Origin of the sequence: Sphingobium phenoxybenzoativorans (assembly GCF_001757355.1) — a bacterium.
Taxonomy (GTDB): domain Bacteria; phylum Pseudomonadota; class Alphaproteobacteria; order Sphingomonadales; family Sphingomonadaceae; genus Sphingobium; species Sphingobium phenoxybenzoativorans.
The window spans coordinates 1-57,523 of record NZ_MINO01000011.1; the positions used below are offsets into that span (position 1 = coordinate 1).

A 57,523-nucleotide genomic window follows, 5' to 3' on the forward strand; every position below is an offset into this window, starting at 1 on the left:
CTTTGTTGCTTTCCTCACGATTTGCTTTTTGCCCCAATGGAGATGTTGGACCTGACGGTCCGTCCTGGACGTACCGCTTTTATGGAATGGCCCGCCCCTTATGCTCCGGCGCTATGATGGTGTCGGAAATTGAGGAGAGGACCGATGACAAAGACACCTATCGCCGTGCTCGGGATCGACCTGGGCAAGAATAGCTGCAGCTTGGCGGGCATGGATGCCAACGGTGCCGTGGTGATGCGCAAGCGGATGAGGCGCGATGCGATCGTGACATTCGCGATGACCTTGCCGACGTGGGTCATCGCGATGGAGGCTTGCTGCGGCGCGCACTTCCTGGGCCGGACGCTGGCGCTTTACGGGCACACGATCCGCCTGATGTCGCCGGAATATGTCCAACCCTACGTCAAAGCGCAGAAGACCGATGACCGCGACGCCGAGGCGATCGCCGAAGCGGCGACGCGACCCACGATGCGCTTTGTATCGCTGAAGAGCGAGGACCAGCTTGACCTGCAGATCCTGCACCGGGTGCGGGAGCGATTGGTCAACGCGCGCACCGCGCTGATTAACCAGTTGCGTGCGGTGCTGCTCGAACGCGGGATCATCCTGCCCAAGGGTCGCATCAACCTAATGCGTCGTCTCGAAGAACTAATGGCTGGCGATCCGGCGGTCAGTGCTCGCACCGCCACGTTGCTGGCCGACCTTCGCGCCGAGTGGACAGGCCTGGACCAGCGGGTCAAGGCATATGACGAAGAACTGGCTGCGTTAACCCGCGAAGATGTGCAGGCGCGGCGGCTGGCGACCATCCCCGGCACCGGCGTCATCAACGCGACCGCGTTGCTCGCCGCAATCGGTGACGGTAGCGCGTTCGCCAAGGGTCGTGATCTGGCGGCGTGGCTCGGTCTGACGCCGAGGCAACACTCGACCGGCGGCAAGACGAAGCTGCTCGGGATCAGCAAGCGCGGAAACGGCTATCTGCGCAAGCAACTGATCCACGGTGCTCGTGCCGCCATGCCGCATCTCGCCGCCAAGCCGAACCAGCTCGGTGCGTGGTTGCAGGCGATGCTGACGCGCGCCCATCCCAACGTCGTCGTGGTAGCGCCGGCGGCGAAACTGGCACGTATCGCCTGGGCTGTGCTGCGGCATGAGAAAGACTTCGATCGGCAGGCACTCGTCGCCGCCTGATCGTCAAAGATAGCGGGCGGCGCAATGCCGTTTGCTTACAATGTCTGCGTGAGGTGAACTAAAGATGGCATAACGGGTCGTACCGGCAGCTTGGAAACCTGGTTCAAAATGTGGTGCTTGGCACCGGCGTTTTTATGAGGACCAGGCTGCGCGGATATCCATCTTGGCCAAGGCATCAGTCTTGAGACCGGATACGTTGATGCAGACCATCATGCCGCCTTTGACAAACCTCTTGCGGACGGGGCGGGCCATACGTTTTTGAAGCAATCATGTGCGGCTGTATTCCGATAGTCGATAAGCCCGATGCGCTATTTGCCGGATACCATTACTTGCTTGCTTCGGAACAGATAGATCATTCCGACTGGCAAGATGGGCATGCCTTGTCCAATTTCGCTAAGCTCTCAGCAGAGCTGACACTAGACCCCGTGATGTTGCACCATGCTGTCCTAGATGAGCTGACTGCGGCACCCTCACGATCAGCCACGACCCGACTGCAATTCCTCGCAAAGGACATAGCCCACAACATCCCTGACCAAACATGGCACAACGAGGCGGTTATGGATCAACCTTAGATATGATATTTCCGACCTTTAACGAGGACAGACTGCCAAATCGATACGGAATGAGGGTTTTGGAATTACCCAGGCATCAGATCCCCTAATTTCCAAAGCGCATATGATTGTGGCGGCAAATTGCCGCCACAATCAATATAGGACCTACCGCAATCAGAGTCGCGCAACCAAACTCACGAGCACCTGGAACCGGTTGAATTCCGTGCCAAAAGCGTTGTTACTAGTACGCTTGGTATAGTCGGCATCGGCATTGATCTCAAAGCGCCTGTTGGCCAGATAACGAACACCTCCGCCGACCGTGGCGATCTTGTCCGATCTGTTGATTCCCCGATAGGAATAGGAATCATAACCGACGCGCCCAGACAGGATGATATAGCGCAGCAGCTCATGATCGACGCGCAACCGGCCGCCGGTGCCGAACAATGCCGTCACACCTGCATCACCCGTTTCGCTGATGTTCCGGAAGGCAGTGAGGGTGTAAGTGGTCAGACCGCTCGCAAAATAGGTGAGTTCACCATCGATCGCCAAGCCGCCGAAGTTCCTATAGACATTGGCGTCGAACGTACGGCGGGTATAACCGCCCGAGACAATTCCGCGCAGCTTTCCTGCATCGACGCGCAGACCCAGATAGCCCTCTGCCTGCTTACCATCGCGATTTGCAAGACCCGGAGCGATGAATTGCCGATTATAGTTTAGATCTGAATATCGCCCTTCGACAAACCCGCTCAAGGCTCCCGTGAAAGACGTTTCTACCCGTGCGACACCCCGCAAGGTCGTCAAATCACGATAGCCCTGGTCGATACGCGACCCATCGGTGAGACGCGCATCCCCATATGCCTCGTCCCTTACGTCAACGCCAACGGTAGTGCGGATTCTGCTGCCGCCCATTCGGGCCCGCAGATAGCCTGTCAAATTGTCAACCCGGATAGGCGAGCGAGCAGTAGTCAGAAACGCACCCGAATCCTGCCTCTGATAGGCCCGCTCATATCCGCCACCGCCATTGATAGTTAGAGCATTGCCAAGCGGCACCGCACCGTCCAGCATCCCTCGATAGCCGGTCTCGTTCGCCGCCTTCTCGTCAAAGAAACGGCGGAGATTGGCCGCAGCGGTCGCAGTGATTGTTGCGCCGGTCGCCGCGCCTCCCTGTCGGGTCAAGGTGACAGATGGATTGATCGCAGCATAAAAATCACTGGCCTTATTTGATTCGGCTCCGAAAACATTGTCGATATAGCCGAGACCTACGCCCAGTTCCGGGAGGAGCGTGTAGGAGCCCACGGGAACGCCAGCCGACTGATACTCCGGGCGGTACCGTTCAGCGACACTCGACCGCTCAGAAGGATAATCTGAGGGCAATACCGGAATAGGGCGCGACAACGCCTGGGCGAATGCTTGCCCTGTAAAACCCGCCGAACCTGCGGCCGCCACATAGACGACCCGTTTGAGAAACTTATCAACTGCCATGGGGCCCCCCACTTATAAACGCCTGATAGAAACAGCTTTTGATATCAAGATTATGGTTTGTCGCGCGTCGTCATGCCCGAACGGCGGACTGATGTACAGCCGCGGAATGCAAAAACCAGAGGCATGTCTCCAATTGGGAACTAAGAGCCCCTTAGCCCGCGGCCGACAGACAACCGCTTCGCTGGTTTCGTCAAACCGGTCGTAGCATAACTGCAATCTAACCTCACTAACCTCCATCGCCCTGACGACTATCGTACAAAAACGCCTGACCGCTAACCTTGCAGCACCAGATAATCCAATTTTAATTTAGCCAGGAATGCTTAATCATATTTTCTCAATGCATATAAGTTACCAGATGAAGATATCATAAACTTGATTTGACAGCCTTTGCCGAAATCCGTCCGGCGGGCCAATAATTCGTACAGCCTCATCAAATCCTTAGCTGTGCAGGCCCAGGGCAATGGCTTCCAAAATACGCTCCACAGGCGTACGCAGCGCGACAGCGACGATAAGTGCCACGCCGGGCCAGCGCGCAAGTTCGAAAATATGTAAGGAAAACTGCTTCCAGCAGAGTTCGTTCTGACGGCTCATCTCCGACGCGTTCATTCGTCAAACACTCTCATTACTAGCGTCCCCGCTCCGCCCTTAGCGGTAAGAACTTAATATCTTTTATCCACGCCCTTCCGGACCGAGGCAGATCTGGCAGGTCGGTTTCCCATCATTCCGGCACTTGGCTTGCGCAGTCTGCAGGTAAAAAGACAGCGCTCAGCGGATTCTGGTTACAGTGCTCATGAGGAAAATGGAGCCGGATTTTCTCAATATCCTGCTGAAAAATGAAAACCTTTTACGCCTCCTGCGTTCGACCCCTGAAACATGCGCACTTCGCCAAAAAAATGGACTGTCTCAAAATGAGACACTTTTATTTCAGGCAGAATTGATTCATGATTCGGGCGATCGTCGCAGGAGAGGTAGCGATGAACCAGTTGGTGCTCGGCGGATGGTTTGATAATTCGGCGCAGATCTCAGAAATGGAGGCTGGCCGTGAGAACGCATGGGCAACGTTCCGGCGGGCGGGCACACATGGAATCAGAGCAGAGAAAGCTGACGTTCTGCAGTGTGTAGTTCGCATAATCGGCTGTTCCGGAACGCAGCCTCCGCCAATGCCAATTGTCGGGCGCGCGCCTGATGGACCTTGGCTCCCCCTAGGAAAAGCCCTCGTCCTTGAGGATTTTGAGGCTCAGCAAGATGTCTGATCTGATTGTTTGACCACCTCGAAACCGGTTTAGAAGCGCGACGAAAGATGGCCATGGACCGAAGTGGTCCGCGAATATTCTCTCAGGCTCGCATGTCTGGTTCCACGACAATGCATGAAGACGTTCGCTAAACCAGCGCGGGTTTAGGACCTTTTCAGCTCAACATCCTGATTTCCCATTCCAGATTGCTATGTGCCAGTGGCTCGAGATGCTGAAAAATCGGGTTTTGAACAAATGCCGGTCATTGAAGCGCTTCAGGATCGCCGCTCGACCGGGCCTGTAGACGTCATCGGATATATGAGCATATTCGGCGCGGATTTTTTCGCAATATTGCACATATAGGGCGCGAGGCACTCCCAAGATACCAAGGTCGAGGTCATTCAGAAGGTTCTGTGTGTCGGATCCGCCCTCATGATGCTTCGTCCCGACTATGAGGCTGGCCACCATGTCCCGATCAACCTGGGTATATTTCAGATCCTCCTTGGCGCGACGAGCTGATTGCTCTTCATTATCAGATGCTTCAGGATCGTAGACGATATCGTGCAACCAGATCGCCGCGACCAGCTCTCTGCTCTCCTGTCCAGGCGGAATTTGCGCTAGCATTGCCTCGATATGATCGAGCGTATGATAATGGCGATGGGCTTCATTCAGAGCAACACGCCAACTCCGGCTCGCCGCGATGCTCGCCCCTAAATAAGCCAGCGAGGAATTAAGCTTCATGACTGATAGTCCGCCCAGACATTGGCATCGCCTTGTACCCCGCTCTTGAACCTGCCTGGGCGATATCCAAATGCCGCTTATATTCAGTCTATCGGCGTACAGGGAAATGCTTCGGCCAATGCCTTGAAAACGACGACGGCACCGCCATCCTTTCGCGCCTCCGGATGATCGGCAAGATAATCCGTTACAACAGCTTTGAGCTGGGCAGGCTTTGCTCGTAATGGCATACAGACAGAACGCTGGATGACACCGCGTGTCGCGAGGGCATTCATGGCGTCTGTCACTCCCACGACATATTTTTCACAGCCAGAGCCTGTCGACGCGCAATCCTCCTCGAGCAACTGCCCTGTTGCAAAACCATCCATCGGATTAATGGATAGCGCCAAAGCAAGAACGATCATCAGCTCCTCCGCTACGCTGATTGCAATTCAGAACCATATTGGATCGCGGCTCGAACGCTTTGTCGCAGATCTAAGTTCAAAATTTCAGTTATTTATCATCAATCGCAGGCCGAGCCGCCTTCGCCAGGCTCCCAACTCGTCGAAACATGCCGACATAAGTTGAGTTCAATTGGAGAAACTCACGAAGAATCGCAATTGATGACAGCTCCGAGAATTGCATTCCACTGCGCATTCAACCACAATTATCCTATTCGAACTCGACATAAATTACCCAGTTTTTTTTAATCTCTGTAGGCCTTTAGTCGCAATTGCAGATTAGGCAATTGATACCGAGAAGCTTCCCGCTAGCGTTCATGCGGTCATGAGTGAGGAAAGCCTATGTCGCTGTTTGGGTTGATCGCGGTAGCGTTTTTTATGGGTTTATTGCTGGGCATCGTTGCAGCAACTTGTTTCTTGATTGATCTTAAAGAACGCGCGGGCACAAAAATGCGCGACCCGCTTTTGCTTGAGATTTTAGCGGATGAATAGTTTTTGTTCCTCATAGCGAAAACGGGCCAAGCACATATCCAGTCGCATCCTATTAATGCGGTTCTTACACCTCTCTTAGAGCTTGATCTTCGGTCGCCTGCCACGTGGAGAGCATGTGTCATGCTCTCATCATCAAAATCACAGCAGCTCACCTGCTTCGTGCACGCGGCAAGAGTGAGCAAGGAGAGGATTCACCCCGCAAAGCTACGCCCTATCTGAAACTCAGTTTGACAGTTGAAATCCCTATTTTCACCTCAAGTCATCGACATTTGCGATTGCGGCGTTGTCGTCACCGTCTGGGCACCCTTCCCTGGGGGTCGAGCGCCTGGCAGCGCACCTCATCATCATATTCAAACCTGTTGCGCAGGCGTTTGTAGAGACACGCCTTCCAGGCACCATATTCTCTCGCCTTGAGGTTACCGGCTTGCTGACTGGCCGCTTGGGCGCTGCTTGATGCAGCAGCAGGCGTCGCTACAAACGCAGGTTCCATGGCCGCTTGGGACGGAAACAGCTTCCGCACAGCTTGCTCTTCAGCCACGAAAGAGGTCCGTGCGAGATTGGTATCGATCATTTTCACAGTAAGACGGTAAATCGGTGCCTCGAGTGACAACGGTTCGACAGCGCTTTCATAGGTACCGCGGTTATCGCTGATATTGTCGTCCTTTGCGAAAGTGGCAGTTATGACGACACCGCAACGATCCACAAAGCCAGGTGCTTCGTATCTTGCATTATAGGCAATCGGCGTATTGGTCGCCATTGGCTTTCCGGCCTGTCGAGCCGCCATATAAGCATCATTGGCCGCCCATTTCGCATCATAGGTAAAATATTTGCCGGCAAGATAGCTGGCGTTTCCCCATGGATTGCTGTGGCGGTTGAGGCAATATGCAGCACGCGGCCGCGCTGCAGCCAGTTTTTTCCTGGAATAAACCTGACCATCGAAAATCAGGCCAGGCGAGTTCAGCTGGATCATATCGAAGCTGGTCGCATGGGTAAGAAACCATTTCTCCTGGGGAAGAACCGCTTTGCCGTCCGGGAAAACCCAGCCGAAAACCGGCCTTTCTCCGGATGACCAGATAAAGGAAGGCGGACCGAAACGTTGCTGTAGAGGAGCCAACAAGGATTTTAATGGTCGTGGTACAGGCGCCCAGCTGCTTAGCGATATTCCATTGTCGCTGCTTTTACGAACCATTTGCCCGAAAAACTGTGTCCGCGTGAGTCCACCGAGCTTTCCATTGGGCAGAAAGTTGAGTTCAATTGCGTCTCTGGTCTGTGCATAGCCTTCGGGACGCATCCCTGCACGTTCTGGCTTGCAGCCAAAACAATATTGGGCTCGGGCTTGGTACGACTTCCCAAGATTATATCTCACCTGGTCGCCTCCCATCACGCTGAACGGAACCATCATCGTCCAGGGCAACTCGGGAAGCTGGCTGTTTGGACTGAAGCCGAAGTCTCGATAATCACCCAAATGGCTTCGCTTGACTTCCTCTCGGGCTAGCATGACATCACCCTTTCTGGCAGCGCATAGCGCATTCACTGCTGTGGAACGATCCATCCCCAATGTGACACCCTCGAGAGTGAACTGACCCTCGCCGGGCTTACCCGCTGAAACAAGGGCGCATGGTTCGTAGGCAAGTCCTTCCACGATCTGGCCAATGGACGATTTTGGTGAATGGGTGTCTGCAACCCAGCGGCGATGGGCTTCCGCCACAGCGGGATCAGCTTTCAAGGCAGCATCAAGATAGCGTTTCTGAGTATCTCTTTCCCGCAAAGCGATCACCAGTTTCGTCTGGCTTGAACGATGCTGGAATTCTGTAAAGCCTTGGCCCTGCTGCGCGTCCATATCGGATTGCGCTTTAGTCACGGCCTCTCCCATGGCGGGGAGAGACGTGTTCAGTCGCTCGAGATTCGCAAGCCGCCTGTCAGCAAAGCGAGCCAGTGCAATCGGCCGTCTGATGTCAGACTTTGCCGCTTCAAAATCATTCCGCAACCCATCCTCGGTTGCCGCTTGCGTCGCCAATATCTCCTGCTGCTCTTTTTCGGGCAAGCCGTCGAAAAGGGATTGCTGGTAGTCGTGCGCTCCGCTTTCATCACTGACAAGATTTTCAGGTGCTCCACCTGCAATGTTGCAGCCTGCGGTAAGCGTCAGCGAAATGGCCGCAATGCTGCCCCGGATCCAGTTCAGTGTACGCAATGTTTTCCCCCCGATCACATTATTTAGCAAACTGGCACAATAGCGCCTATCATATCCAGGCTACTGTTACCGCGCGGCTGGGATCTTCCGCCTTTCCTGTGCAAACCCGCCGTAGCGAAGCTTGGGAAACCAGGGTTCAGCTCCCGGCCCCTCCGGACAACGGGCAAAGGAAGGCGTGATCAAGTCCGGGTTACGGTTTCCGGGATAATTGAAATCGATGCGATCCCGCGTCATGCGGGTTACCAACTTCGTCTCAGTCAGATATTTATCCTCATAGGGTGTGCCCCGTCTGAAGGCCGGTTCTGTTTTGATGCTGACGGTCAGAAGTTTGCCCTGGATCTTATAAAAGCCACCAATGGAAAACCCCTTGGCAGTCAGTCCTGCATAACTTCGCCCATCGGGAAGATACACAATAGTGAATGAATTTTCGGCACATTTCATACCCTGCTGGACCCAAGCTCCGGCCAGTGACTGGGGGGTCACCTCTGTGGTCTGTGCGCTCGTCCCATGCGCTACTGTTGTCAGAAGCAATCCTACAGAGGCTATGAAGACCATTTTCATAAATAGCGTTTCCGTATCAAATTGAGTCAGGGACAATGTTGCAGGATGATCGTCTCATCCGGAAATCGTTGTGTCATGATTTTGCCAGAGATGCTCAGCTGCGCCTTGTGCGTGCGAGGCGGGGAAAGTTTAATCCACTCTTCGCCATCGCCTTCCCCATGTTCTGTAGTGATCATTGTTAACTGCGAACCGGAGATCGACCATGAACCGCTTTCTGCAACCGTGCTCCAAGTGCCATCGCCGGCAAATGTGATGCCAATATCGGACTCGCAGGACTCCCCTCTAGGCACCCAGCCAGCGGCGATCTGCCCTGCAAGCGGGCTATTGGACGGGCCGTCTTGTTCGACTGACGGCGCGGCCAATGCCTGCTGCCCGGATGTTCGGCTTCCGGTGCCCGAAATGGCAACCGCTGGATTGGGCTTTGGACATCCGCGCGTCGGCGCCGGATCAAGGCCATAACCGAAATTGATCGCGTCAATCTTCATGCCCTTTAGAATATGGGTAGCCGCAACTTGATCAGCCGTTCCGCAGATCGCCAGTTCGTCGAGCCTCGCCGAATAGACACCCGCCTTGCCGATCAACGCTGTTGACCAGGCATCACGCGCCGCCATCTCCGCTTTCTCGTCGAGATGAGACTCCAGGGAAATTTCCGGAACGCTCCGCTCCTGCGCCTGAACGTGATAGAACCAGATTGTTGCGGGATAGGTCCCGCACGTGGGGCCGATGCATGTTCCCCGCCAGGATCCTGTAAAAGCTGCGGGTAGAGCCGAGAAGGTCATTCCCTTGCTCAGCGCTTTTCCTGTCAGGCCTGCAACACCCTTGAGAGCGGGTTTGCAACCTCCAACGAGTTTCACGCGGACAAGCCAGATTTTGCTGTCCCGGAAACTATATTCGACCTGGCATTCGCCGATATTGTAGGCAAGGCCGCCGGTTGTCGGCCCCGCCGAATCCTCCTTCAAAGCCGGTTTTCCAAGGCGTTTTTCGATATCGTCCGTAGAAAGACCAAGGACATCAGCTGACGTCGCAAATTCCCAGTCTTTCTCCGCCTCGCTTTGCCCGGACTGGGCACATGCGGTTGCCAGAAGAGCCACCAAGGTTAACGTTGACCACCGCAATGTCATTCGCCAATCCCCTTTGAAGAAGCCGGTCCTGCGGCTCGGAACGCGTTCTCGCATCAATCCGCATATTCGATGAGATAGATGAACTGACCGAGCGGGTTGCCTTCAGTTTCGCCCCGACCGCTGACCTGGACAATCTTTCGATCCTTAATGAACCGATATGAGCAATTTCCCTCCCCCGTTCCGGCGCAAGCCTCGGTTTCCGGAAGTTTGCATTGCTCGCTATAGCCGCAAAATTCGTCCTTTGGACGGGGCAAGGGTTTGTATCCCGAGAGCAGAAGCCGACTCTTCACCTCCGCGTATTTCATGCCATTCCGGGCGCCTCCGATAAGGGTCGGATCCAAGGACTTCGGTGATGCAGCCAAAGCTGAAGGAACCTGAGCGCTAAAGCAAAAAGCCGCGACGGGAATGAGCCGTATGCATTTTGTCGAAAATCCCCACATAACATCGTCCACCAAACCATAACTGCAGCACTGCTATCGGCTGTAATATGGCTGATCAATTGTGATAACTGGCGGCATTTGTCTCGGTCGAACCAAAATGAGCCATTTGGCCGGGCACGCTTCGATGATGCTAATTAGGCAATGGGCGCCGGCTCGGATGAATCTCAGTCAATGTAAATTACAGCTGGCTTGGTTTTGTGGAAGATCAGCGCTGCGCTGCATACTGTCGGGAATGAGAGCACCATCAATTCAAGATGTCCGCTGGCTATGAGTGAATTTCTGTGATGGATCAACAGGCTTAAGATGAAAGTAATGCAATGCTTTTATTCCTAGACCCACATTCGGCAAATCAGGTGGAGCTGTTTCATGCGAATATTGGTGACGGGTGGAGCGGGATTTCTTGGCTCTCATATTTGCGAGAGGCTGCTCGCTAATGCCGATGAAGTGATTTGTGTGGACAACTTCTTCACAGGAAGCCGTCGTAATATCCATCATCTACTCCCGAACCTAGATTTTGAGCTTATTCGTCATGATGTGACTTTCCCGCTTTTCCTCGAGGTAGATCGCATCTTCAATATGGCCTGCCCCGCCAGCCCCATCCACTATCAACATGACCCGGTGCAAACCACAAAGACTAGTGTGCTGGGAGCGATAAACATGCTTGGGATGGCCAAGCGTCTCAAGATACCGGTTCTTCAAGCATCGACATCGGAGGTTTACGGCGATCCCGAAGTCCATCCCCAGAACGAATCTTATTGGGGCAGGGTCAACCCCATCGGTCCGCGCTCCTGTTATGACGAAGGCAAGCGTTGTGCAGAGACGCTGTTTTTCGACTATCATCACCAGCATGGCATTGCGATCAAGGTAGCAAGGATTTTCAACACCTACGGACCGCGGATGCGTCCGGACGACGGACGTGTGGTGTCGAACTTTATCGTGCAGGCCCTACGTAACCAGCCCATCACTATATATGGTGACGGTTCGCAGAGTAGATCCTTCTGTTATGTTGACGACCTTGTAGACGGATTGATCCGTCTGATGGACAGCCCTGCCACCGTGACCGGCCCCATTAATCTTGGCAGAGATGAGGAATTTACTGTCGGCGAACTGGCAGAAATCATAAAGGATATTACTGGCAGTCGCTCCGAAATCCGAACACTGCCACTTCCTACTGATGACCCCCGCCAACGACGTCCAGATATCTCAACGGCCAGCACTACATTGGGTTGGAAACCGGTAACTCCATTACGCAAGGGGCTTGAACGCACCATCGCCTATTTCGAGGCAAGCATGAAAACTGAGGAAAGAGTGAACCTGGCAGCCCGGGCCTAAACAAAAACAACCCTATTTGAATGCCTGAGCATGGAGACGATCCAGTGAGACAGCCTAAAGTAGCCTTCGTCTGCCTCCAGGACGCAGCGCGACCGGAAATCATATCTGGCGGCCCCTATCGAATCCGGGAGGCATTTCGCGAGCTTGGTTGCGAGGTGGTGGATATGTTTCCCATCAAGCCCAGAATCGCTTGGGCTTTCCTGCCAAAGAAGATCGCCTTTCGATTGCTCGGTTTGTATTATCACTGGGAGTGGGAGCCGCTGTTTCAGCGTCAGGTCGCCAGATATATTGAACGCCGGCTTTCTGCCGTACGACCGGATCTCGTTTACGTAGTGCAACCACAGGCAGCTTCTGAGCTGAGAACAGACATTCCTGTCGTTGTTGGTCACGATCAGACCTTCATCGAGCGGCTGAACTATTTTCCCTTTGAGCAAAGACCGCCCTGCAATACCTATGTGGGACAGGCTATTCTCAAGGAGGGAGAAGTCTTCCGTAAAGCCAGTCTTATTGTCTATCCTTCGCACCGGTCGGTAGACATGGTTCGATCAGCCTACAAGATAGATGACGCCCGGCTCGCCATGATCCCATGGGGCGGCAATCTCGCAGTCGATCCAACTGCCTCTGAGGTGGAGCAGATGATCATCGATCGTGGCTTCGGTCCCTTCACTCTTACATTTATGGGCGTAGACTGGCCAAGGAAGGGAGGCGATATCGTTCTTGAGGCGCACAGGCTGCTGAGAGAGCGAGGAATTGATGTTCGACTCAATATCATCGGTGTGCAGCCGCCCATCCCCTCGGACAGCGCGATCACGGTGATCCCATTTCTGAGTAAAAGGAAGCCGGCTGATATCGAGCGACTCTCGAACATTCTCGGCCGAACCCATCTGCTTTTCGTGCCTTCCCGGGTAGAGGCTTTCGGGCATGTGTTTGCAGAGGCTGCGGCTTTCGGTGTGCCGTCCGTCGCGCAGGATGTGGGCGGGGTCGCAACCATCATTGAAAATGGCGTCAGCGGCATCCTGCTGCCTGAGCATGCCGGCGCCGAGGCATTCGCGGACGCGGTTGGTGCGCTGTTTGCGCGGCAGGAGGATTATCGCGCCATGGCGCGAACTGCCCGCGGACGCTACGATTCCGATCTCAATTGGCGCGCTTATTGTTCTTCCATCTTATCCAGAGTGTTCGATCAGCTACCAGTCTGATTCAGAAGCAAACCGAAACGTCGGTCACTATGGGTGAGGCATCTGGCCGCATAAAAGCTTGCACACAGATTTGCGGAAGGCCGAACTGCCTTGGTCAGGCCTTTGGTGTAGTTTCACATACACGTTGGCTGGCAATGCCCTGAACTGCTCCAGGCAGACAGTCGGCCTCCTCAACTGTCTTGGGGATAGGATCCAAAGCCGGCCAATGTCGAACGCCATGTGGCCTGTGGATTACGCCAGTCAATCGCCTCCAACATGCAGGCCATCCGCGAGGGGGAAATGGCGATGACGCCGTCAACGGCCGAGGGCCAGATGTACTTCCCCCGCTCCATCCGCCCTTCGACAAGCTCAGGAGAGCCTTGGCATAAAGCGACATGCCGACGCCATCATGCCAGATGATCTTTCAGAGGTCGCCGCGGCGCCCGCGGAAAATATAGAGATCCCCGGCGAAGGGATCACGTCCGAAACTCTGCTGCACCTGCAGGGCCAGGCTGCGCATGCCGCGCCGCATGTCCGCATGCCCTGTTGCAATCCATATCCGAACGCCGGTGGGAACTGGGATCACGGCTTGACCGACCGAAGCACTGCCGACACCAGCCCGGGCGATGCGCCAGAGGGAATACGCACGATCGCCGGCTCGAACTCCACGGTGATCGCCGATCCGGGCACTGGTAACGGATCAGCTTTCACCTGCACCTCTGCAAAGCCCTGCGCTGCCTGCTCTATCTGCCGCCGCCATCTGTAGATCTGGTTCGGCCGCAGATCAGCACGGCGGGCAATCTCCGCCACCTTCGCACCGGGCGCCGACACCGCCGAGACCAATTCGCGCTTCTGCTGGTCGGTCCATACACGCTGCCGCTCCGGCCCCGAAATTACCGTGATCTGACTCATCGCACCGCCCCTAGTACCGGTGCAAACACCAGTGCTTGCACCGGTGCCATCTCGAAATATTAGCCGATCACCGCAAGGCGGCCCTCACCGGAGCGATACGGTCGAAGCAGCTATAAGATAAGTCTGGGAACGGCACCTCAGCGCCGCCCCCAACATGTCAAACTATCCGTGACCTCTAGCATTTGCCGGATCGTTCAACCTCACGCCCCAGAAGGGCTCCAGCACCCGCGCCGAGAATAGTGCCTGTGGTGCGCTCACCTCTAGTGTCGACTGCGCGGCCAAGCAGTGCTCCAGCGGCGCCGCCCAACAACAATCCGGTGGTGCCTCCTGAGCGACAGTCGCCACGGCTGGAATAGCGCCGGTCGTCATAATAGCGGCGTTCGTTATACCGGCTACGATAATCATCACGATGCGCGCCGCGATCATGCTTGTACCAGCCCCGGTGACGGCCATTATCATGACCGTGCGCTTGCGCGGCGACTGGCGCCAAAGCTGCGGCTATCATAGCGATGCTCAGAAACGTTTTCCTCATGTTCCACTCCCTGATGGATACTGTAGAGGCACTGTGGATGGGCAGAGGTGGCATGAAGCTGAACCAGGCGTGCAGCTGATATTCATGTCAAAGCGACCGGCGCGTAACGTACGGGCGGGATTCGAATTTTGGCGCAACAGCCATCATCGGTATTTTCCTACGGCCTCATCCAGAGCACACAACGCTTTGAAGATCAGATGGTCATGGGTGCATCGCATCCACACGGCCTATCAAATGTTCTTGTTATATTCTGTAGCAGCTATCCCCCGATTCGTCTGAAAGAGACGTTTCGACACCAAGCAGTTAGGAATTGCTCGGTTTCGTCCGTGAAGCGTGGTGACGGTTTGACGCTCAACCCAGGCTAAAGCTTACCTCGCCAGATGAGCGCGAGTGGAAACGGGCATACCACTTTGGCATTTGTTCAATCGCGGCGATAGTTGAACTGTTCAGTAATGCCCTTAGATGTGGGATTTGGATTTCACAAAACTTATCGGTCCATATTGATGTCTATCCATGGGCAGCGCATCCTGTCTCGATGTGCCACCTGTGTACGGATGAGTGACAAAATCCATTGCTTTGAGAATCGCGTTATATTTATAACTCGCAGGAACATTGCTGTTCGGGCCGGCTCTAAACGAGGAGGGTGAGACAGTTGGGACATGTTGGACCCGGTTTTGGACCTCCTATGGATTCGGATCAAAAGCACCGGTTGATGACGGCAAAGGCGTGGTTGAAAGCCAATACTGCGCCGACGCAAGCCTTTCCCACTCTGAATATGTTCGCGAACCCTGCGTGGAATATCATGCTCGAGCTCTACGTTGCCGGGATCGAGCGCAGGACAGTTTCTATAGGAAGCGTGTCTATCGCCTCTGGTGCGGCCCAAAGCACAGCGATACGCTACATAGCCGCGTTGACCGAAGCCGGATTAGTTCAAAGGCTATTAGACCCGCATGATCGCCGGAAAAGTAACGTATGGCTTACAGAACGAGGCATAAATGGGGTTGAGCGGGCCATCGATGCCGCATCTGAAGGCGATAGACGGCTAGGACTTGGCAGACTTCTGCTCGTCGAAAACGTCGAGCGCCGCTTGTAAGTGACACAGGGCAAGTAGACACCTGTAGTGCTCGCCCCCCATTTATCAGATCGATTTGCTCGAGCTCATTAATTAAAATTCGCAAGCGCTCTACGATAGGGTTCATGGCATTGCGTTCAGTCATCCGCCGTACAAGTCATTGAAAACCAAAATTTTGCGCCGCAGCGTGATGTTCCGACAATTTAACCCTTGATGTTCTCGACGAAGTGTCACAACTGCTGCGAACCAAACATTCTGATGTAGACGATTGCCAGGTCATAAAGCGCCACCCCATTGATATCGTCGCCAACAAGCCCCTCATAAAAGCGGAAGCTGCTGTCGCAATGGATGTGTGCACCGGCTCGTTCATCGGGCTCAGCTTCACAAAATCGATGGCAACACGAGCGCAACGTTCCAAGATGAGTGGTGGAACCTTCCGCAAGGTGTAAAGTGGCAGGAGAGGACCAAGGAATGTCCAACATAGCTAATGCATCTTCCTATGCGCACGACATGTATGCGCGTTTAATTAGCTAAGATCGACAAAAATGTTAATCTGGATTTACCCCCCGTAAAGCAGCCCAACCACCTATCGTTGCAGTTTTTGCAATCGCAACTCATAAGTTCGCAATTGCAACCTAGGCTGACATCGTTATCAGAGGGTCTTGCCTTTCAGGCATCCTCTCCTCAACTTTTAAAGGGGCTGGTCTTTGGATCGCCCCTATTTTTTTATCTTCTTTCGATGTATCAGGCGCCCGCTGTGACCTTGCCCAAAAGATAATTTGGAGTGGTGCCGCCGGTAGACCCGGCAACGATAAGGAATCAGTGCGGGGGATCGAGCCAGATCATAGCCTATACTCTTCCCCGCTTTTCCTATTTTTGTGGAGCGGGACGTGCAGCGCGAACTCCTCCCAGCGCGCGAGGCTTGCGGTGACGGCGAGCACGACCAGGCGGCGAGTCTTGTCGTCCAGCCCCGGCCGGCCCAGATTTCCTGCCAGGCGATGCGGGTGATGAAAACCTGATAGTCGCTGTTGAAGGCTGTGCGGTTGGCGAGCGACGTGTCCACCCATGCGTCGCCCAGCACGCGCTGGCGGATGAGCAGGCCAGCCTCGAAGAGGATATCTGACGCCTCGTCCACATCGGCTTTCTCAAGTTACCTGCGACTTGTCTCACTGCCCGAACAAGCTTAACCCAATTTATAATATTCATTCCGCCTAAGCCTCAATTTGGCCCGGGGATCGATTAAAGCCATATATGCTTGGCAACGCATCACTTCTTCCTGTAAAAGCGCGCACCATGGCATCGTTAACCATGTTTTGGGCCATAGCCATTTATTTCGGGCTTGGGTTTATGTTGGCAACGACAATACCCATCGTGCGGCATTTCCAAGACAGGAGAAGAAAGGCGCGCTGCACAGGATGTGGTGAGCCCATATTTTCGCGAAGCCCATCTCTGTGCTCCACGTGCCTCTCGACCATGAATAAGGACAGAGCGCCTACTTATAAATTTATAAACGATCATTCAGGCGACATAAGCGAAAAACCGCCAGCACATTAGGCTCAGGATCTGGGACAAGTTGAATGCTTCCACAGTATTGTCTGGCAAACCCCCTCAATCAACAGCAGGCCAAGCCGTCAAGCTAACCTTTTCATGCTACTCAACTTAATTTCTCATCAGACACTTAAATACCGTTCAGCGCGGCCAGGCTCCGGCGCGACCGGTTCGGACAGATCCATAAAACCCTCAACGGATCAGCATTGCCTCGCTCTGCAATTACAGATCCTGATCCAAAACCTGTTATGCGAACATTCATTGTTAATCTTCGCCGCGGTTGGCGCACGCTTGCGGATGATCTCTGCTATCAGCTTGGGATCAGACGAACATGTGCTGCGCCAGATTCGCTGGCCACTCTCGTGCACTGAGATGAATGTATCTTTCAAAGACACGTCGAGGCCGATAAACTGCTCCACGGTTGTCTCACGTTTGATGCTGGGCCCGGTCTCAATCGTGAGCCCGTATTTCTTCCTACCGGGGGGCAACCACCCCTCCAACGCAGCGTAATCGCCGGTGTCACCAACCCCGCGATTACTCTATGTGGGACAACCGCTGCTGTAGCCCATAATCTGGCCCAGCCTAAGGCTGAAGCCAGCATCCAACCGAAGTCGGAGAGGTTCCTCCTTCAATGAGACTTTAAAGTTCGACTGAGATTTGTAGCCCAGTATCAATGCGATAATTAGAATAAGATATGGTATCATCCGGTAGAGTAATCTGTACCGCCATCAATTGCGATATTAGACCCAACCATATAAGTATTGAGCTTTGATCCAAGCAATAGGATAGCCGGCACGATCTCCTCAGAACTGGCCGCGCGACCAATTGCACCCCGAGCGCGTGGACTCTCATTGTCAGCGATGAAGTCGGCAACACTCACCAGATTTGTTGGATCATAGCCATTTTCCGAGCCGCCTCTTAAGCCCATGAATTCAATCATGGCCTCGGTCGCAATCACTCCCGGCGTTACGCTATTTACCAGTATATTTTCTTTGGCCAAACCTAACCCGATGTTCTTAGAGAATGCATTGAGCGCAGCTTTCGCTGTCATGTAAGCTGTTTGAGTAGGCGTAGCGATGCGTGCGGCTTGCGAAGATACGATGACGATGCGCCCCCACTCCGCTTTCCTCATCAGCGGTATCGCCAAGCGCGTACAGCGTACTACGCTCATGATGCCCATTTGAATGAAATATTCCCAATCATCTTCACTTACATCGACAAATTCTTTGCCAAAGCGGCTCCCGTCAGTAGGTCCGGCAACATTAATCAAAACATTCAATTTGCCCCAATGATGCTCAATGGCGTCGAAAACCTTTTCAATTTCAGATAGATCCGGAAGAACGCATCTTATGCCGAAACAGTCTGGAGATCCGGCATCGCGTAACGCCGCGAGCGTGTCATCAATCACCTTCTGGTCTCTGCCAGTGATTGCGACCTTTGCACCTTCTCGAGCGAAAGATAACGCCGTCGAAAAGCCAACGCCCTTAGTACCGCCGCTGATCAGCACAGCTGCGTCCCGAAGCCCTAGATCCATCATTCACCTCCTCTTCTCCGCCCGCTCTGCGACCAATTGCCCAGGCGCTCGTGGACGAGCATGTTTAGACCCGGAGGGAAGTCGCCGATGCCAACCGCCGATCTCGCGCAAACTGGGTGAACCATGCCGGATAGGGAACAAGCGATGCGATGGAAGCCTTGTCCAGCAGCTCGATTTCTTCAGCCCGCAATGCTATTGAGGCAGAATCGAGATTGCTCCGAAGCTGATCTGGCTTGGCTGCGCCAAGAATTACGCTTGAGACCGCTTGCTTAGCGAGAAGCCACGCCAAGGATATGCCGGCAATGCTGGAGTGATGCGCCTCAGCTATTGACGCCAAATGATCCAGCAAATCGAAACCGCGCTCAATATCAAGCGGCATCATGCCCGTAGCAGCGTATCGACTGTCTGGCGCAGCATCAGCGCCGCGCTGATATTTGCCTGATAAAAATCCCCCAGCCAGTGGACTCCAGACGGTCAAACCCAAACCATATTGGCGAAGCATGGGTATATGCTCATGCTCAATATCTCGGCCTACAAGGGAATAATATAACTGACCGTGGGTAAACGGGGTCAGACCATTCGCCTTCATCATCTCCATAGCCGCCACGACCCGCCAAGCCGACCAATTTGAGAAACCGAGGTAACGCACTTTGCCGGAGCGCACGACTTCATCCAAAGCCGACAGCGTCTCCTCTAAAGGTGTATAAAGATCGTCTCTATGAAGCACATAGCTGTCGATCCAGTCAGTACCGAGCCGTTGCAAACTGCTATCGACAGCTTTGAGAATATTCCGCCGCGAAAGCGGTTCTCCCATCAGCGATGGACCGCCCAACCCACCGACCTTGGTCGTGATGACAACATCCTGGCGTCGCGACGCCAGCACTCGGCCAAGAATTTCCTCTGACTCGCCCGCAGCATAGACATCTGCTGTATCGAAGAAGTTTACACCGGCCTCAATGGCCATGCTGACAAGTTTGTCAGCTGTACGTTCATCACTCTTGAACAGCGCCGGAAAATCACGATTACCGGTCGTGAACGTCATAGCCCCAAAGGACAGGCGCGAAACTAACAGGCCGCTGTTACCAAGTTGCGTATATTCCATCCGTCCCTCTCCCAAGGCAAATTGACGGCTCTCCTCACGAGCCACAAAATCTCTCTCCACGGCGCCATAAGAATGTCCACTGATATCCCCTAATCGCGACCTCTGTGGACTTCAGCGATAAACCGAAGTCATATAGTAGATTTGGGACACCATCCTATCCCAATCGAATACGAGATTAACGAATACAATCACTCATTATGTGACAAATGAGTTCACCTTGATTCATTCTTGGTGAATTTCATTCTAGATAGAATTTGAATTCACTTGCTTGAACAAGCCAAGTCATTTCATGAATTGGTTCCCGCAATCACCTCGCTGTCAGGAACTCCGATTTATCAAACTGCTGCACCATTCCGAGACCGGTTTCAGCCATTCCACCTCCACAGGACTGGCCAGGAGGTCGGGAAGAGCGCTCATATATGTAACGCGATAAGGCTTGGCCAATTCTTCCCGGTCAAATCGCTCGCGCGTCCCAGCCCAGATTTCATATAAGGTAACAAGGTCAGGATCTTCATCATCCGTATGGACGAATATGGTCTTGCAATAAGGGTCAGAGCTAAGCCCCCGCAATACAACCTCAAGAAGTTCCAAATAGCGCTCGCGCACTCCCGGCTTTAGATGGAAGCGGGCATAAATGACAAAATGATCATTGAAGCTCACTATTCTCTCTCCTTTGAAATTAAGGGATTTCGTTCAGTCTGATCCCATACTTCCGTCTCGCTATTCAGGTATTTGTATTAGCCCTACCTGACAGCGGGGCGCACTGCGTTCCTGATGAGCAACGGCCGATATCTGCTCGGAAAAATGGGAGCATCTGCGTCTTTCTCCCTGCCATCGATCGCACCACGGCCAATGTCGCTAACGGATCCGATGACAGCCTGAAGCGCTATTATTCAATAGATCAATTAAATGCGCTGGCTCCCTGCGCGATTTATAGCCAACCATCAATTTTTTCGCCTTTTCCTGAGATTCGGGTCATTTATGCCGTTTTATTGTTCTTTAATGGACAAATCGCCTCACCGAACGATGCCGCATCGATGAAAAATTGAGATTATTGTTCGCTCGATCAATATTCAACGGATTTCGGCATTCGTCAAATATCTTCTTAGAGGTTGTGGTGAACAACCATGGTCGAAATGCCCCCTTGCCTTTGCAAGGCGCGGATTTTTGGCGCAGCGGGTCAAGCTAATTTAACAAAATCTATCATTATCAAACTGGCTATCGGTCATCGCATTCTGGAATGATCCGTGTAGCAAATCAAAGCACATATAAAGAGCAGTCGGCTCGAAAGCCGATGCGTCCACGAAAGAGAGGATTATACGCCAAGTCGATTGGCGCCGTTATAGCAACAAGACTTTCTCTAAAATTTATCGATTGTCCAGACGAGAGATCGTTGATGATTATCCCGCATTTATTCGCCTTCTACGCAAATACTTTTCCGTAAAATTCCGAACTCTGAATGTTCAATCACACCAAATCGTCTTCATAGGATCAGTATATTATGATTAAAACTTGGTTCATCACGGGAGCGGCATCTGGCCTTGGACGTGAAATTGCGCGCGCAGCTCTTGCGTCTGGCGACAAGGCTATCTTGACTGATCGAGATCCGGCGGGTGCGGCGGAGGTCATAGCCGCTTATCCTGATCGTGCAGAAGCCCTGCAACTCGACGTTACCAATATTTCGCAAATCACTGCTGTGGTCGAAGAAGTATTGCAACGCCACGGTGCGATCGACGTGCTTGTCAATACTGCCGGACGTGGTCATGTCGGATCCGTCGAGGACACGCCCATGAAAGATCTACGATCTCTCATGGAGTTGATCTTCTTTGGGCCGGTCGCGCTGATACAGGCCGTTTTGCCCGGCATGCGCACGCGTCGCAGCGGCGCGATCGTCAATGTGAGCAGCCAAGCCGGCCAGATGTCAGTGCCAGGTATGTCGGCCTATTCCGCAGGCAAGTTTGCATTGGAAGGCCTCTCCATCGCGCTTTCGCATGAAGTTGATCCACTGGGTATAAAAGTATTGGTCCCACAGCCTGGTCCCATGCGAACGAACTTCTCTGGCCCGGCAATCTCTCAGTCATCCTATCATCCAGACTATGAACCAACGGTCGGCACGCTTCACGCGCACATCGAAGAGACGACAGGCTATGAGAAGGGTGATCCCACTAAGATCGCAAAGGCAATCCTAGCGGTCTTGGAGGCCACTGATACGCCATTCCGACTACCCTTCGTTTCAAGCTGCCTTGATACGCTGATGCAATCTGCAGAGCAAACGCGTGAAGAGCGGGTCAAATGGGAGGCGACCAGTCGCGGCGTGGAATTTGCCGACTAAAACACAATGCGCCAGCCACGAATTGCCAATCGCTTCTGACTTGGCGGACAGCAAGAATAGGGGAGGAAACATGTCCATTAAACGGGCCAGAATTTCGATGATCTGCTCATCGGGTGTAATCGCATTGGGCTTAGGGAGCGCAAGCCCCTCCATAGCGCAGGATACTCCACCAGTGGTCGCGGCTCAAAGTGCTAGCCAAACCAGAGAGGAACCGCAGGTCGGCATCGAGGAGATCATCGTCACGGCAGAGCGTCGCGAAGCCAATGTTCAGCAAACTCCGATCGCGATCTCGGCGATTGGCGGCGAGACGCTGCAAAAGAAGCAAATAGTGGATATCGAAGCACTGGCAGGCAGGATGCCAAATGTGACCTTCGGTCGTCACAGCGGCAGTACGAAAGTCTTCATCCGCGGCATTGGCCTTGATGCCGTCGCTCCAGGCTCCGATCCGCGTGTGGCGATCTATACAGACGGTGTCTACAGCGCCCGCTCTCAGGTGGCATTTCTCGGCTTTTATGACATCGAACGCGTTGAGGTTCTGGCTGGCCCACAAGGAACGCTCTACGGACGCAACGCGACGGCAGGGGCCATCAACATTATCACGCGTGACCCTACCCAAACTCTTGAGGGGTATGGGACAGCGACGGTGGGAAATTATTCGCTGATCCGTACTGAGGGGGCGATCAGCGGGCCGTTGTCCGATAGCATCTCTGCACGCTTATCTTTCAGCACGGCCGATCGCGGTGGTTATGGCAAGAATATTCAGACCGGCGAGGATGTTGACGACGAGCACAGGCGAGCGGTGCGCGCGAAAATCAAGTTTGAAGCAAGCAGCGCTTTCAAGCTGCTCCTTGAGGCCGACTATTATCGCGCCAAAGATCACAACGGAGGCTATCATTATCTCAATGACTCTCCTGGCCATACCGCGTTCAGTATCACGCGCGGCTTCGAGAGGCCGGAAAATGTCAGAGACTATGCAGGCCAAGGGCCACTCCAAACCATCGTCAATTGGGGCGGATCGGCCACGGCGACATGGAACATTGGCGGACCTGTCCTCACATCAGTGACTGGGTACCGACGCTTCGAGCAGGATCTTGCAATCAGCAGTGATCTTACGACCTCGGGATATATTCCCAACTTCATCCGCGAACGAGCCAAGCAATTTACCCAGGAATTGCGGCTGACCCATTCGATCGGTCCGGTGGATATTCTAGTCGGTGGATATTTTTTCCGTGAACAAGGTTTTTCGGGGCTGCATGCGCTCCCGGCGCCGATCTTTTTCGGCCTGAACGATCAGCCTGGGCTTCCAAACACTGGGCAGCCCATCGGTGCGGTCTATGGAGGCAACCAGCTGACTAAGGCCTATGCCGCCTTCTCGCAGGCCACCATCCATGTGACCGACCGATTTGGTATCGACCTCGGCCTTCGCTACAGCTTCGAAAAGCGGAAAATCGTCGAGCATAATGTGTTCAATGTCACGCAACCGCTAAATCCTCTCCTGCCCTTCTTTGACCCCATCCCTAACCTCTCAACGGTGATTGCTCAGCGGGCGAGCTGGAAGTCCACGGATCCGAAAATCACACTGCACTATAAATTTGGCGATGGTATCTTCGGCTATGCAAGCTACTCGCAAGGGTTCAAAAGCGGCGGTTTCAATGCCGGTTTCCTTCAAGCTCCTTTCGACCCTGAAGACATCAAGGCATATGAAGTTGGCCTGAAGGCTGACCTCTTCGAGCGACGGCTGCGCGCGAATGTCGCAGGTTTCTGGTATGATTACAAAAATCTGCAGGTCAACGTCGCAGAAGGCGTGCAGATCATCACGCGCAACGCCGCCGCAGCCAGACTCTACGGTCTCGAAGGTCAGTTCACGGCGTTGCCGACTGACGGTCTGCGCCTAGAATTGAGCGCAGCGTGGCTGCATTCTGAGTATACCGATTATGTTTCGGGTGATCCAAGCTTCCCTGGCCAGGGAACGCCAGGCCTGTTTCTACCTAGCCCCAGTGGGCCAGTGCCGGCATTCGACCTGAGCGGCAATCAGCTCGCTTATGCGCCAAAGTTCAAGATCGATGGTGAGATCGGGTACACTTTCCAAATACCCCAAGGGCAAGTCACTCCACGCCTGAATGTCCTATGGGTGGACAAAGTTTATTTCTCGCAATTCAATCATCCTTGGGTACAGCAACCAGCCCGTACAGAAGTCAATTTCTTCCTCGATTATGCCTCGACCAAAGGCGACTGGACGGCGACAGCCTTCGTGCGAAATTTAACGAATAAAACCTATACGGTGGCGTCGACCGTATTTTCCGATTTCATCGGCTATCAAGTAGGCGGCCAACTCGGTGCACCCCGAACCTACGGCATCTCAATTACGAAGCGTTTTTGACCAGAGGATCAAGCTTCAAAAGCGCCAATTGAGAGCCGTTGCGCGCCGGATTTTGGCCAGGCTTAGAACAGTCATGTTGGGGTTTGAGCTCATCTCTTCGCGTATCGTAGTGCTCTACTGACTGCCCGATGGCGCCAGTAAAATCCCGCGCGACCACATTGGCGTATTATGGACTGAAGGGGAAAAACAATGAGCGTTTCGAACGGATCAGCCATTATGACGCTGGCCATTTTTACGATCGTCCTATTCACTCAGATCCTTGCGATTTCCACATTGCCCCGGACCGAGGGGTTCATGAGCTTCTCCTGGACATCGCTGTGTCTAGGATTGTACTTTCTATCCTTCTGGGGTCTGGCCCATATGATCCATAAAGGCCTTCCGCTCAGTCTACTGGTGCCGATGCTCGCCGCGCTGGTACCACTAGCCACGATCGCGATCGGCGTGATCTTTTACAAGGAATCGGCTTCTCTCCTGAAGATCCTGATGCTCAGCCTGGCTTGCGGCCTCATCGGAGCAGCCAGCGCCGCTAAGTGAACGCGGCATACCAACATCTTTAGGTTCTGTTCACGACAGCAATTTGGGCAGGAAGCGCGAGTTTAGGGTGGCGAGACTTTATAGATAGATATCCGCATTTTATCAGGCACAAACCTGTCCGAGTTCTTCGATCAAGTGACTTGCCGAAATAAGGTCGTGCGTTGCAAACCCTTCATTGAATCGACTCAGCACGGCCTGCAATCGTTGCCCAGCTTCAATGTTCTTGCCCTTTTCCAGGAAAAGCCGCGCCAGCCCGAGCTCAGCGCGTAATTCCCAAGAAAGCGCACCCTGCACGCGTGCAAGTTCGATCGCTTCGAGATAGTTGGCTTCGGCCAAACCGACGGCACCATCTTGAAACTCGATCTCCGCACGGATTCGCAACCATTCCGGTAAATCGTACGATCCGCCAATAGACTTAATCTGATCGATCCGAGCCTCAACAATGGCTCGCGCTTCTTCCGCGCGGCCCATTTCACTGTAGGCTCTGACAAGAGACCGCGCGAATATGGCCCCGTACACTCCATATTCGCGTGCGCGCAGCTGGCTCAGAGCATGGGCCAAATGATCGGTCGCTTCGATGAAACGGCCTTTCTCAAGTAAGGTTTGCCCGGCAAAACCTAACGCAACGGCTTGATACGGCACCATTGAGTAACGTCGCGCCTTCTCTTGCAGCTTTGCACCGACCTGATCAGCAGACGCGGGGTCACCAATTTCACGAAAGATAATGGCGGCGGAAGCCAGGCCCATGCAGGAGAATAGGACGGACGGGAAATCTGTGCTGATGAGCTTGGCAGCCTGGATGGCCTGATCAGGAAATCCCCGCAGCCACAAAGTAATGGAGAGGCCGATCCATGGGTCCCCAACAAAGGCATAATCCGACGGACTGACAGGATCGGAAGTCTGGCGTTCCCTTATCACCTGCTCGAAAAGTTTCTGAGCCAACGGCTGGTCCCCGGTCAGGGCATATGCTGTCGCAATCATTTGCACGGTGCTTGTCGCGCAATGTGGCTCGTTGATGATGGCGGACAATTGCTCGAGCCGCTGGGCAAGCGGCATCAGATGATTGAATTCGCCACTGTTGATGTGCAGAAGCTGTAAGCAGTATGTGAGGCGATATTCTATACGGGCATCTTGAAGGTCACGAGCGATAACCAAAGCGCGCTCAATCGCCGCACGAGCCCGATCGCCATCAGCTTGGATCATAATCAGCACTGCGCCGTAGCCCGCATCGAGGTCCATCGCGAGCCGTCCGCTGCGTTCGTCCTCGGTCAGTAGCGACATAGCCATTTCGGTCCATCGCACGGCCTCGTCGAATAGCGACAGCGGGATAAGGAAGCGGCCACAATAAGCAGCGATACTTAGCGCCGTTTCACGATCTCCTTCCTCGGAAAACGCCCAGGGCAACGCCGCGCGCATATCGCCCAACAGGTCGGTTCCCGCGACCGTTTCTCCGACCAGCGCCATGCCATTGATATCGAACTTCCCAAGTTGGTCGGCGACATATCGTGCATGTCGGAGAGCAACATCAGCTCGGCTACCGCGTTCGATAAGCTTGGCGTGGACGAAAGCACGTGTCGTATCAAGCAAACGATACCGTGTCGTCGCGCCGTCGGGATGGACCGATATCATTGATTTCGCGACGATGTCCTCGAGGACTTCTCCGATGAAATCGCCAAGCACCGGACAATCGTGCATGATTGATCGGCCTGCTTCGACCGTGAAAAAACCCGGGAAGATGGAAAGGCGCTCAAGTGCGATCTGCTCTGGCTCCGAAAGGAGCTTGAAACTCCACGCAAGCGTCTCATACAGCGTCTGGTGACGAGGCATGGCGCTACGCCGACCTCTCCATAGCAGTCGGAAATGCCCATCTAGCAGTCGCGCAGTTTCGGCGAGGCCATGTTGACCAGCGCGACTTGCCGCGATTTCTATGGCAAGCGGCATGCCGTCGAGTGCACGGCACATCTCGATGATCAGCGAGGCGTCACTATCGCTGAGTTCAACCTTCAGACCAGCCGCTGCAGCGCGCTCAACAAACAAGCGGGCCGCTGGATAGTCGTTCAGTGCCGAGACGGAGATGTGTTTATCTGCAGGTGGGAGGTCGAGCGGAGTAAGATGGACAACATGCTCGCCCAGCGCGCGCAAGGGTTCTCGGCTGGTTGCCAAAATTGCCACCCCTGGTGCAGCTTCATAAACGGCCTCACCTAGAGCTGCCGCTGGATCGATGACATGCTCACAACTGTCAAAGACGATGAGCGCACGCATTTCTCGAAGAAAGGCCAGAATAGCTGGGACAGAATCTCTCGTGTCGACAAGGAGTCCCAGTGCCGAGGCGAGCGCACCGGCAACGAGAGTTGGATCAGTCAGCGTCGACAAGTCCAGGAAAATGACATTGCCGTCGAACTCGCTTGCTAAGGTCGACCCGACGCTGGTTGCTACTGTCGTCTTCCCAATCCCGCCAGGGCCGTGAATTGTAATGAAACGACGGTTCCGAAGGTCAGCGGCGACCTGTTCAACAACGACATCACGTCCGATCATGCTTACAGGCGGGCGCAGTAGTCGCTGTCGACGCAAACGTGCAGGTTCAATGATAAATGGTACGGGCGCTATCTCCACCGTATTTACGGCGGCTACAAAACAGTAGCCCCGCCCTGATACGTTGGAGATATACCGGGCCCCGTCCACACCGTCACCGAGCGCTTTGCGCAGCGATGTGATCTGGAAGCGCAAACTGCCCTCGTCAATGGTAATGCCATCCCACACTCGCGCCATTAGTTCGCGCTTGGTAACGACCTGACCAGCCCGTTCGACAAGCGCAATAAGTAACTCGAGTGCACGCCCCCCAAGCACTACTTCCTGCCCGCCCCGCTCTAGCAGACGCGCGTCGGAATGCAGGCAAAACGGCCCGAAGCGAACCGGCTCTTTTATGATATGATCCAATCCCCTCCCCTCGCACCTTGTCCCGCAGGCTTCCAACTAAACTGTCAGCGCAGACCTAGCGGCGCTGGTTCAATCCGCCGTCGAACGGGTCTTATTTTGCCCATCATTACAGGCACCGTTCTTATGCCATTCTGGCTTATGTTTAATAGCTTATGCAAGAGTGTGTTCCGTGCTGGTCAACAGAGTAAAATATGCCAGCTATGGCCGCCCACAAGATTGAACGAAACGACGGGAGCGCGGAACTCGTGCTTCTAGGCGTCAACGCCTCCGACATGCTCGCGGGGTTGCCACAGATCACCAATCAGCAAATCGGCGCTCAGTTTGTTGGAACGCAGAGGAGATCAAACTGTGTTAATCACAAACGACGTCGCTGATTTTGATCCTCACCAAGTCGCATCCGCGCGATTTGCAATCGATGGCTCGATCAAAGCGGGCCCAATCTCGGATTCATCTGTGCGCGCTGGGAGGCGGTTCGCAGCAAGCAAGTCCAACATATCTTCGATGCAAATATCACTGGCAGCGGTCATAATGTTGAAAGGAGCCTTCATAACGGATTTTAGCGTGGCGTTCGCCATGGAGCGAACAGCCTCCACTGTGTCGGCATGCGATTAAACAACCGCCTCGTCGCCGCTGATAACCAGAGTTCGAGCAATCGCGCGCGGCAAATATTCGGTGAGGTCCATAGTAGGGACGAACCGCAAGAAATGGGCTTGGGCCGTGAGATCAAACCGCCCTTGCTGCGATATGTACCACTCACGCATTGCTGGACCCACATCAGCGGGCAAACGATGACCGTTTGTCGCGCTCGCCCACGCTTCCGAACCTTGTTTGTCGTCAATTTGCGCCCAACTCTCCCAGCCCACGGAATATCCAGGCTTGTGAATAACGCCGGGAAGGACAAGGCTCCATACAAGCTTTGGATGTGTCCGCGAAAACCACGCCGATTGCCCATGAGAGCCAAGCCATGACAAAATGCGTTTTAGTAATCCCCAGGCTATTGGTGAAGTCAGCCAATTCATCAGCGAACGCCTGCACCGACATTTCAACATTTTCGGGCAACGGCGATGCATTGCCGTGACCGCGCTGATCCAGGGCAAATACATGATATTTCGTCGAGTTATGCTAGCCAGCGATACCAGAACTTCCTGTTCTTGGTGAAGCCGGGTACTAGGATTACGGTCTCTATGGGAGCGGGCGGCGTGCCATCGCACTCATCATATGCCAGAATGCCCTCCGCCCTTATATTTATATATTGAACCATATCCCATCATCTCTGCTCATGGTTATCGCGACTTATGAAATCGGCCAATTGGTCGCACAAGACACGAAAGAAATCAGTTCCATCCATGATTATAAGACCCCGCGATTGCGCATGGCATAGCAGTGGGGTTGCCTCAGACTAACGACATCCGCTACTGCCATACCGGGTTCAAACTGCTTCATATCAACCGGCAAGGCGTCGTCCGGCTTGATCCCCAAAGGTGTTCCGTTAATCACAATGTCGAACCCTTGCGGATTCCAGGAACCCCGCAGCATTTTAGTCGACAGAGCCATGTCATGTAATCGTTCAACCAGAGCATCGCTGCGATTTTCATTGGTGTCATAATCAGCAAGCGCATCAACACCAGATCGCATGAGTTCATAGGCTATGGCAGCGCCGACGCCGCCGGCACCTACAAGCAAGACTCGCCTTCCCGCCGGATTCATCCCACGGGTCTTCATTGCCGAGACAAAAGCGATCCCGTCGATCATGTCGCCGTACCACCCCGCCGTAGAACGCCGGATCGTCTCACCCTGCCATTGAGTATTAATCACCCAATATGGGTTGATCTGTCGTTGACCTTTTTACCATTCAGTCATGAACTGTGGCGCACTCCGGGGGGCGGAGTAACGAAGGGGGATCATTATGAAAGTAGTAATCGCGACGGCTTCGGCCGCCTTGTTTGGCGTGTGCGTTACGAGTGCTCAAGCGCAGAGCGCAGTTGCATCAACACAACCCGAATCGCATGCGGTGGTGGCTGGTCCGACAACTTCGGCAGTTATCCTCGCCGCACCAACAGAGAGCATTGTGCGGACAGGCACTCCGATCGCTCTTAAGACCAGCGAACCGCTAACAACTGAAGGCAAGAAGCTGAAAGTGGGGCAACGGATCCAGATTGAGGTAGCCGAGGCAGTTATGCTCAACGGGCAGACGGTGATTGCGGTTGGCAGTCCTGGGCAAGCCGAAATTACTGACGTCCGCAACAAGGGTATGTGGGGCAAATCCGGCCGCATTAATGCCCGCGTGCTCTATGTTCGTGCCAATGGTCGCCAAATCCGTATGACCGGGCAATTCGATGATAAGGGTGTCACTGGGACGGCAGGGGTTGTGGCAGCTATAGCTTTTGTTCCAATCGCAGGTTTCATTACGACAGGGACAAGCGCGAAAATACCGCTTGGGTCACCTGTTAAGGGCTTTTTGGACGAGGACTTAACGGTCGCGTTCGTACCAGCCACGCCGGCCGCACCCATTGTTTTGCCGGCGGGCGCAGTCGCCGTGGCTCCTGCAGTAGCCACGGTGGGAGCGCCACCCGTCACACCGACTGCTTTGGTTCAGACCATCAAACCATAGGTTCGGCATGGGATTTCGAATGGCGGCCATTCTGGGGTTAATGTGCGCGACTGGAACGTCGGCCACACCCTTTTGCTCGCGTGCTACATTTCCTGATCTGACAATCGCTCTCCAGTCGGGCTGCTGTTCGCACCACGGCGGGGTCTGCGGTTGCTCCGGTGGACGGAAGAAATGCTGCGATGGAGAATTAAGCCCCAGTTGCGTTTGCTAGCTGTGCTTCGGCAGGCATGGGCATGATTATGACAGCGCCCCTAACTTGCGCGCCGAAAATTGTGTCCACGCCTGTCCAGGCCCACTGCTTCCGAACACGGAGAAGAAATATGCGTTTCACGATATTTGCCGCCCTAAGCATCGTTATTTCAGCGCCGGCACTCGCCAAACCCGTATCCGTACCGTCCACCGCATTAATCAACGAAGATATCGGCATACCCGTATTCCCCTACGACATCACCGATCGTCCTTACCGGATCATAGGACCGGTGAAAGCAGGCGTACGGAAGGCGACTATTTTCAGCCAATCACCCTCGCAAAGAAAAATCTATGAGGAACTGTGGGAGCGCGCCCAGAAGCTTGGAGCTGATGCCGTAGTCAAAGCCCAATATGGCGATGCCCACGTCACGGCGTTCAGCTGGGGCAAGGCAAATGCAACGGGCGTCGCGATCAAATTCCTGCCTTCCGAAACAGTCACCGAAACAAAGACGGCCAACTGACCATGACGCGTATCGTGAGCTTGGTAGCTCTCCTCGCAACAATATCGGGAATCCAACCCACCTTTGCACAGGAACTACCTCCTCAAGCCAATGCAGCGCCTACGGTACCAATGGATGCAGCGCCTCGCTGGGTTCGCGGCACAGAGATCGAACTTATGGTGGTCAAGGAGGTTAACAGCCGCACGGCGAAAGTCGGTGATCGGTTTAAACTTCGTGTCAACGCCCCGGTCAGCGTAGATGGCGTCGCCATAATTCCCATTGGCGCACCTGCCTGGGGCGAAATCATCTCTGTTGGCGCATCAGGCTCGGCAGGCGGCGGGGGCAGGCTTGGCGCGCGCCTGCTCAATGTCGAAACACGCTGGGGCCCCTTACCGCTGTCCGGCACAAGAGGGACCGAAGGCTCGTCCAACACAGCAGGTGTCGTTCTGGGCGTGCTTGGATTTGGCCTGCTGGGTCTTTTGAATAAGGGTGGAAACGCAACGCTTAAGGCCGGTGATATTTTCAAAGGTTATATCGCCGAGGGAGAGGCACCTGCTTCCGCACCGCTCACTATTCAAAGCTAGCGATCCCTACTCGCCGTTTAGAGACGAAATTTTCACGCAGAGTTGCAGACGGTCGGTCTATTTCGTCAACAATGCGAGCCGGAAAGATTCGAAATTTTCGCAGATCGTTCGCAATCTCAGATCTCACAAGGCGAGCAAATCGAACTTCATCTACCAAGGCTATGCCGAAGACATACGAGGTGGCTTCCGCATCACCGACAGGGGGCGAATGTTCATTTTGAGCCACTTTATCTGAGCCTAATTCCGAATTGGGTCACCAATGTATATAGGCCCCCTATTTATTCTCAGTATGTCGGAATTTGGGACCCTTCCGTGATCAGCGGCATTAGCACCGCATCCCAAATCTTCACTCAAATATTCTACGCTGGTTGCGAGACGCCGGGCGTACTGAGCTATTTTTCTGGCCGTGGTTCTTTAGGCAGGGGTTCGGCTAACTATTCCGGTACAACCTCAGAATGCTCACCGGGTTCTTTAATGTTAGCACCAGGTCAAGAGGTGCTCACAGTGGCAGGCATGCAACTCCCTACGAACAGAGGAGGTTTTGCAGACGCGTCAAGTACCTTTAATGTTCGGCTAGGAGACAATCTGACAGCTGAAAAGATCAATGTTCTCAACAATTGTTTGGCATCGGTGATCTTTGCTGTGCCCGAACCTTCTACGTGGGCTATAATGACCCTTGGATTTGCCGCTATTGGTTTCGCTCTCCGTCGGCGCAGGGTAAGGGTGGCCTGCTTCAAAACTGACACGATCTGCTCAACCGAAAATCGCTGATTCTTCATCGACGTAACTCCCTCCAAAAAGGAAATGCGCCGAAAATACTAACTTACCGTGTGGAAAAATTTTCCCCGATCACCTCATTCGCTCGACTGCCATGCCAGAATGAAATTCTTGAAACTTTCACTATTTGAAAGTATCTGGAATTTTATGAGCACTCTCGCTTCGAACCTGTCCGATGGAAAGCTCGCCGGCCGCATCTTCGATGAGCGGCAGTTGGCGGAAGCAATCGGCGGCAGTGATGCGCGACGGTATGCGCTCGTAAACCGAGCGCTGAAAGACGGTACACTCGTCCGGCTGAAGCGTGGTACCTACCTCTTCGCACAATCCTCCAGTGCCAAAGCACCTCATCCTTTCGCGGTGGCGCAGGCTCTACTTCCGGGCAGCTATGTCTCGTTTGAGACCGCCCTCTCTTACCACGGCTGGATTCCCGAGGCGGTCTACGTGACGGCAAGCGTGACGCCCAGTCGCAAGACGCTCGAATTTGAGACACCGGTCATGGGGCACTTTTCCTATCATCCGCTCGCCATCCAGAAATACCAGTTTCTGGTCGGCGTGGAGCGACTGAAATTGGGCGCCCTCACCGCATTCGTCGCCACGCCGTTGCGCGCACTTCTCGATCTCGTCGCGCTACGCAAAAGTGGCTGGACGGACCTCGGCTGGCTGACACACGGCTTGCGTATCGATGAAGACCATCTGCGCTCACTCAAAGCAAAAGAGTTCGCGATGCTCAGAGGCGTTTACAAGCACAAGGCGGTCAACGATTTTCTCCGATCGCTCGAGCTTGGCATCAGTGCCGGTCGCTCTGCGTCATCTGGAACATCGTAATGATCGAGATGTTGCAGAAGAAGCTCCGTGACTATGACGCCGCCAACGCCGTTGAAGAGGAGAATGCGACAAAAGAGATAATGCAGGAGATCGCACTCTATGCTCTCTGGCGCGCCGATTTTTTCGATGTCGCCCTTTTCCAAGGCGGCACGAGCCTGCGTATTCTGCATGGACTCCCACGTTTTTCGGAAGATCTCGATTTTTTGCTGCGAGCACCCGATGCAGCTTTCCGCTGGTCCCCCTATCTCACTGCCCTGGTCGAAATCTTCGCTCAGTTCGGCCTCAAGCTCGAAGCGCAGCCGAAGGAAAAGATGGACAGAGCGGTGCGCGAGGCGGTCCTCAAGAACGACTCAATTGCCAGCCAGCTCAACTTGCGTTTCGCAGGATCGAACAGCGCCAGGGCGATCAAGATCAAGCTTGAGATCGATACCAATCCTCCGGCGGGTTCGGGAGAAGCCACGACCTTCCTCGACTTCCCCGCCGACTACGAAGTGCGGCACCAGGATCTGCCTTCCAATTTCGCGCTCAAGGTTCATGCCTTGCTCTGCCGCCCTTATCTCAAGGGTCGCGACTGGTTCGACTTTTCCTGGTATGTTGCAAATCACGTTCCCCTGAACCGGTCGCTGCTTGCCAGTGCGCTGCGGCAGGCTGGCCCATGGCAGGGCGATCCCGAAATGAACTACGGCGGCGGATGGCTGGTCGATACCTTAAAGGATAAAATCAGTTCCATCGACTGGAGCGCCGCGGCAAGCGATGTCGCTCGCTTCCTCCGTCCGGACGAGGCCAAATCTCTCTCCCTTTGGAGCGAGCGCTTCTTTCATGCAAAAGTGAGCCAGCTCGCCAGAGATGGCAGAAAATGAACCCCTGAAGGTAGGCACCCCGCCCGGCGAGATCGAACCGACGGATGTTGTTGTCCCTTAAAGATTTGACAGGCCCTCATGGGTTGAAAGTTGATAAATTCGCGCGGCGATATGCAGCCGAAAGCCCGGTGCGGATGCACGCGATTATAATGATCGAACCATCCTGGCAGTTGCTCGATGACAGCGCGGGCGTTGGGGTGCAGGCTGATACTGCTTCTTACTCAGGATTGGAGCCGACCTCTTATTCATCCAGATCGCAGTAGCCGTTATGGAGAGCGCGACGACAGCAACACCAAAACGTGACACAAAAAAAGGCCCGGCCTTCAACGAAAGCCGGGCCATGAGAGGGAGCCCAACAAAGGGGCTTCCTCGGGTCGCAAGAACAGTTTTGCAAAAACCGGTTTAGTTTTGGTTATTGGCCCATCCAAATTGGGGGAAAAATTTCAGGCGAAGGGGATCAAAATTCCTGAGCTGCCCCCCGCAAGTCTTTGACGAACATTGCATATTCCTCCTCGGCGCGGCCACGATCATCAATCCGCAGCAAATAGCTGGGGTGGACGGTTACTCGCCCTTCCCCTCCATCCGCCAGCCTGTGCGGCTTCTCGCGCGAGGCGGATATCGTCACTGCTTTCCCCAACATGGCTCGCGCGCCCGTCGCGCCCAACGCGATCGTCATCGCCGGCCGCACCAGTTCGCGCTCTCTGTCATACCACCAGCGGCACGCCTCTATTTCTCCGGCATTCGGCTTGGCGTGCAGCCGCCGCTTTCCACGCTGTTCGAATTTGAAATGTTTGACGGCATTGGTGACGTAGATTTTTGCGCGATCGATGCCGGCCTCCGCCAGCGCCTTGTCCAGCAACTGGCCAGCCGGCCCGATGAAGGGTCGCCCGGCAATATCCTCCTGATCGCCCGGCTGTTCTCCCACCAGCATCACCTGCGCATCGACCGGCCCCTCGCCGAACACCGTCTGTGTGGCGCAATGGCGCAACGGGCAGCGCGTGCAGGACATCGCTTGCGCGCGCAAGGCGTCCCAGGCGACCTGGCCATTGCCGCCGACCTGCGTTCTGGACAATTCCACCATGCTGCGCTCCCTTGCCTGTGCGCCCGCGACCAGGCCGGGGATCAACGCGGTTTCGGGCATGTTTTTCCAGTAGCGCTTCGGCATTTCCTTCAGCATCGCGCCGATTTTCATCCGCGCCGGATTGAAAATCGATCCGTAATAAGCGCGCCATATCTCCTCGACCGGATCATCATCGGGCGCATCCGCGCGCGCGCCGCCCGGCCCCTCTGACAGCATGCTGCCGTCCCAATGGATCGATATATCCGGCGTCAGGATCGACCAGCGCATGGTGGCGAACCGCCGGACGAAGAAACCGGCGTTGGTCCGGACGATATGGTGCTCCGGCTCGAACCAGGCGATGAAGCGGCTCCCTTCATCCGTCTCCACTTCGCGAAAGCGCACAAAGGCGCGCATCTTGTGCATGTCGCGGCGCACCGCCTTCGCCATATCCTCCAGCCGCCTTACTGCCGGGTCCGCCCGATCCTCCAGCATGGCCGGATTGCGCCGCAAGCGGAGCAGAGCGCCATAAAGCAAGGCAAAGCGCTGAGGATCGCTGTGGCACACGACCGTCCGAGCGAGGTCCACAAAACCGCGCGGCACGAAAAAGGCGGCCGCCCTCTCTCCGGAAACAACGGCCGCCGCTTCGGCGAACAGATCGTCCGTCTCCTGCCCGGCCCGCCAGATCGTCGCATGCGCAGGCACATCTGCCGATGCAAGGGCGCGTGCGGCGTCCCGCCATTCCTCGAAATCATCCTCCCGCTGCAGGTCGATCCGCCGCATCGCCCGGCCCATCAGGCAGCGAACAGTTCAAGCTGTTCGGCCCGCGGCGTCAACAACGCTTCCAGATCGGCCCGGTCCGTCAGCGCAGACGGCCGCCAGTCCTCCGCCAGCAAGAAAGGCCGCACTTTCGCCAGCGATACGGTTAATCGGCCGACATCGGCGAGCCGCAACCGCCGCCAGCGCCGCGCGGACAGGATCGCATCGACCGCCTTCACGCCAAGCCCCGGCACCCGCAACAGCATGTCCCGCGGCGCGCGGTTGACGTCCACCGGAAAGCGGCCGCGAAATTTCAACGCCCAGGCCAGCTTCGGGTCCATGTCCAGCCGCAACATGCCCGCGTCATTCGTCGCGTCACGCACATCGCCCGGACTATAGCCGTAAAAGCGCATCAGCCAGTCCGACTGATACAACCGGTGTTCGCGCATCAAGGGGGGACGGCGCAACGGCAGGATGGCGCTGGCGTCGGGGATGGGGCTGAAGGCGGAATAATAGACCCGGCGGAGATTGAACCGGCCATATAGGCGGTTTGCCGTAGTGATAATGTCGCCGTCATTGGCGCTGTCCGCGCCAACGATCATCTGTGTCGATTGCCCGGCGGGCGCGAAATCCGGCGCGGAGCGAAAGCGTTTCCGGGCGTCATGGCCATCCTCGATGTCGCCTTTCATCGACTGCATCGCGCCCTCGATCCGGGTGGAGGATTTTTCCGGGGCAAGGCGCGACAGGCCCGATGCTGTGGGCAATTCGACATTGATGGAAATGCGATCGGCATGAAGGCCCGCCTGGCGGATCAGGCCGGGATCGGCGTCGGGAATCGTCTTGAGATGGATATAGCCGCGAAACCCGTGATCCTGACGCAGCGACCGCGCAACGGCTACCACCTGCTCCATCGTATAGTCCGGATCACGGATGATCCCTGACGACAGAAACAGCCCTTCGATATAATTGCGGCGATAGAAATTGAGGGTGAGGTTGACGACCTCCTCCACCGTGAAGCGGGCGCGGCGGACATTCGAGCTGCGACGGTTGATGCAATAGTGGCAATCGAATGTGCAACTGTTGGTCAGCAATATCTTCAATAGCGAAATGCAGCGGCCATCGGGCGCATAGGAATGGCAAATGCCCATGCCTTCCGTCGATCCAATCCCTTTATTTTGCCCAGCGGAATCGCGCTTGACTGTGCCGGACGATGCGCAGGATGCATCATATTTTGCCGCATCCGCCAGGATTTCGAGCTTCTGCAGAGTGTCGAGCTGCGCCATAAGTTCTTGTTATGTTCTGCGCACCTCTTTGTCCACGGTGAATGGCTTGATCTGAAGCAAGGGAAATTAAGCCGGGTAGCGGCTCGTCAGCGGCAGGCGCCGATCCGCCGGCCTTCCATCGCAAAATCGAATGGCGCACTGTCGGCAATGCCCTGCGACTGGATCTGTACCAGCCGGGGAGTTTCAATACGCAGCGCGGTGCGGCCGCTTCCGGCGGCGGCGCAATCATAAGTGACGACCACCTGGGCCGCCGTGTCGGTTACGACAAACCGGCTGCAATTGCGGCCCGGATGGCGCAATTGCAGAAGCTGCCGCGCATCGGCAAGGCAGATATGCCTGATCTTCCCGCCTGGCTCCCGGCTCCGCAATTCCCAGTCGCCGGTTTCCAGAGTGCTGAGACCGCCAATGACAGGCGCTTGCAGCGGAGCGGCCACAGCTCCGCCCGCTGTCATCATGATGGCTGCATAGACAAAAGGCTTGATCGCGATACGCACCGCTCAATATCCATCCTGCCGCCGGCCTGTTCTTCCAGGTCCTGCGAAACCGCGCCCTTCTTGATGAAGCCTGCATTAGGCCCCGATTACGGCAATTTCATAGCAGGAATGGCACGTTTCGCCTCAATTGCAAGATTTGTGACGCCGCCGTATCGGTTTGGACCGTATCGTTTCGGGCCAGATAAAGCCAAAGTCGGGCCAGTGGTCCTGCCGATTGTCAGTGCTGAAAACTGAGCAGGGGGATGGGGAAAATGCGCGAACAGAAAGCGCAGTCGACCTTTATATCGCCATTCTCATCCGCCATCGCCTGCCGCTCATCTGCGGGGAAGCGGCTGATCACATCCCGGATATGATCGATATTGCAGCGGCACCCCTTGGTGATGGGTAGCGGCTCGGTAACGCGGATTTCGCCCTCATCATGGAACAGCCGCCACATTATGTCGGTCAGCGGCAAATCCCTGTCGCTCAGTTCCTCATCCTTGACGGTCTCCGCCAGCACCTGAACATGCTCCCATTCCGGGTGATCATGCCGGACATGGAGCCGCTCCCGGCCCACCTCACCCTCCGGCAGATGCTGGAGCAGCACGCCCGCCGCCACGCAGCCCTGCGCATCATGGCGGGTAGCGATCTGGACGAAGCTGGGTATCTGCTCCGACTGGAAGAAATAATGTTCGGTGGCCTTGCCCAAAGAATGGCCTTCCAGCGGCACAATGCCCTGATAGCGCTCACCGGTCGCCGCCTGGTCGAAGGTGATGGCCAGATACCCCTTGCCGAACAGCCCGAACAGGCTGGGATCAGCGCCAAGCTCCGCCAGCCGGTCTCCATCGAACTGGACATAACCGCGCACCTGCCCGCCGCGATAGTCGACGACAAGCAGGCTGACGACGCCATTTTCGGTCTGGGCCTGCATGGTCAACTGTCCATCCGCATCCTTCAGCGTGCTGCCCAGCAGGGCGGACAGCACCAGCGCCTCGGCGAGCAGGCGCTCTATCGGCGGCGGATAGCTGTGCGCGGCCAGAACCTCGTCCAGCACCGGGCCAAGACGCACGATCCTGCCCCGCACATGCCGCGAGGGGATGGTGAAGCCCAGGGTCTGATCGAGGTCGGGGGCGGAACTCAAGGTATATCTTTCTCCCCTCCCTGGAAGGGAGGGGCCGGGGGTGGGTCCGCCGCATCAGCGGCGGCTCATCATAGCAAGGACAGGACGTTCGCTTCGCTCACGACCCACCCCTGCCCCTCCCTTCCAGGGAGGGGAGAGAGAAATATAAGGCCGCGCTACAGCTTTCCAAGCGCCCAGAGCAGAACCGACTTCTGCGCATGCAGGCGATTTTCCGCCTCGTCCCAGATCAGCGACTGCGGCCCGTCGATCACTGCCTCCACCACTTCCTCGCCGCGATGGGCGGGCAGGCAGTGGAGGAATTTGGCGTTGGGCTTGGCCAGCGCCATTAATTCGGGCGTCACCTGATAGGGCATCATCGCGGCGAGCTTGTTGTGCACATGCTCCTGCCCCATCGATATCCAGGTGTCGGTGACGACGACGTCCGCGCTCGAGGCCACTGCCTGCGCGTCGCGCGACAGGGTGATTGTCGCGCCACGCTTCTCCGCCTCCTCGCCAAAGCGCGGATCGGGTTCATAGCCCTGCGGCACGCCGTAACGCACGTTGAACTTCATGAGGCCCGCCGCCTCGATGATCGAATGCAGGACGTTGTTGCCGTCGCCCAGCCACGCCCATTCGGAACCGGGCAGGGCAACGCCATGCTCGACAACGGTCAGCAGGTCCGCGACGATCTGGCACGGATGCGACAGGTCGGTCAGGCCATTGATGACCGGCACGGTTGCGTGCGCCGCCATCTCCTCGATCTTGGCATGATCATCGGTGCGGATCATGATGGCGTCGACCATGCGGCTCAGCACGCGGGCGGTGTCGGCCAGCGTCTCGCCACGTCCAAGCTGCATCGACCCACCGTCCATAACAATCGAGGTGCCGCCAAGCTGGCGGATCGCCATATCGAAAGACACGCGAGTACGAGTCGAGCTTTTCTCGAAGATCATCGCTAGCGTGTAGCCTGCAAGCGGCGCATCGGCATCCACCCTGCCCTTCGGCCAGCCCGCGCGCGCAGCCTTTCGGTCGATGGCATCCGCGATCATCGCGGCGATGGCGTCGCCGCCGGCGTCGGACAAGTTCAGGAAATGTCTGGTCATGAATCCCCCTTCACCCGTTCGGGCTGAGCCTGTCGAAGCCCTGTCCTGTTCTTCAAGGAAAAGGGCAGTCCTTCGACAAGCTCAGGGCGAACGGTGAAATTACTCTCAGGCCGCCTTTGCTTCGAAGTCCCGCGCGCCAGCGGACAGCTTCTCGATGCATTCGGCGATGTGGCTGTCCTCAATGACAAGAGGCGGCAGGATGCGGACGACATTCTGTCCGGCCGATACCGTCAGCAGTCCATGATTGTCGCGCAGATGGCCGACAAAGGCACGCGCATCGGCGCTGTGCTTCATCTTCAGCCCAAGCATCAGGCCCATACCGCGCACATCCTCGAACAAGCCGTCATGGTTGGGAATAAGCTGCTCCAGCGCCGAACGCAGACGTGCGCCCTTCACCTTGACGCTATCGAGGAAGCCATCGGCCAGCACTTCGTCGAGCACCGCGCTGCCGACCGCCATCGCTAAGGGACCACCGCCGTATGTAGAACCATGCGTGCCAAATTCCATACCCTTGGCCGCATTCTCTGTCGCCAGGCACGCCCCCATCGGGAAGCCGCCGCCAATACCCTTGGCCACCGCCATGATGTCCGGCGTGATGCCATATTGTTCATGTGCGAAGAAGGTGCCGGTGCGCGCATAGCCGCACTGCACTTCATCCAGAATCAGCAGCAGACCCTTCTCATCGCACAGCTTACGCAGGCCGGTCAGGAATTCCTTCGTGGCGGGCGTGACGCCGCCTTCACCCTGCACCGGCTCCAGCAGGAAACCAGCGGTGTTGTCATCGACCTGCGCGGCGGCAGCCTCCAGATCGTTGAACGGCACCACGGTAAAGCCTGGCAGCAGCGGTTCGAAACCATCGCGCATCTTTGGCTGGCTGGTCGCGGAAATCGTGCCCAGCGTGCGCCCATGGAAGGCGTTGTCGAAGCTGATGATCTTATGCTTGTGCGGATTGCCGTCAGCATAGTGGAAGCGGCGCGCGGTCTTGATCGCGCACTCCACTGCCTCCGCGCCGGAGTTGGTAAAGAACACCGTATCAGCGAACGTATTGTCCACCAGCCGTTGCGCAAACGCCTCGCCCTGCGGACTGCCATACAGGTTCGACACATGCATCAACGTCGCCGCCTGATCGGCGATCGCCTTCACCAGTGTCGGATGGCCATGGCCCAGCAGGTTGACCGCGATGCCGCTGGCGAAATCCAGATAGCGCTCGCCGCGCTCACCGATCAGGTAGCAACCCTCGCCTCGCACCGGACGCACATCGCACCGGGGGTAAACGGGCATGAGCGGCGTGATCGACATGATACCTTCCCTTCTGGAACTTGCGTTGTACGTCCAAACGCAAAAAGGCGGCCCCCGCCGGGCCGCCCTTTGCGAGCGCCGCCTATACCGGGTGCCGCGAACAAGCGCAACACCGGCAGAGGGGAGGCGCGGGACGCCACCTGTCGCAGCCCGTAAACGCCCTGCCCTCGTCAAGACCCGCTAAACCGGCAGACCGCCGCACGAAAGGGGACGGGCGCTGCCGTTTCGCCCTAAGCCACGAAGATCACTGAATTTCTACATCAGCCCTCCGCGATCCACGAGGGCGTCAAAGGCTGCAGTTCACCCGCCCATGAAATTTTCCCGCATCTTCGCCTCCACCACGCACGACATGGCCATCGATCTTGGCACGGTAAATACGGTCATCCATGTCCGCGACCGTGGCATCGTCCTCAATGAGCCGTCCGTCATCGCGCTTGAGACCAATAACGGCATCCGCCGCGTGAAAGTCGTCGGCAATGAGGCGAAATTGATGATGGGCAAGACGCCAAACAATATTCAGGCGATCCGCCCGTTGCGCGATGGCGTCATCGCCGACATCGACGTGGCCGAGCAGATGATCAAGCATCTGATCGACAAGGCGCTGGGCGGCCCGGCGCGCCTGCCTCGGCGCTATGAGGTGGTGATCTGCGTCCCATCCGGCTCCACGATGGTCGAACGCCGGGCGCTGCGTGACGCCGCCTCCAACGCTGGGGCGTCGCGCGTACAGTTGATCGAGGAACCCATGGCCGCCGCCATCGGCGCGGGATTGCCCGTCACTGAACCGGTCGGGGCGATGGTCGTCGACATAGGCGGTGGGACCACCGAAGTCGCCGTCCTGTCGCTAAGCGGGATCGCCTATAGCGGCTCCGTGCGCATCGGCGGCGACAAGCTGGATGATGCCATCTCATCCCATATCCGCCGCATGCACAATATGCTGGTCGGGGAAATCACGGCCGAGCGCGTGAAGCATGTGATTGGTTCAGCGATCATGCCAGCCGATGGCGGAGCGACAATGATCGTCAAGGGCCGCGATCTGGTCAACGGAAGGCCCGCGGAAGTAACCGTGACCGAAGCGGAGATCGCCAACGCCCTGGCGGAACCGGTCTCGCAAATCATCGGCGCGGTTCGCTCAGCCCTGGAGGCGACAGCGCCGGAATTATCCGCCGACATCATTGAGGAAGGCATCACCCTGACCGGCGGCGGGGCGCTGCTTCGCGGTATGGATGTGGCCATTTCCGACGCCACCGGCCTGCCAGTGACGGTGGCGAACGACGCCCTGATTTGCGTTGCGATGGGGGCGGGACAGGCGCTGGAGTTGCCCAGCTATGCTGCGGTCCTCGCCGCAGCATAATGCCGGAGGAGCAGCAATATCGAATATCCTTGGCCACCCCTTACCCAGAATCGCGGTCTAAGCGCTTTGATCGATTTGATAGTTATCAGTGATGAAGGGGGATCGTTTCACACTGTAATGATTTGAGCTTAATCTGGGTGCGGAAAGACATCGGAGAGGAGTTCGATCATGGACGCAAAAACGAGCGGCAGCCCACTTAATGATCCGTCAAAAAAGCCAGCGGCGCTGAGATCGCTTCTCGGCAGGACGAGCAGAGACTGGTGGCCCAACCAACTCTCGCTGGAAATCCTTCATCAGAATGGCCTCACAGGCAATCCGATGGGCGATGACTTCGATTATGCCAAAGAATTCAACTCTATAGATTATACGGCGCTCAAGAAAGATTTGACGGCGCTGATGACCGACAGCCAGCCCTGGTGGCCGGCCGATTACGGACATTATGGCCCCTTCTTCATCCGCATGGCCTGGCATAGCGCGGGGACCTATCGCACCGGCGACGGGCGCGGCGGCGCTTCATCCGGCACGCAGCGCTTCGCCCCGCTCAATAGCTGGCCGGACAATGCCAATCTGGACAAAGCGCGTCGCCTGCTCTGGCCCATCAAGCAGAAATATGGCCGGAAACTGTCCTGGGCCGACCTTCTGATCCTGGCGGGCAATGTCGCCATCGAGTCGATGGGCGGTCCGGTATTCGGCTTCGGCGGCGGACGCGAAGATGTGTTCGAGCCGGAAAAGGACATTTATTGGGGCACTGAGGAGTTCTGGGTCGGCCAGGAGGGCAATGAGACCCGCATCCAGCCCGACAAGGACATGGCGCTCGAAAACCCGCTGGCCGCAATCCAGATGGGCCTCATCTACGTCAATCCCGAAGGACCGGGCGGCAATCCCGATCCTCTCCAGTCGGCCCGCGACATTCGCGAGACATTCGCGCGCATGGCGATGAATGACGAGGAGACCGTTGCGTTGACGGCGGGGGGTCATACCTTCGGCAAATGCCATGGCGCGGGCGATGCATCCAAGGTTGGCGCGGAGCCGGAGGGCGCCGACATCGCGCAGCAGGGCCTGGGCTGGCAGAGCGGCCATGAAAGCGGCGTTGGCGATCACACGATCACCAGCGGGCTTGAGGGCGCATGGACGCCGACGCCGATCCGCTGGTCCCACAACTATTTCCGCATGCTGCTCGAATATGATTATGAGCTGGTGCGGAGTCCCGCGGGCGCGCAGCAGTGGCAGCCCGTCAATCAGAAGCCGGAGGATATGGCGCCGGGCGCACACAGCCCCAACCGCCGCCTGCCGACGATGATGACGACAGCCGACATGGCCTTCAAGATGGACCCGGAATACCGGAAAATCTCCGATCGCTTCTATAAGAACCCGGATCAGTTCGCCGATGCTTTTGCGCGGGCCTGGTTCAAACTGACCCATCGCGACATGGGGCCGAAGGTTCGCTATCTTGGGCCGGAAGTGCCGGCGGAAGACCTGATCTGGCAGGACCCGATTCCTGCGGGGCAGGCGCTGGACGATGCCGATGTCGCAACACTGAAAGGCAAGATCGCCGCATCGGGCCTCAGCGTTGGTCAGCTCGTAAAGACCGCCTGGGCGTCCGCATCCACCTTTCGCGGATCGGACAAGCGCGGGGGCGCCAATGGCGCGCGCATTCGCCTGGCCCCGCAGAAGGACTGGGACGTCAACGAGCCAGCGGAGCTTGCCAAGGTGCTCAAGGTCTATGAGGGCATTAAGGCGGAGTCCGGCGGGAAGGTCAGCATAGCCGACCTGATCGTGCTTGGCGGTTCAGTGGGCGTCGAGAAGGCGGCGAAGGATGCCGGGCATGATGTCAGCGTGCCGTTCACATCCGGCCGGGCCGACGCAGACGATGCGCAGACCGATGCAGACAGCTTCGACCCGCTGGAACCCAAGGCTGACGGATTCCGCAATTACCTTTCGGTACGCTTCAATGTGCCGACGGAGGAATTGATGATCGACCGGGCTCAGCTCCTTGGCCTCAGCGCGCCGGAGATGACGGTGCTTGTCGGCGGGCTTCGCGTCCTTGGCGCCAATTATGAAGGCTCGCCGCATGGCGTGCTGACCGACCGGCCCGGCAAGCTGACCAACGACTTCTTCGTCAACCTGCTCGACATGGGTACGGCGTGGAAGGAAGTGGACGATCGCGGCGACGAGGTTTTCGTCGGCACCGACCGCGCAACGGACAAGGAGAAATGGACCGCCACCCGCACCGACCTGGTGTTCGGCTCCAACTCTCTGCTCCGCGCACTGTCGGAAGTCTATGCGGCAAGCGATGCGGGGGACAAATTCGTCACCGATTTCGTGGCCGCATGGACCAAGGTGATGAACGCCGACCGTTTTGATCGCGCCTGACCTGCGCGCCCGCTTCACCCAATAGAAAGGCGGACTTCCGGGGGGTTGCCGGAAGTCCGCCTGCCCGTATCATGCAGCGGGCATTATGTTGATCATTTCACCTTGGCCAGCGCGGCATTCATCCGCTTGGCTGCGAAGGGGGGAAGCTTGACAGCCTTCGCCGCGGCGACGTCGGCGGGCGTAACCTTCCCCACCTGGATCAGGGCGACCATGCCCATGGAATAGTGCGGCATGCATTTGATGCCGTAGAGACCCGTTTTCGTGACCGTGATCACCGCCTCCTTGTTCATTCCGCCTTTCATTGGCGTGACGCCCGCCGGCAGCATGGTCGGCATGGTTTCGGCATTATGGCTGGGATCGGTAGGCATGAAATGGATGACGTCGCCGGGCGCCGCCTTCACGAACGAGGGTTCAAAGACCATCGCGCCTTCCGCACCCTGATTCTTCATATGCACCACAATATCCTTGGCCGACGCAGTGAACGGAGCGGCGGCAATCAGCGCGGCCGCCAGAGCGGCGGGCAGCATGAGGTTCCTGGTGGGGGACGAGGACATAGTTTCTCCTAAAGCATTTTGGCATCGCCGATTGCCGCCATGCTTCGGCCGGGCAGCCTTCCGCCGCAATTGGTCTTTGGTCCTAACGGGATACGGGCGTCGCATTGACCAGCGGCAAATCCATATCCCGCCAGCCGTCCGTCCCCTCGGCCAGCCACCAGACATTGGTGTAGCCAAGCGCGCGCAATCGTCGCGCGGCGTTCCAGCTCATCCAGCAATCGGCGAGACAGAAGGTGACGATCATCCGGTCCTTCCGCCCACGTGACAACCGCGCGACGCCCTGCGCAAACCAGTCCGCGAAACCGGACGCCAGTTCGCCCCGCCCGGTTTCCGGGAACCAGTGCGCGCCCGGAATGCTGGGGCGCGGCTGCGCCAGACGCCATTGTCCGTCCGCCTCGCGATGCCCGCCCTCCGCCGGAAGCACGTCAATGAACAGCGCATCCCGGTCTGGCCGCAACTGCGCCGCGGCCGCCGGGGCGATCCTTCCGACACCCTCAGGCGCATGGGGCACTGGCGCGCGATAATGGGCGATCCGGTATCCGTCGGCGTTAAACAGTTCCTCGCCGGGTTCTGCGCCTATCGCCACAGCCGGGGCGAGGATCAGGGCCAGAATGGTCAGCGCCTTCCACATCGTCTATCTCCAGACCCAAGGTGCAATGGTAGCAGCCCGGCAGCGGCTGTAATCATGGACCTTGGGAGAAGGACATGAAACGGCGCATCCCGACGCTCATACTGCTTTGCGCGGGGGCCTTACTGGCTTCCGCTCCAGCATCTGCGCGCGCGCCATATCCCGACGATCCCCTTGCCTCCCCCATGTGGCAGGCGCATGCGACAACCATCTTCGGCGACGATCCCGTCCGCTTCGACCCGCGGGTCAAGGTGGCCTTCCCGGAAATCGCGGAAAACCAGCGCAGCTTTCCCGTCGCTCTCGACGCGCGGGGCATCGGGCCAGTGAAGCGCATGGTAATCTTCGCCGATCTCAACCCCATACCGATCGCCATCGACTATCGCCCCAAGGCAGCCGAACCTTATATCGCCACGCGCATCAAGCTTGACCAGCGAACGCCTGTGCGCGGCGCGGTACAGCTTGCCGACGGGCAATGGCTGGTGAGCGGCGGCTGGGTCGATGCGGCGGGCGGTGGCTGTTCCGCGCCTCCGGTCAGCCGGGTCAAGGGCGACTGGGCGCAGCATCTGGGCGAGATGCGGGGTGAAGCCTGGCCCGCGCCCGGCGCGAACGGAGGCGGAGGCGTCAGCCGTTTGCGCATCACCTTCCGCCATCCGATGGACACCGGCTTTGTCGCCAATATCCCCACCTATAATATTGAGGCGATGGAGGTCCGGTCGGCGTCCGGCGCGGTCCTTGGCGACATGGACATATGGGCATCCGTTTCCGAAGATCCCGCGATCACCCTGATGCCGCAGGCCAGAGCGGGCGAGACGCTGACTGTCGAGGGACGGGACAGCAACGGGCGGGACTATATCGCGAGGGTTCCCGTCTCACAGCAATCGCCCATGCCGCTGGCGGCGGCGCGGTGATCCTTTCCCGCCGGACGATGATTGGCGGACTGCTGGCGTCGATGCCGGTCGTGGCAATGGCGGCGAACGCCGAGTATAAGATCGCCCCCGTGGCGGTAGCGGACGGCGTCTGGATGATCCATGGCGACGATGCGCCGATCCTGCCCACTAATGGCGGAGCGATAGCGAATATTGCGATCATCGCCACGCCTGCCGGAACCGTGCTGGTCGATAGCGGCCCGTCGCTTCGCTATGGCCGCGCGCTGAAAACGGTTGCGGAGCAGGTGACGGGGAAGCCCGTGATCCGGGTCTATGTGACTCACCTGCACCCCGACCATGGCATGGGGATCGCGGCGTTCGACCCGGCGATCGTCGCGGCCCTGCCGCAAACAATTGGCGACATGCAGCGGGACGGGCGCGGCTTTGCCGACGCCATGTACCGCATTCTGGGCGACTGGATGCGGGGCACCGAACTGCTGCTGCCAGGGCGCAGGATCGAGCAGGCGTCGGAAGATTTTGGCGGACGTACATTAAGGCTTCTGCCGCTGTCGGGGCACAGCGCGGCGGACCTTGCCCTGCTGGACGAAAGCACAGGGACGCTTATCGCCGGCGACCTGCTGTTCCATGATCGCGCGCCCAGCACGCCGACGGCCGATCTGGCGAAATGGCGGCAGAGCCTGGATGCGCTGAAGGCCGTACCGCACCACGGAGCCATCCCCGGCCATGGGCCTTTCGATCCATCGGGAGGCGCGGCGATTGCGCAAACCCGCGACTGGATCGACTGGCTGGAAGCATCCCTTACGGAAGCCGTGAAGTCCGGGCTGGATATGGTAGAGGCAGGCAACATCGACATTCCGCCCCGCTTCGCCGGCATGGCCGCCGCGCGTTACGAACTGCAACGCAGCGTGTCGCATCTCTATCCCGGACTGGAAGCGGCGTTGCTCCCCCGCGTCGATATACAGGACCGCTAAGGGCGACAGGCAAGGCCCACATCATCCAGCGATATCTATTTGCTATCGCTGACTGCATCTCCCCATCACGATTTAGCACTGCATGATGCTATTGTCCGGTAAGTGCTGGAGAGAGCCTGTGTATATTCACAACTGCTGGTATGTCATTTGCTGGGCGAGAGACGTCGCCGAAGCCCCTGTGAGCCGCGAAATACTTGAGCAGCAGGTGGTGGTGTTCCGCACAGAGTCCGGCCTGCTTGCCGCCGTTGAGGACCGTTGCCCGCATCGCCATCTGAAACTTAGCATGGGGCAGGTCGTCGGCGAAACGATTCAATGCGGCTATCATGGCATGCAGATCAACGCCCAAGGCCGCTGCGTCCATGTGCCCAGCCAGAAAGCGATCCCGCCCCGCGCCCGCATTCGGAGCTATCCGGTCGACGAACGCTATGGCTGGATCTGGATCTGGACAGGGGATGTCGAACTGGCCGACCCCGCAAAGATACCGGATTTCCATCAGCTCACCGATCCCAGTCTGGCGGCGGTCGGCAGCACGAATTTTGTGAAGGCGGGCTTTCGCCTGCTCAACGACAATCTGCTCGATCTCTCGCATGTCGGCTTCGTCCATACCTCAACCATCGGCAACCGCGAATTTGGCGCCAATGCAAAGATTTCCGCGGAGAAGATCGATGGAGGCGTGCGCGTTTCGCGCTGGGTGATCGATTGCCCGCCGCCGCCAACCTATGAAAAGACCGGCCATCTGCCCGCAGGCAGAAACATCGATCGCTGGTCCGTCATCCGCTACACCGCGCCCAGCTTTGTCGTCATCCACACCGGCGGCGCAGAAACCGGCACGGGCGCGCCCGAAGGCAGGCTGGGTCATGGCATCAACCTGTGGGTGATGAACGCCATGACCCCGGCGAATGAAAAGACGACCCACTATTTCTGGGCCACGGCCCGCAACTTCCGCATCGACGATGCGGAGATCGACGCCCTGATCTTCAATCAGGTCAGCGAGGCTTTCGACGAGGACAAGCGGGTGCTGGAGGCGCAGCAGATCGCGATCGATCGTCATGGCGACGATTGGTCCAACGCATTGCAGGCCGATGTAGGATCGGTCGAGGGCCGGCGGTGCCTGGAGCGGATGATGGACAGCGAAATGAACGGCGAAACGGGCCAGGCAGCGACCCGCAAGTTGGCCCACAACTAATCTCTAAACAGGAGTGGCAACGTGTTTCTCATAACCGCGGCAAATGGAAATCAGGGCAAGCTGTTGATGCCCAAGCTGGCGAGGGCGGGCGTGCCGGTGCGGGCGCTGGTGCGTTCCGAACAGTCCGGCGACAAGCTGCGCGCGATGGGCGTCGAAGTCCTGGTCGGCGACATGAGCGAAACAGGTGTGCTGGATCGCGCCATGGAGGGCGTGACGTCCGTCTATCATATCGGCCCGGTGCTTCATCCGCGTGAGCGGGAGATCGGCTTTGCCTCCATCGATGCGGCGCGCAACGCTGGCGTGCGCCATTTCGTTTTCAGCTCCGTGCTGCATGCGATCATTACTGATCTGGTACAGCATGGGATAAAGCGCGACGTTGAGGAATATCTGCTCGCCTCCGATCTGGAGTTCACTATCCTCCAGCCCGCCAATTATATGCTGCCGCTCAAGCTGCAGCCGGTGTTCCGCGACGGTGTTTTCCGCCTCTCCTGGTCGCTCGACCGGTTTCAGTCCATGGTCGATCTCGACGATGTGACCGATGTCGTGTTCGATGTGCTGGTCAACCCCGAACGCCATTATGGCGCGACCTATGAACTGGTCGGACGCGGGCGGTATGACGCGCGCCAACTGGGCGGCATCATCTCCGATGTGATGGGCAAGCCTGTCCCGGTGGAGGAGATCAGCGGCGACGAATATCTGAAGGCCTTTATCGGCGACAAGGACCCTGCCAACTTCACCCATGAGGCGCGGGTCCTGCGCGCGATCAGCGCCCGTTACTCCGCGCACGACTTTATCGGCAATCCCAACGTGCTGACCTGGCTGCTTGGCCGGGAGCCCACCAGCTTCGCCCAATTCGTTGAACGGAATTACCGCGAGTTCCTGGTGTCCGCGCCAGCCCTGCTGACTGAGCGGGCCTAGCCGCACGCCATCCCGGAGATAGAAAGTGACGTTAGCAAACGTACAGGCGCGGCCACAGGTTGTCATTGTGGGCGCGGGACCGACCGGCCTTGCCCTGGCCATAGAATTGGGCAGCCGCGACATACCCTGCCTGCTGGTCGAGCGTACGGAACGCGGCGGTCATGCCCCCCGCGCCAAGACCACGCACGTCCGTACGCGGGAACATATGCGCCGCTGGGGCATCGCCGGAAAGCTGGCCGCAATGTCGCCTTTCGGAATCGACTACCCAAGCGATGTGCATTTCGTGACGCGGCTGAACGGTTACCGGCTCGCGCGGTTTGAGGACTCGCTCAATTGCGCGCCGCGCCGCGACGACCGCTACAGCGAGCATGGCCAGTGGATTCCGCAATATAAGCTGGAGGCGGTGCTGCGTGAACATGCTGCCTCGCTTCCTTCGGTTCAGATGATGTTCGGCAAGGAATATCTCGGCTTCGCCCAGGATAGCGATACGGTGCAGGTGGCGTTGCGGGACGGGGCAAGCGGTCACGAACTGCGCGTCGAAACGAGCTATCTGGTGGGGGCCGACGGCGCGCGCAGCCTGGTGCGCGAGAATATCGGCGCGCAGATGGTCGGCACCTATGGCCTGTCGCGCAACTATAACATCATCTTCCAAGCGCCCGGTCTGGCGGAGGCCCATAGCCAGGGGCCGGGGATCATGTATTGGCAGGTCAATGCGGAGATGCCGAGCCTGATCGGCCGGATGGACGAGGATGACCTTTGGTATTTCATGCCCACCATGCTGCCGAAAGACGTCACGCTGAGCGATAAGGAGGCCGTGGACCTGATCCGCCGTTCGACCGGCATCGATCTTCCCTATCGCATCCTGAGTTCGGACGAGTGGGTAGCGAGCCGCCTGCTTGCCGACAATTACAGCCTTGGCCGGGTTTTCCTGGCCGGCGATGCATGCCATCTCCATCCGCCCTTTGGGGGGTTTGGCATGAATATGGGCGTGTCCGATGCAGTCGATCTTGGCTGGAAACTGGCCGCCAGGCTGCAGGGATGGGGCGGCCCCGCCCTGCTCGATAGCTATGAGGCGGAACGCCGGCCGGTTCATGAAATGGTGCTGGACGAGGCGGAGAATAATCACGCCGTTCTCGCCAATCAGCTTTTCCGGGCTGGCATAGAGGATGACACTCCCGAAGGCGCTCAAATCCGCGAGGATGTGGCCGCGCTCATTCACCGGACGAAATATCAGGAGTTCAACGCCCTTGGGGTCGTGCTCGGCTACCGCTACCTCAACTCGCCGATCATAGTGGATGATGGTTCATCCGCGGGATGGACAATGACGCGCGACTATGAACCGAGCGCCGCCCCCGGTGCGCTGGCCCCGCATCGCTGGCTGGATGACGGACGGTCGCTGTACGACCTGTTCGGTCCGGGTTTCACACTTCTCGTCATGGGCGACGGCATGGCGGCCGAGATTGAAAAGGCGCAGCGCGATTCATCCGCTCTGGATGCGCCCCTGACGATTGTCGATCTGCCCGGCTGCGGCCTCGACCAACTTTATGGCGGGCGGTTGGCGCTTATCCGCCCGGATCAGCATGTCGCCTGGCGCGGAAACGCATGGCTGGGCGATGATATTTTTGCCGTGGTCACTGGCCAGCGCGCCGATGCCGCGACATCTTTGCCCGCCATGGCCACGCGCTAGGCGCGGCGACATCTGGCGCGGGCAGCCCTATTGCTGCTGGCCATAATGCGTGCCCGATCGCCGGACCAGATCGCAAAGCCGCTCGGCCATCGGCGTCAGCGGCAGGTCGCGCCGCCGCACGATGCAGACCGGCGCCGCGACCAGTGGATCATCGACCTCCAGTGATTGGAACTGATCGGCGGCCAGCGCAAATTCGAGCCATTGTTTGGGGAGGATCGTCAACAGATCTGAACTGGCCACGACCATCAATGTGATCAGCGTGGAGCGGGAATGCATCACGATTTCAGGCGCGGGCAGCCCGGCGCGTTCGAACATGCGCTCAAAATCGGCCTCGCTTGTGCGCGTGGCCAATGTCGGCCGCACCCATCGCGCATCGACCAGATCGGCCAGACGCCGGGTGCCACTCAGCGGATGCCCCTTGCGCGCCACGATCACGCGGCGGTTGTCGAACAGTTTCTCGATCAGGAACTGGTTGGTGAAGGCTTCTTCGTCGAACACGCCGACATACATGTCGACCCTGCCCTCCAGCAGGTCTGTTTCGATCGGCTGGAACAGGCTTTCCGACACTTTGACCAGGGCGTTGGGATAATCCTTGCGGAAATTGGCGAGCGCGCGGGGCAAAACCGCGATGCTTGCCGCCGTCGATGCCGCGAGGGAGACCTGACCGGTCGTCTTGCCCTTGAGCTGCTCGATCTCCTCGCGCGCACGCCGCAGTTCCGCTTCCACCGAGGACGCGCGCCGGACGAACACCTCGCCCATTTCTGTAAGCCGGACACCGCGGACATGCCGTTCGAACAATGCGACGCCCAGCTCATTTTCAATATCGCGGATGTTGCGGGTCATTGCTGGTTGGGCGATACCAAGCTGCCGGCTCGCCGCGCGTAGGCTTCCTGCTTCGGCGACTGCCAGCACGTCGCGCAAATGGCTCAATTTCATCGGTTGGCCTCGCCTCTAAGCTTATCATTCTGATACTTTATTGATATCAATATCGGCTATTTAGGCTCTCCGCAAGAAAAGGCCGATTTCCTAGATTGCTGGCCAAGGCCGCACCTCCAGCCGGCCGCATTGCGAGGAAATCTGATGCCATTGGCCGTTGTTTCGAAGGATGGGAAAAAGCGGCTCGGCAAGGTGTTCGGCGATCATGTCGTCGACCTGTCGATTGCCGACCCCGGCCTGCCTTACGATGTCATCAGCTTCCTTGAGGCGGGCGCGCAAGCGATAGAGCGCTTTGAAGGCGTGCAGGCGGACAGCGCTGGCGCGCTGGCGCTGGATTCCGTGATATTTCACGCCCCGCTTCACCGGCCTGAAAAGTTTCTCGCGATCGGCATGAACTATGGCGAACATGCCAAGGAGGCCGTCAGCCTTGGCTATGAAGCGCCCGCCTATCAACTCTGGTTCAACAAGCAGGTGTCGTGCATCAACGACCCCTTCGCCGACGTCGTGATGCCCCGCGTCTCCGCCGACCTTGATTATGAGGCGGAACTGGCCGTGGTGATCGGCAAGACCTGCCGCCATGTGACGGCCGCCGATGCGGCGTCGGTGATCGGCGGCTATATGGTGGCGAACGATGTGTCGGTGCGCGATTGGCAACGGCGCTCCTCCACGATGACGTTGGGCAAATCCTTCGACACCCACGGCCCGATCGGCCCCTGGCTGACGCTGGCGCATGAAATCGGCGATCCGCACGCGCTGCGGCTTCGCATGCTGGTCAATGGCGAGGAGCGGCAGAACGACATTACCGGCCATATGATCCACAATATCTATGATCAGATCGCCTACCTCTCGACCGTCATGACGCTGAAGCCGGGGGACATATTGTCGACCGGCACCCCCAGCGGCGTCGGCGTGGCGCATGAACCGCCCCGTTTCGTGCAGGTCGGCGATGTGATGCGGGTGGAGATTGAGGGGCTGGGACACATTGAAAACACGGTGATCGCCGAACCCGCGTGACAGGCTGCGCCTAGCGGCATGTGGGGCCGGTAAGGCGTCAGCCGGAACGGATTTTTAGAAACATATAATCAAAAGATCAGAGGGGAATGTCCATGAAAGTTCACACACTCCATTTGTCGACCGCGATCCTTCTGCCCATCGCGATGATGGCATGTCAGGCGCAGGCGCAGGCGCAGGTCGAAGCCGCCGCCGCAGCGGAAGATGCCGGCGTGGCGGATATTGTCGTGACCGCGCAGAAGCGCGCCGAGAATCTGCAGCGGGTGCCCATCGTGATCACCGCGATCAATGGCGAGGAAATGGAGAGCGCTGGCATCACCAATCTTCAGACGCTCCCGGCCGTCACCCCCGGATTGACGTCCCGCGTAACGGCTGGCGCGTTCCAGCCCTATATTCGCGGCGTGGGCACGTCGAGCAACGTGGTGGAAAATCCCGTCGCCCTCTATATCGACGGCGTGTATCTGCCCCAGCAGCGCGAGGGTCTGCGCGAATTGCCGGACGTCCAGCAGGTCGCCGTGCTGAAGGGGCCGCAGGGCACCCTGTTTGGCCGCAATGCGACGGGCGGCGTCATCCAGATCACGACCAAGACGCCCACGCAGGACGGCGAGTTCATGGCGAGGGCGGGCATAGACAATTACGCCACATTCCGGGGCACGGTCTATGCGGCGGGCGGTATCGCCGATGGCGTCGCCGCCAGTTTCTCCGCTGACTATACCGATCAGGGCGAGGGATATGGCACCAACCTGACCAACGGTCACGATACGTTGCAATTGCTCTATTCGCTGTCGCTGCGCGGCAAGCTGATGTTCGAGCTGGGGTCGCGGACGGACGTCACGGTGATCGGCGACTATATGAACCGGAAGGAGCGCGCCTACAGCTTCGTTCCCTATCCGGGCACTGCATATACCGTCCCGTTCGCGCCGGTCGGCAATGTGCGCGACACGCGCTCCCAGATTGACCCCTTCACCGCGTTCAAGGGCGGCGGCGTCAGCCTTACCATCGATCATGATCTCGACTTCGCCAAGCTGGTGTCGATCAGCGCCTACCGGCGCGGCAGCACCAGCTACTTGTTTGACGACGTGCCCACCGGAACGCCCGCTTTCTATGTTCAGGTCGACAAGGGCGATCAGCCGAACAAGAGCTTTTCCCAGGAAATTCAGCTTATCTCGAACGACAGCGGCCCCTTCACCTGGACGGTCGGCGCCTTCTATTTCTGGAACAAGATCGCCAATACGCCGATCACGCGGACATTCTATGAGCCTTTCTATCCGCCCGCCGTGTTCGGGCCAACTTCCAATCGCCTCAGCCAGACCTTCGGCATCGAGACCACCGAGTCCATCGCGCCGTTCGGACAGGCGACCTGGGAGTTCGCGCCGGGCACGCGCCTGACCGTCGGTGGTCGCTGGACGTATGAGAAGCGCAATTTCGAAGGATCGACCGTCCTCACCCGCTATAACGGAACGGTGCTGACGGTGCCCAAGCCGGCGGCCACGCCAGACTCGCTCACCGTCAAGAAGCCGACCTGGCGCATCGCGCTGGACCAGCAGTTCACTCCCGACATTCTGGGCTATGTTTCCTATAATCGCGGGATCAAGAGCGGCGGGTTCAATGTCCTCAACGTCAACAATCCCCCCTATCAGCCCGAACGGCTGGATGCCTATGAAGTCGGACTTAAGACGCAGCTCTTCGATCGCCGCCTGCGGCTGAACATCGGCGGTTTCTATTATGACTATTCCAACCTGCAGGTGATCCAGTTCCTGAATAATGCCCAGACGGTCGTGAATGGCGCCAAGGCAAGAATCTACGGCCTGGACCTCGACTTCAATGCCAAGCTTTCGAACGCGTTGAGCCTGAGCGGCGGCATGGAAATCATGCATGGGGAGTTCACGGATTATCGCAACGCGGTGGGCAGCATCGTCCGGCCCGGCGGCGGCGGCACGCTGGTCACCGTGGACGCCAGCGGCAACCGCATCCCCCAGGCGCAGAAATTCGCCGCCTCGCTTGCGGCGGATTACGAAACGGATGTTTCCTTCGGCAACCTGCACTTCAACGTCACCGGCAACTATAATGGCGACTATTATTTCGAGCCGGACAATTTCCTGCGGCAGGGCAGCTTCGTGATACTCAACAGCTCCATCACCTGGACGTCGAGCGACGAGCATTATTCGCTCAGCTTCTGGGGGCGGAACCTCGCCAACGAGAAGATCATCACCAACGCCAGCAGCCAGGCGATCGGATACCCGATCTCTTACGGTCAGGCGCCGCGCACCTACGGCGTAACGGCAAAGCTCAGCTTCTGACAACGCCCGTCGATCAAAGAGGAAACGATCACCACCATGCCACAGCCCGAACTCGTCCTTTATCATTTCCCCGGCGCCTGCTCTCAGGTCAGTATATGCGCGCTGGAAACGGCCGGGCTTAGCTACGAAGTCCGGCTGGTGAACCTCGCTGCGGGCGAACAGTCGGGCGCGGATTATCTTGGCGTTTCGCCACTGGGCAAAGTGCCGCTGCTTCTGATCGACGGGGAACCGCTGTCCGAAAACGCGGCGATCCTGACCTATATCGCGGCGCTGCGTCCCGACGCAGGGCTGTTCCCCGCCGATCCTTCGCCCCGCATGCGGGCGGAGGCCGTGGGAGGCATGTCCTTTTGCGGCGGAACGCTCCATCCGCAAATCCGCGGAATCGCCAACCCTTCACGCCTGACGGACGGTGACGGTGAGCCGGTAAGGAAAAAGTCCGAAGCGCTGGCGAAGAAATCTTTCGGCTATGCGGAGCGGCGGCTGGCGGAGCGGGAATGGTGGCTGGGGGAATGGTCGATCGTCGATGTCTATCTCAACTGGGCATTCACCGTCGCCCGGAACGCGAAGTTCGACAGCACGCCCTATCCGTTGCTGAACGGACATGCCGGAAAAATGTCTGACAGGCCCGCATTCCAGCGGATGCTGGAGATCGATGCCGAGGCGAGAGCAACGCTCAAGCTGTAGCCGCCCCGGCCGTTCACCCCTGCGCATAACCCCATAGGAAGGACTGGCCGGAACCCTCCGGTCAGTCCTTCCGCATTTTCACGCGCAGCAGCATCGACGCAGCGATGAGGGCGGGCACCGCCATCACGATCGACACGGACGATCGGCCAAAGCCCAGGGCGAAAAGCAGGCCCGCGACGGTCGGTGCGATCGCACTGCCCAGCCGGCCGATGCCGATCACCAGGCCGGTCCCCGACGCGCGGGCCTCCGCAGGGAAGCTGCGGGACACAACCGCGTAAAGCCCGGCCATACCGCCAATGGTGAAGAAGCCAAGCAATGCGCCGGTCGCCATGAAGATCCCGATCTGCACCGGCACAAGGCCGAACGCGCCAATCGTCAGCGCGCCGCCGGCAAAGGCCAGCGCGACGCAATATTTAAGGCCGATCCGCTCGCTCAGCATGCCAAGCGTCAGTCCGCCGAGGATGCCGCCGATGTTCATCCACACCGACACGCGCGCGGCCTGCGAAGGGTCGAAGCCCGCGCCCACGACCATCGAGGGTATCCAGCTCTGAATATAGAAAAGCGAGACGACGTAGAGGAAATAGATCGTCATCACATAGAGGGTGACGACCGCCATGTCGGGCCTGCGCAGCAGGGACAGCGCCGACGGCTCCTTGTCCTTGGCCGCGCGCTCGGGAAGGGCGGCAAGCGGCGGCTGGTTGCACAGCGCCAGATAGGCGTTGGCGCGTTCCAGCGTATTTTCCGACGGGCGCGCCAGCACGCTGGCGATCGGCTCGACCA

General features: G+C 57.4%; 55 protein-coding genes (1 of these 55 cut by a window edge). 25 read left to right on the forward strand and 30 right to left on the reverse strand.

Going from position 1 to position 57,523, the window contains the following annotated elements; all coding sequences use genetic code 11:
- Positions 1-144 precede the first annotated feature (144 nt).
- Positions 145-1,179, forward strand: a complete 1,035-nt coding sequence (locus tag BHQ40_RS08000) for an IS110 family RNA-guided transposase (protein ID WP_070154663.1) — start codon at positions 145-147, stop codon at positions 1,177-1,179.
- Positions 1,180-1,904: 725 nt separating this feature from the next.
- Here the strand turns inward: BHQ40_RS08000 and BHQ40_RS08010 are convergent.
- Both BHQ40_RS08010 and BHQ40_RS26135 read right to left on the reverse strand, forming a co-directional pair.
- A complete protein-coding gene (locus tag BHQ40_RS08010) occupies positions 1,905-3,212 on the reverse strand; it encodes an outer membrane beta-barrel protein (protein ID WP_083276771.1) in 1,308 nt (435 codons plus the stop codon).
- Positions 3,213-3,650: 438 nt separating this feature from the next.
- A complete protein-coding gene (locus BHQ40_RS26135; protein WP_171905799.1) occupies positions 3,651-3,818 on the reverse strand; it encodes a hypothetical protein in 168 nt (55 codons plus the stop codon).
- Positions 3,819-4,011: 193 nt separating this feature from the next.
- On the opposite strand from BHQ40_RS26135, the gene BHQ40_RS25625 reads away from it, so the two are divergent.
- A complete protein-coding gene (locus BHQ40_RS25625; protein WP_139139229.1) occupies positions 4,012-4,218 on the forward strand; it encodes a hypothetical protein in 207 nt (68 codons plus the stop codon).
- Between the two features lie 406 nt (positions 4,219-4,624).
- Here the strand turns inward: BHQ40_RS25625 and BHQ40_RS08020 are convergent, their stop codons facing one another.
- Both BHQ40_RS08020 and BHQ40_RS08025 read right to left on the reverse strand, forming a co-directional pair.
- Positions 4,625-5,185: an HD domain-containing protein gene (locus tag BHQ40_RS08020; RefSeq protein ID WP_070154670.1), complete on the reverse strand. Its 561-nt coding sequence runs from the start codon at positions 5,183-5,185 to the stop codon at positions 4,625-4,627.
- Between the two features lie 83 nt (positions 5,186-5,268).
- Positions 5,269-5,586 (reverse strand): Rap1a/Tai family immunity protein, encoded by a 318-nt coding sequence (locus BHQ40_RS08025; protein WP_070154671.1) that lies wholly within the window; start codon positions 5,584-5,586, stop codon positions 5,269-5,271.
- Between the two features lie 378 nt (positions 5,587-5,964).
- Here BHQ40_RS08025 and BHQ40_RS26140 point away from each other — a divergent pair, with 378 nt between their 5' ends.
- Positions 5,965-6,114, forward strand: coding sequence for a hypothetical protein (locus BHQ40_RS26140; RefSeq protein WP_171905800.1), 150 nt, complete (start codon positions 5,965-5,967; stop codon positions 6,112-6,114).
- 289 nt (positions 6,115-6,403) lie between these two features.
- On the opposite strand, the gene BHQ40_RS08030 is transcribed toward BHQ40_RS26140, so the two are convergent.
- The 4 genes from BHQ40_RS08030 to BHQ40_RS08045 all read right to left on the reverse strand — a co-directional run bounded on the left by BHQ40_RS08030 (position 6,404) and on the right by BHQ40_RS08045 (position 10,292).
- Complete coding sequence (locus BHQ40_RS08030; RefSeq protein ID WP_070154673.1) at positions 6,404-8,305, reverse strand: hypothetical protein; 1,902 nt, start codon at positions 8,303-8,305, stop codon at positions 6,404-6,406.
- A 66-nt stretch (positions 8,306-8,371) separates the two neighbouring features.
- Positions 8,372-8,866, reverse strand: a complete 495-nt coding sequence (locus tag BHQ40_RS08035; protein WP_139139230.1) for a hypothetical protein — start codon at positions 8,864-8,866, stop codon at positions 8,372-8,374.
- A gap of 26 nt (positions 8,867-8,892) precedes the next feature.
- Positions 8,893-9,987, reverse strand: coding sequence for a hypothetical protein (locus BHQ40_RS08040; RefSeq protein ID WP_139139231.1), 1,095 nt, complete (start codon positions 9,985-9,987; stop codon positions 8,893-8,895).
- A gap of 53 nt (positions 9,988-10,040) precedes the next feature.
- Positions 10,041-10,292 (reverse strand): hypothetical protein, encoded by a 252-nt coding sequence (locus BHQ40_RS08045; protein WP_070154679.1) that lies wholly within the window; start codon positions 10,290-10,292, stop codon positions 10,041-10,043.
- Between the two features lie 501 nt (positions 10,293-10,793).
- Here BHQ40_RS08045 and BHQ40_RS08050 point away from each other — a divergent pair.
- Positions 10,794-11,759, forward strand: a complete 966-nt coding sequence (locus BHQ40_RS08050; RefSeq protein ID WP_070154681.1) for a UDP-glucuronic acid decarboxylase family protein — start codon at positions 10,794-10,796, stop codon at positions 11,757-11,759.
- Positions 11,760-11,779: 20 nt separating this feature from the next.
- On the forward strand, positions 11,780-12,955 hold the full coding sequence (locus BHQ40_RS08055) for a glycosyltransferase family 4 protein (protein ID WP_083276772.1): 1,176 nt from the start codon (positions 11,780-11,782) through the stop codon (positions 12,953-12,955).
- Between the two features lie 403 nt (positions 12,956-13,358).
- On the opposite strand, the gene tnpB is transcribed toward BHQ40_RS08055, so the two are convergent.
- The 3 genes from tnpB to BHQ40_RS08070 all read right to left on the reverse strand — a co-directional run bounded on the left by tnpB (position 13,359) and on the right by BHQ40_RS08070 (position 14,378).
- Positions 13,359-13,520 (reverse strand): IS66 family insertion sequence element accessory protein TnpB, encoded by a 162-nt coding sequence (gene tnpB / locus BHQ40_RS26485; protein WP_290438421.1) that lies wholly within the window; start codon positions 13,518-13,520, stop codon positions 13,359-13,361.
- Positions 13,517-13,846 (reverse strand): transposase, encoded by a 330-nt coding sequence (locus tag BHQ40_RS08065; RefSeq protein WP_070154685.1) that lies wholly within the window; start codon positions 13,844-13,846, stop codon positions 13,517-13,519. Before BHQ40_RS08065 ends, tnpB begins: the two co-directional genes overlap by 4 nt.
- Before the next feature lie 175 nt (positions 13,847-14,021).
- Positions 14,022-14,378, reverse strand: a complete 357-nt coding sequence (locus BHQ40_RS08070; protein WP_083276773.1) for a glycine zipper 2TM domain-containing protein — start codon at positions 14,376-14,378, stop codon at positions 14,022-14,024.
- Between the two features lie 685 nt (positions 14,379-15,063).
- Between BHQ40_RS08070 and BHQ40_RS08075 the strand changes: the two genes are divergently transcribed.
- Positions 15,064-15,471: a winged helix DNA-binding protein gene (locus tag BHQ40_RS08075; RefSeq protein WP_070154689.1), complete on the forward strand. Its 408-nt coding sequence runs from the start codon at positions 15,064-15,066 to the stop codon at positions 15,469-15,471.
- A 209-nt stretch (positions 15,472-15,680) separates the two neighbouring features.
- On the opposite strand, the gene BHQ40_RS25630 is transcribed toward BHQ40_RS08075, so the two are convergent.
- The 5 genes from BHQ40_RS25630 to BHQ40_RS08095 all read right to left on the reverse strand — a co-directional run bounded on the left by BHQ40_RS25630 (position 15,681) and on the right by BHQ40_RS08095 (position 20,294).
- The gene (locus BHQ40_RS25630; protein ID WP_139139232.1) at positions 15,681-15,932 is read right to left on the reverse strand and encodes a hypothetical protein; all 252 of its coding nucleotides are present in this window, start codon (positions 15,930-15,932) and stop codon (positions 15,681-15,683) included.
- A gap of 236 nt (positions 15,933-16,168) precedes the next feature.
- Positions 16,169-16,585: a carboxymuconolactone decarboxylase family protein gene (locus BHQ40_RS26675; RefSeq protein WP_253183292.1), complete on the reverse strand. Its 417-nt coding sequence runs from the start codon at positions 16,583-16,585 to the stop codon at positions 16,169-16,171.
- 1,113 nt (positions 16,586-17,698) lie between these two features.
- Positions 17,699-18,535, reverse strand: coding sequence for an SDR family NAD(P)-dependent oxidoreductase (locus BHQ40_RS08085; protein WP_083276774.1), 837 nt, complete (start codon positions 18,533-18,535; stop codon positions 17,699-17,701).
- 61 nt (positions 18,536-18,596) lie between these two features.
- Positions 18,597-19,634: an aldo/keto reductase gene (locus tag BHQ40_RS08090; protein WP_070154693.1), complete on the reverse strand. Its 1,038-nt coding sequence runs from the start codon at positions 19,632-19,634 to the stop codon at positions 18,597-18,599.
- A 318-nt stretch (positions 19,635-19,952) separates the two neighbouring features.
- A complete protein-coding gene (locus BHQ40_RS08095; RefSeq protein ID WP_083276775.1) occupies positions 19,953-20,294 on the reverse strand; it encodes a putative quinol monooxygenase in 342 nt (113 codons plus the stop codon).
- An 841-nt stretch (positions 20,295-21,135) separates the two neighbouring features.
- On the opposite strand from BHQ40_RS08095, the gene BHQ40_RS08100 reads away from it, so the two are divergent.
- The 3 genes from BHQ40_RS08100 (at position 21,136) to BHQ40_RS08110 (ending at position 24,880) form a co-directional block, all read left to right on the forward strand.
- Positions 21,136-21,966, forward strand: coding sequence for an SDR family NAD(P)-dependent oxidoreductase (locus tag BHQ40_RS08100; protein ID WP_070154697.1), 831 nt, complete (start codon positions 21,136-21,138; stop codon positions 21,964-21,966).
- A 172-nt stretch (positions 21,967-22,138) separates the two neighbouring features.
- Complete coding sequence (locus BHQ40_RS08105) at positions 22,139-24,346, forward strand: TonB-dependent receptor (RefSeq protein WP_070154699.1); 2,208 nt, start codon at positions 22,139-22,141, stop codon at positions 24,344-24,346.
- Between the two features lie 189 nt (positions 24,347-24,535).
- Positions 24,536-24,880, forward strand: coding sequence for a DMT family transporter (locus BHQ40_RS08110; protein WP_070154701.1), 345 nt, complete (start codon positions 24,536-24,538; stop codon positions 24,878-24,880).
- A gap of 102 nt (positions 24,881-24,982) precedes the next feature.
- Here the strand turns inward: BHQ40_RS08110 and BHQ40_RS08115 are convergent, their stop codons facing one another.
- The 4 genes from BHQ40_RS08115 to BHQ40_RS08125 form a co-directional block, all read right to left on the reverse strand.
- Positions 24,983-27,817, reverse strand: a complete 2,835-nt coding sequence (locus BHQ40_RS08115) for an ATP-binding protein (protein WP_070154703.1) — start codon at positions 27,815-27,817, stop codon at positions 24,983-24,985.
- A gap of 383 nt (positions 27,818-28,200) precedes the next feature.
- Positions 28,201-28,392, reverse strand: a complete 192-nt coding sequence (locus BHQ40_RS27040; RefSeq protein WP_171905801.1) for a hypothetical protein — start codon at positions 28,390-28,392, stop codon at positions 28,201-28,203.
- A gap of 33 nt (positions 28,393-28,425) precedes the next feature.
- Entirely contained in the window at positions 28,426-28,836 is a 411-nt protein-coding gene (locus BHQ40_RS25645; protein WP_139139233.1) for a hypothetical protein, read from the reverse strand.
- 331 nt (positions 28,837-29,167) lie between these two features.
- A complete protein-coding gene (locus BHQ40_RS08125; protein WP_070154707.1) occupies positions 29,168-29,569 on the reverse strand; it encodes a Rossmann-fold NAD(P)-binding domain-containing protein in 402 nt (133 codons plus the stop codon).
- A 154-nt stretch (positions 29,570-29,723) separates the two neighbouring features.
- On the opposite strand from BHQ40_RS08125, the gene BHQ40_RS08130 reads away from it, so the two are divergent.
- The 6 genes from BHQ40_RS08130 (at position 29,724) to BHQ40_RS08150 (ending at position 34,163) form a co-directional block, all read left to right on the forward strand.
- Positions 29,724-30,428, forward strand: coding sequence for a hypothetical protein (locus BHQ40_RS08130; protein WP_070154709.1), 705 nt, complete (start codon positions 29,724-29,726; stop codon positions 30,426-30,428).
- Positions 30,429-30,748: 320 nt separating this feature from the next.
- Positions 30,749-31,138 (forward strand): hypothetical protein, encoded by a 390-nt coding sequence (locus BHQ40_RS08135; RefSeq protein ID WP_070154715.1) that lies wholly within the window; start codon positions 30,749-30,751, stop codon positions 31,136-31,138.
- 2 nt (positions 31,139-31,140) lie between these two features.
- Positions 31,141-31,701, forward strand: a complete 561-nt coding sequence (locus BHQ40_RS08140; RefSeq protein WP_139139234.1) for a hypothetical protein — start codon at positions 31,141-31,143, stop codon at positions 31,699-31,701.
- Between the two features lie 513 nt (positions 31,702-32,214).
- A complete protein-coding gene (locus BHQ40_RS26845; RefSeq protein ID WP_290438422.1) occupies positions 32,215-32,472 on the forward strand; it encodes a PEPxxWA-CTERM sorting domain-containing protein in 258 nt (85 codons plus the stop codon).
- Between the two features lie 153 nt (positions 32,473-32,625).
- Entirely contained in the window at positions 32,626-33,303 is a 678-nt protein-coding gene (locus BHQ40_RS08145) for a type IV toxin-antitoxin system AbiEi family antitoxin domain-containing protein (protein ID WP_070154719.1), read from the forward strand.
- The gene (locus BHQ40_RS08150; RefSeq protein ID WP_070154721.1) at positions 33,303-34,163 is read left to right on the forward strand and encodes a nucleotidyl transferase AbiEii/AbiGii toxin family protein; all 861 of its coding nucleotides are present in this window, start codon (positions 33,303-33,305) and stop codon (positions 34,161-34,163) included. Before BHQ40_RS08145 ends, BHQ40_RS08150 begins: the two co-directional genes overlap by 1 nt.
- Positions 34,164-34,620: 457 nt before the next feature.
- Here BHQ40_RS08150 and BHQ40_RS08155 read toward each other — a convergent pair whose 3' ends face one another.
- The 6 genes from BHQ40_RS08155 to BHQ40_RS08180 all read right to left on the reverse strand — a co-directional run bounded on the left by BHQ40_RS08155 (position 34,621) and on the right by BHQ40_RS08180 (position 41,257).
- Complete coding sequence (locus BHQ40_RS08155; protein ID WP_070154845.1) at positions 34,621-36,003, reverse strand: UdgX family uracil-DNA binding protein; 1,383 nt, start codon at positions 36,001-36,003, stop codon at positions 34,621-34,623.
- A gap of 11 nt (positions 36,004-36,014) precedes the next feature.
- Positions 36,015-37,262 (reverse strand): putative DNA modification/repair radical SAM protein, encoded by a 1,248-nt coding sequence (locus BHQ40_RS08160; RefSeq protein WP_070154723.1) that lies wholly within the window; start codon positions 37,260-37,262, stop codon positions 36,015-36,017.
- An 86-nt stretch (positions 37,263-37,348) separates the two neighbouring features.
- Positions 37,349-37,756, reverse strand: coding sequence for a DUF3617 domain-containing protein (locus BHQ40_RS08165; RefSeq protein ID WP_246524744.1), 408 nt, complete (start codon positions 37,754-37,756; stop codon positions 37,349-37,351).
- A 217-nt stretch (positions 37,757-37,973) separates the two neighbouring features.
- Positions 37,974-38,876: an Hsp33 family molecular chaperone HslO gene (gene hslO / locus BHQ40_RS08170; RefSeq protein ID WP_070154725.1), complete on the reverse strand. Its 903-nt coding sequence runs from the start codon at positions 38,874-38,876 to the stop codon at positions 37,974-37,976.
- Positions 38,877-39,031: 155 nt separating this feature from the next.
- Positions 39,032-39,958, reverse strand: a complete 927-nt coding sequence (gene argF, locus BHQ40_RS08175; protein WP_070154728.1) for an ornithine carbamoyltransferase — start codon at positions 39,956-39,958, stop codon at positions 39,032-39,034.
- Positions 39,959-40,063: 105 nt separating this feature from the next.
- Positions 40,064-41,257, reverse strand: a complete 1,194-nt coding sequence (locus tag BHQ40_RS08180; RefSeq protein WP_070154730.1) for an aspartate aminotransferase family protein — start codon at positions 41,255-41,257, stop codon at positions 40,064-40,066.
- Positions 41,258-41,567: 310 nt separating this feature from the next.
- On the opposite strand from BHQ40_RS08180, the gene BHQ40_RS08185 reads away from it, so the two are divergent.
- Positions 41,568-42,608, forward strand: a complete 1,041-nt coding sequence (locus BHQ40_RS08185) for a rod shape-determining protein (protein WP_070154732.1) — start codon at positions 41,568-41,570, stop codon at positions 42,606-42,608.
- A 168-nt stretch (positions 42,609-42,776) separates the two neighbouring features.
- Positions 42,777-44,981, forward strand: a complete 2,205-nt coding sequence (gene katG / locus BHQ40_RS08190; protein ID WP_070154734.1) for a catalase/peroxidase HPI — start codon at positions 42,777-42,779, stop codon at positions 44,979-44,981.
- Between the two features lie 92 nt (positions 44,982-45,073).
- On the opposite strand, the gene BHQ40_RS08195 is transcribed toward katG, so the two are convergent.
- Together BHQ40_RS08195 and BHQ40_RS08200 are read right to left on the reverse strand one after the other, a co-directional pair.
- Positions 45,074-45,508 carry a pseudoazurin gene (locus BHQ40_RS08195; protein ID WP_139139237.1) on the reverse strand — a complete coding sequence of 145 codons (435 nt, stop codon included), beginning with the start codon at positions 45,506-45,508 and terminating at the stop codon, positions 45,074-45,076.
- A gap of 109 nt (positions 45,509-45,617) precedes the next feature.
- Positions 45,618-46,166, reverse strand: coding sequence for a rhodanese-like domain-containing protein (locus BHQ40_RS08200; protein WP_070154737.1), 549 nt, complete (start codon positions 46,164-46,166; stop codon positions 45,618-45,620).
- Between the two features lie 74 nt (positions 46,167-46,240).
- Here BHQ40_RS08200 and BHQ40_RS08205 point away from each other — a divergent pair, with 74 nt between their 5' ends.
- From BHQ40_RS08205 to BHQ40_RS08225, 5 genes are all read left to right on the forward strand, one after another.
- Positions 46,241-47,071, forward strand: coding sequence for a quinoprotein dehydrogenase-associated SoxYZ-like carrier (locus BHQ40_RS08205; RefSeq protein ID WP_070154739.1), 831 nt, complete (start codon positions 46,241-46,243; stop codon positions 47,069-47,071).
- Complete coding sequence (locus tag BHQ40_RS08210; protein ID WP_070154742.1) at positions 47,068-48,021, forward strand: quinoprotein relay system zinc metallohydrolase 1; 954 nt, start codon at positions 47,068-47,070, stop codon at positions 48,019-48,021. The genes BHQ40_RS08205 and BHQ40_RS08210 overlap by 4 nt, the downstream gene beginning before the upstream one ends.
- 118 nt (positions 48,022-48,139) lie before the next feature.
- Complete coding sequence (locus tag BHQ40_RS08215) at positions 48,140-49,207, forward strand: aromatic ring-hydroxylating dioxygenase subunit alpha (RefSeq protein WP_171905802.1); 1,068 nt, start codon at positions 48,140-48,142, stop codon at positions 49,205-49,207.
- Between the two features lie 21 nt (positions 49,208-49,228).
- On the forward strand, positions 49,229-50,125 hold the full coding sequence (locus tag BHQ40_RS08220) for an SDR family oxidoreductase (protein ID WP_070154744.1): 897 nt from the start codon (positions 49,229-49,231) through the stop codon (positions 50,123-50,125).
- Between the two features lie 25 nt (positions 50,126-50,150).
- Positions 50,151-51,812: an FAD-dependent monooxygenase gene (locus BHQ40_RS08225; protein ID WP_070154746.1), complete on the forward strand. Its 1,662-nt coding sequence runs from the start codon at positions 50,151-50,153 to the stop codon at positions 51,810-51,812.
- Between the two features lie 27 nt (positions 51,813-51,839).
- Here the strand turns inward: BHQ40_RS08225 and BHQ40_RS08230 are convergent, their stop codons facing one another.
- The gene (locus BHQ40_RS08230) at positions 51,840-52,748 is read right to left on the reverse strand and encodes a LysR substrate-binding domain-containing protein (protein ID WP_070154748.1); all 909 of its coding nucleotides are present in this window, start codon (positions 52,746-52,748) and stop codon (positions 51,840-51,842) included.
- A gap of 144 nt (positions 52,749-52,892) precedes the next feature.
- Here BHQ40_RS08230 and BHQ40_RS08235 point away from each other — a divergent pair, with 144 nt between their 5' ends.
- From BHQ40_RS08235 to BHQ40_RS08245, 3 genes are all read left to right on the forward strand, one after another.
- Positions 52,893-53,762, forward strand: a complete 870-nt coding sequence (locus BHQ40_RS08235; RefSeq protein WP_070154750.1) for a fumarylacetoacetate hydrolase family protein — start codon at positions 52,893-52,895, stop codon at positions 53,760-53,762.
- A gap of 92 nt (positions 53,763-53,854) precedes the next feature.
- Positions 53,855-56,059 carry a TonB-dependent receptor gene (locus BHQ40_RS08240; RefSeq protein ID WP_171905803.1) on the forward strand — a complete coding sequence of 735 codons (2,205 nt, stop codon included), beginning with the start codon at positions 53,855-53,857 and terminating at the stop codon, positions 56,057-56,059.
- A 36-nt stretch (positions 56,060-56,095) separates the two neighbouring features.
- Entirely contained in the window at positions 56,096-56,743 is a 648-nt protein-coding gene (locus tag BHQ40_RS08245; protein ID WP_070154754.1) for a glutathione S-transferase family protein, read from the forward strand.
- 61 nt (positions 56,744-56,804) lie between these two features.
- Here BHQ40_RS08245 and BHQ40_RS08250 read toward each other — a convergent pair whose 3' ends face one another.
- Positions 56,805-57,523 carry the 3' portion of an MFS transporter gene (locus BHQ40_RS08250; protein WP_070154756.1) on the reverse strand. It continues 586 nt past the right edge of the window, so only the last 719 of its 1,305 coding nucleotides appear in the window; the start codon falls outside the window, past its right edge — the gene reads right to left on this strand; its stop codon occupies positions 56,805-56,807.

Excerpts from the sequence above, each read along its gene's own strand:
- BHQ40_RS08235 (WP_070154750.1), top strand. The coding sequence starts at position 52,893 with ATGCCATTGGCCGTTGTTTCGAAGGATGGGAAAAAGCGGCTCGGCAAG.
- BHQ40_RS08245 (WP_070154754.1), top strand. The coding sequence starts at position 56,096 with ATGCCACAGCCCGAACTCGTCCTTTATCATTTCCCCGGCGCCTGCTCT.
- BHQ40_RS08055 (WP_083276772.1), top strand. The coding sequence starts at position 11,780 with ATGCCTGAGCATGGAGACGATCCAGTGAGACAGCCTAAAGTAGCCTTC.
- BHQ40_RS08200 (WP_070154737.1), bottom strand. The coding sequence starts at position 46,166 with ATGTGGAAGGCGCTGACCATTCTGGCCCTGATCCTCGCCCCGGCTGTG.
- BHQ40_RS08070 (WP_083276773.1), bottom strand. The coding sequence starts at position 14,378 with ATGAGGAAAACGTTTCTGAGCATCGCTATGATAGCCGCAGCTTTGGCG.
- BHQ40_RS26135 (WP_171905799.1), bottom strand. The coding sequence starts at position 3,818 with ATGAACGCGTCGGAGATGAGCCGTCAGAACGAACTCTGCTGGAAGCAG.
- katG (WP_070154734.1), top strand. The coding sequence starts at position 42,777 with ATGGACGCAAAAACGAGCGGCAGCCCACTTAATGATCCGTCAAAAAAG.
- BHQ40_RS08195 (WP_139139237.1), bottom strand. The coding sequence starts at position 45,508 with ATGCTGCCCGCCGCTCTGGCGGCCGCGCTGATTGCCGCCGCTCCGTTC.
- BHQ40_RS08185 (WP_070154732.1), top strand. The coding sequence starts at position 41,568 with ATGAAATTTTCCCGCATCTTCGCCTCCACCACGCACGACATGGCCATC.
- BHQ40_RS08125 (WP_070154707.1), bottom strand. The coding sequence starts at position 29,569 with ATGATCGACGGGATCGCTTTTGTCTCGGCAATGAAGACCCGTGGGATG.
- BHQ40_RS08140 (WP_139139234.1), top strand. The coding sequence starts at position 31,141 with ATGACGCGTATCGTGAGCTTGGTAGCTCTCCTCGCAACAATATCGGGA.
- BHQ40_RS27040 (WP_171905801.1), bottom strand. The coding sequence starts at position 28,392 with ATGGCGAACGCCACGCTAAAATCCGTTATGAAGGCTCCTTTCAACATT.
- BHQ40_RS26140 (WP_171905800.1), top strand. The coding sequence starts at position 5,965 with ATGTCGCTGTTTGGGTTGATCGCGGTAGCGTTTTTTATGGGTTTATTG.
- BHQ40_RS08180 (WP_070154730.1), bottom strand. The coding sequence starts at position 41,257 with ATGTCGATCACGCCGCTCATGCCCGTTTACCCCCGGTGCGATGTGCGT.
- BHQ40_RS08100 (WP_070154697.1), top strand. The coding sequence starts at position 21,136 with ATGATTAAAACTTGGTTCATCACGGGAGCGGCATCTGGCCTTGGACGT.
- BHQ40_RS08025 (WP_070154671.1), bottom strand. The coding sequence starts at position 5,586 with ATGATCGTTCTTGCTTTGGCGCTATCCATTAATCCGATGGATGGTTTT.
- BHQ40_RS08040 (WP_139139231.1), bottom strand. The coding sequence starts at position 9,987 with ATGACATTGCGGTGGTCAACGTTAACCTTGGTGGCTCTTCTGGCAACC.
- BHQ40_RS08110 (WP_070154701.1), top strand. The coding sequence starts at position 24,536 with ATGAGCGTTTCGAACGGATCAGCCATTATGACGCTGGCCATTTTTACG.
- BHQ40_RS08135 (WP_070154715.1), top strand. The coding sequence starts at position 30,749 with ATGCGTTTCACGATATTTGCCGCCCTAAGCATCGTTATTTCAGCGCCG.
- BHQ40_RS08160 (WP_070154723.1), bottom strand. The coding sequence starts at position 37,262 with ATGGCGCAGCTCGACACTCTGCAGAAGCTCGAAATCCTGGCGGATGCG.
- BHQ40_RS08035 (WP_139139230.1), bottom strand. The coding sequence starts at position 8,866 with ATGAAAATGGTCTTCATAGCCTCTGTAGGATTGCTTCTGACAACAGTA.
- BHQ40_RS08045 (WP_070154679.1), bottom strand. The coding sequence starts at position 10,292 with ATGAAATACGCGGAGGTGAAGAGTCGGCTTCTGCTCTCGGGATACAAA.
- BHQ40_RS08000 (WP_070154663.1), top strand. The coding sequence starts at position 145 with ATGACAAAGACACCTATCGCCGTGCTCGGGATCGACCTGGGCAAGAAT.
- BHQ40_RS08240 (WP_171905803.1), top strand. The coding sequence starts at position 53,855 with ATGAAAGTTCACACACTCCATTTGTCGACCGCGATCCTTCTGCCCATC.
- argF (WP_070154728.1), bottom strand. The coding sequence starts at position 39,958 with ATGACCAGACATTTCCTGAACTTGTCCGACGCCGGCGGCGACGCCATC.
- BHQ40_RS08010 (WP_083276771.1), bottom strand. The coding sequence starts at position 3,212 with ATGGCAGTTGATAAGTTTCTCAAACGGGTCGTCTATGTGGCGGCCGCA.
- BHQ40_RS08130 (WP_070154709.1), top strand. The coding sequence starts at position 29,724 with ATGAAAGTAGTAATCGCGACGGCTTCGGCCGCCTTGTTTGGCGTGTGC.
- BHQ40_RS08150 (WP_070154721.1), top strand. The coding sequence starts at position 33,303 with ATGATCGAGATGTTGCAGAAGAAGCTCCGTGACTATGACGCCGCCAAC.
- BHQ40_RS08065 (WP_070154685.1), bottom strand. The coding sequence starts at position 13,846 with ATGAGTCAGATCACGGTAATTTCGGGGCCGGAGCGGCAGCGTGTATGG.
- BHQ40_RS08230 (WP_070154748.1), bottom strand. The coding sequence starts at position 52,748 with ATGAAATTGAGCCATTTGCGCGACGTGCTGGCAGTCGCCGAAGCAGGA.
- BHQ40_RS26845 (WP_290438422.1), top strand. The coding sequence starts at position 32,215 with ATGCAACTCCCTACGAACAGAGGAGGTTTTGCAGACGCGTCAAGTACC.
- BHQ40_RS08090 (WP_070154693.1), bottom strand. The coding sequence starts at position 19,634 with ATGGAATATACGCAACTTGGTAACAGCGGCCTGTTAGTTTCGCGCCTG.
- BHQ40_RS08205 (WP_070154739.1), top strand. The coding sequence starts at position 46,241 with ATGAAACGGCGCATCCCGACGCTCATACTGCTTTGCGCGGGGGCCTTA.
- BHQ40_RS08145 (WP_070154719.1), top strand. The coding sequence starts at position 32,626 with ATGAGCACTCTCGCTTCGAACCTGTCCGATGGAAAGCTCGCCGGCCGC.
- BHQ40_RS25645 (WP_139139233.1), bottom strand. The coding sequence starts at position 28,836 with ATGAATTGGCTGACTTCACCAATAGCCTGGGGATTACTAAAACGCATT.
- BHQ40_RS25630 (WP_139139232.1), bottom strand. The coding sequence starts at position 15,932 with ATGTTGGACATTCCTTGGTCCTCTCCTGCCACTTTACACCTTGCGGAA.
- BHQ40_RS08050 (WP_070154681.1), top strand. The coding sequence starts at position 10,794 with ATGCGAATATTGGTGACGGGTGGAGCGGGATTTCTTGGCTCTCATATT.
- BHQ40_RS08085 (WP_083276774.1), bottom strand. The coding sequence starts at position 18,535 with ATGATGGATCTAGGGCTTCGGGACGCAGCTGTGCTGATCAGCGGCGGT.
- BHQ40_RS08020 (WP_070154670.1), bottom strand. The coding sequence starts at position 5,185 with ATGAAGCTTAATTCCTCGCTGGCTTATTTAGGGGCGAGCATCGCGGCG.
- BHQ40_RS08155 (WP_070154845.1), bottom strand. The coding sequence starts at position 36,003 with ATGCGGCGGATCGACCTGCAGCGGGAGGATGATTTCGAGGAATGGCGG.
- BHQ40_RS25625 (WP_139139229.1), top strand. The coding sequence starts at position 4,012 with ATGGAGCCGGATTTTCTCAATATCCTGCTGAAAAATGAAAACCTTTTA.
- BHQ40_RS08075 (WP_070154689.1), top strand. The coding sequence starts at position 15,064 with ATGGATTCGGATCAAAAGCACCGGTTGATGACGGCAAAGGCGTGGTTG.